The organism is Bacteroidota bacterium (assembly GCA_025059945.1).
GTDB lineage: Bacteria > Bacteroidota > Rhodothermia > JANXDC01 > JANXDC01 > JANXDC01.
The window spans coordinates 114570-171276 of sequence record JANXDC010000011.1 but is presented as its reverse complement, the minus strand read 5'-3'; the positions used below and the strand labels follow the sequence as shown (position 1 = coordinate 171276).

The 56707-nt window shown below is 62.7% G+C and carries 54 protein-coding genes and 1 other RNA gene (2 of these 55 only partly in view); 28 read left to right on the top strand and 27 right to left on the bottom strand.

The annotated features are described in order from the left end of the window. Together NZ993_06565 and NZ993_06560 are read left to right on the top strand one after the other, a co-directional pair. A protein-coding gene (locus NZ993_06565) for a thioredoxin domain-containing protein (protein MCS7155456.1) crosses the window boundary here: on the top strand, positions 1 to 204 show its final stretch. The gene continues 1863 nt to the left of window position 1, outside the view; 204 of the gene's 2067 nt are visible here — the last part of the coding sequence; its start codon lies off the left edge, out of view; its stop codon occupies positions 202 to 204. Positions 205 to 261: 57 nt separating this feature from the next. Next, positions 262 to 786 (top strand): DinB family protein, encoded by a 525-nt coding sequence (locus NZ993_06560; protein MCS7155455.1) that lies wholly within the window; start codon positions 262 to 264, stop codon positions 784 to 786. Here NZ993_06560 and NZ993_06555 read toward each other — a convergent pair. From NZ993_06555 to NZ993_06545, 3 genes are read right to left on the bottom strand one after another with little or no spacing between them, the layout of a single operon-like run. After that, positions 763 to 1671: a DMT family transporter gene (locus tag NZ993_06555; GenBank protein MCS7155454.1), complete on the bottom strand. Its 909-nt coding sequence runs from the start codon at positions 1669 to 1671 to the stop codon at positions 763 to 765. The two genes, NZ993_06560 and NZ993_06555, sit on opposite strands and share 24 nt — an antisense overlap. Before the next feature lie 57 nt (positions 1672 to 1728). Next, positions 1729 to 3525: a family 10 glycosylhydrolase gene (locus tag NZ993_06550; GenBank protein MCS7155453.1), complete on the bottom strand. Its 1797-nt coding sequence runs from the start codon at positions 3523 to 3525 to the stop codon at positions 1729 to 1731. A gap of 3 nt (positions 3526 to 3528) precedes the next feature. Further along, on the bottom strand, positions 3529 to 4413 hold the full coding sequence (locus NZ993_06545) for a permease-like cell division protein FtsX (GenBank protein ID MCS7155452.1): 885 nt from the start codon (positions 4411 to 4413) through the stop codon (positions 3529 to 3531). 96 nt (positions 4414 to 4509) lie between these two features. Here NZ993_06545 and NZ993_06540 point away from each other — a divergent pair, with 96 nt between their 5' ends. Continuing rightward, positions 4510 to 5115: a ribonuclease HII gene (locus NZ993_06540; GenBank protein ID MCS7155451.1), complete on the top strand. Its 606-nt coding sequence runs from the start codon at positions 4510 to 4512 to the stop codon at positions 5113 to 5115. A gap of 1 nt (position 5116) precedes the next feature. Here NZ993_06540 and hprK read toward each other — a convergent pair whose 3' ends face one another. The 12 genes from hprK to NZ993_06480 are packed head-to-tail and all read right to left on the bottom strand — an operon-like array spanning position 5117 to position 17187. Continuing rightward, positions 5117 to 6124 (bottom strand): HPr(Ser) kinase/phosphatase, encoded by a 1008-nt coding sequence (hprK, locus tag NZ993_06535; protein MCS7155450.1) that lies wholly within the window; start codon positions 6122 to 6124, stop codon positions 5117 to 5119. Positions 6125 to 6136: 12 nt separating this feature from the next. Further along, entirely contained in the window at positions 6137 to 8566 is a 2430-nt protein-coding gene (locus NZ993_06530) for a T9SS type A sorting domain-containing protein (GenBank protein MCS7155449.1), read from the bottom strand. Between the two features lie 3 nt (positions 8567 to 8569). After that, positions 8570 to 8881, bottom strand: coding sequence for a hypothetical protein (locus tag NZ993_06525; protein MCS7155448.1), 312 nt, complete (start codon positions 8879 to 8881; stop codon positions 8570 to 8572). Then, the gene (locus NZ993_06520) at positions 8866 to 10356 is read right to left on the bottom strand and encodes an oligosaccharide flippase family protein (GenBank protein ID MCS7155447.1); all 1491 of its coding nucleotides are present in this window, start codon (positions 10354 to 10356) and stop codon (positions 8866 to 8868) included. Before NZ993_06520 ends, NZ993_06525 begins: the two co-directional genes overlap by 16 nt. Continuing rightward, positions 10356 to 10784: a type II 3-dehydroquinate dehydratase gene (aroQ, locus tag NZ993_06515; GenBank protein MCS7155446.1), complete on the bottom strand. Its 429-nt coding sequence runs from the start codon at positions 10782 to 10784 to the stop codon at positions 10356 to 10358. Before aroQ ends, NZ993_06520 begins: the two co-directional genes overlap by 1 nt. Beyond that, on the bottom strand, positions 10781 to 11626 hold the full coding sequence (locus NZ993_06510) for an MBL fold metallo-hydrolase (GenBank protein MCS7155445.1): 846 nt from the start codon (positions 11624 to 11626) through the stop codon (positions 10781 to 10783). The genes aroQ and NZ993_06510 overlap by 4 nt, the downstream gene beginning before the upstream one ends. After that, the gene (locus NZ993_06505; protein MCS7155444.1) at positions 11613 to 11810 is read right to left on the bottom strand and encodes a hypothetical protein; all 198 of its coding nucleotides are present in this window, start codon (positions 11808 to 11810) and stop codon (positions 11613 to 11615) included. The genes NZ993_06510 and NZ993_06505 overlap by 14 nt, the downstream gene beginning before the upstream one ends. Continuing rightward, on the bottom strand, positions 11810 to 12499 hold the full coding sequence (locus NZ993_06500) for a hypothetical protein (protein MCS7155443.1): 690 nt from the start codon (positions 12497 to 12499) through the stop codon (positions 11810 to 11812). The genes NZ993_06505 and NZ993_06500 overlap by 1 nt, the downstream gene beginning before the upstream one ends. Continuing rightward, positions 12496 to 13569: an NUDIX domain-containing protein gene (locus NZ993_06495; protein MCS7155442.1), complete on the bottom strand. Its 1074-nt coding sequence runs from the start codon at positions 13567 to 13569 to the stop codon at positions 12496 to 12498. Before NZ993_06495 ends, NZ993_06500 begins: the two co-directional genes overlap by 4 nt. A gap of 7 nt (positions 13570 to 13576) precedes the next feature. Then, positions 13577 to 14107, bottom strand: coding sequence for a macro domain-containing protein (locus NZ993_06490; protein ID MCS7155441.1), 531 nt, complete (start codon positions 14105 to 14107; stop codon positions 13577 to 13579). A gap of 18 nt (positions 14108 to 14125) precedes the next feature. Next, entirely contained in the window at positions 14126 to 15829 is a 1704-nt protein-coding gene (locus NZ993_06485) for an NAD+ synthase (protein MCS7155440.1), read from the bottom strand. Between the two features lie 2 nt (positions 15830 to 15831). Continuing rightward, the gene (locus NZ993_06480; protein ID MCS7155439.1) at positions 15832 to 17187 is read right to left on the bottom strand and encodes a nicotinate phosphoribosyltransferase; all 1356 of its coding nucleotides are present in this window, start codon (positions 17185 to 17187) and stop codon (positions 15832 to 15834) included. 136 nt (positions 17188 to 17323) lie between these two features. On the opposite strand from NZ993_06480, the gene NZ993_06475 reads away from it, so the two are divergent. Next, entirely contained in the window at positions 17324 to 17563 is a 240-nt protein-coding gene (locus NZ993_06475) for a hypothetical protein (protein MCS7155438.1), read from the top strand. Between the two features lie 263 nt (positions 17564 to 17826). Here the strand turns inward: NZ993_06475 and paaJ are convergent, their stop codons facing one another. The 8 genes from paaJ to NZ993_06435 all read right to left on the bottom strand — a co-directional run bounded on the left by paaJ (position 17827) and on the right by NZ993_06435 (position 24438). Further along, positions 17827 to 18303 carry a phenylacetate-CoA oxygenase subunit PaaJ gene (gene paaJ / locus NZ993_06470; protein MCS7155437.1) on the bottom strand — a complete coding sequence of 159 codons (477 nt, stop codon included), beginning with the start codon at positions 18301 to 18303 and terminating at the stop codon, positions 17827 to 17829. Beyond that, positions 18297 to 19052 carry a phenylacetate-CoA oxygenase subunit PaaC gene (gene paaC / locus NZ993_06465; GenBank protein ID MCS7155436.1) on the bottom strand — a complete coding sequence of 252 codons (756 nt, stop codon included), beginning with the start codon at positions 19050 to 19052 and terminating at the stop codon, positions 18297 to 18299. The genes paaJ and paaC overlap by 7 nt, the downstream gene beginning before the upstream one ends. After that, on the bottom strand, positions 19049 to 19438 hold the full coding sequence (locus NZ993_06460) for a hypothetical protein (GenBank protein MCS7155435.1): 390 nt from the start codon (positions 19436 to 19438) through the stop codon (positions 19049 to 19051). Before NZ993_06460 ends, paaC begins: the two co-directional genes overlap by 4 nt. 4 nt (positions 19439 to 19442) lie before the next feature. Beyond that, positions 19443 to 20390, bottom strand: a complete 948-nt coding sequence (paaA, locus tag NZ993_06455) for a 1,2-phenylacetyl-CoA epoxidase subunit A (GenBank protein MCS7155434.1) — start codon at positions 20388 to 20390, stop codon at positions 19443 to 19445. Beyond that, a complete protein-coding gene (locus tag NZ993_06450) occupies positions 20387 to 20962 on the bottom strand; it encodes a TetR/AcrR family transcriptional regulator (protein ID MCS7155433.1) in 576 nt (191 codons plus the stop codon). The genes paaA and NZ993_06450 overlap by 4 nt, the downstream gene beginning before the upstream one ends. Positions 20963 to 21046: 84 nt before the next feature. After that, positions 21047 to 22228 carry a site-2 protease family protein gene (locus NZ993_06445; GenBank protein ID MCS7155432.1) on the bottom strand — a complete coding sequence of 394 codons (1182 nt, stop codon included), beginning with the start codon at positions 22226 to 22228 and terminating at the stop codon, positions 21047 to 21049. Between the two features lie 8 nt (positions 22229 to 22236). After that, the gene (locus NZ993_06440) at positions 22237 to 23475 is read right to left on the bottom strand and encodes an arginine deiminase family protein (protein ID MCS7155431.1); all 1239 of its coding nucleotides are present in this window, start codon (positions 23473 to 23475) and stop codon (positions 22237 to 22239) included. A gap of 9 nt (positions 23476 to 23484) precedes the next feature. Continuing rightward, positions 23485 to 24438, bottom strand: a complete 954-nt coding sequence (locus NZ993_06435) for a glycosyltransferase family 2 protein (protein MCS7155430.1) — start codon at positions 24436 to 24438, stop codon at positions 23485 to 23487. A gap of 136 nt (positions 24439 to 24574) precedes the next feature. On the opposite strand from NZ993_06435, the gene trkA reads away from it, so the two are divergent. Genes trkA through NZ993_06415 form a run of 4 tightly spaced genes read left to right on the top strand, consistent with a single transcriptional unit; the run spans position 24575 to position 29350 of the window. Then, positions 24575 to 25921, top strand: a complete 1347-nt coding sequence (gene trkA, locus NZ993_06430) for a Trk system potassium transporter TrkA (protein ID MCS7155429.1) — start codon at positions 24575 to 24577, stop codon at positions 25919 to 25921. Beyond that, entirely contained in the window at positions 25922 to 27406 is a 1485-nt protein-coding gene (locus NZ993_06425) for a TrkH family potassium uptake protein (GenBank protein ID MCS7155428.1), read from the top strand. It abuts the gene before it with no gap. Then, positions 27403 to 27939: a hypothetical protein gene (locus NZ993_06420; protein MCS7155427.1), complete on the top strand. Its 537-nt coding sequence runs from the start codon at positions 27403 to 27405 to the stop codon at positions 27937 to 27939. The genes NZ993_06425 and NZ993_06420 overlap by 4 nt, the downstream gene beginning before the upstream one ends. Further along, entirely contained in the window at positions 27926 to 29350 is a 1425-nt protein-coding gene (locus NZ993_06415; protein ID MCS7155426.1) for a hypothetical protein, read from the top strand. Before NZ993_06420 ends, NZ993_06415 begins: the two co-directional genes overlap by 14 nt. A 5-nt stretch (positions 29351 to 29355) precedes the next feature. On the opposite strand, the gene NZ993_06410 is transcribed toward NZ993_06415, so the two are convergent. The 4 genes from NZ993_06410 to NZ993_06395 all read right to left on the bottom strand — a co-directional run bounded on the left by NZ993_06410 (position 29356) and on the right by NZ993_06395 (position 34127). Continuing rightward, complete coding sequence (locus tag NZ993_06410) at positions 29356 to 30183, bottom strand: NAD(+)/NADH kinase (protein ID MCS7155425.1); 828 nt, start codon at positions 30181 to 30183, stop codon at positions 29356 to 29358. Positions 30184 to 30466: 283 nt separating this feature from the next. Further along, positions 30467 to 32245 (bottom strand): ABC transporter substrate-binding protein, encoded by a 1779-nt coding sequence (locus NZ993_06405; GenBank protein ID MCS7155424.1) that lies wholly within the window; start codon positions 32243 to 32245, stop codon positions 30467 to 30469. Continuing rightward, positions 32190 to 33698: a sodium:solute symporter gene (locus NZ993_06400; GenBank protein ID MCS7155423.1), complete on the bottom strand. Its 1509-nt coding sequence runs from the start codon at positions 33696 to 33698 to the stop codon at positions 32190 to 32192. Before NZ993_06400 ends, NZ993_06405 begins: the two co-directional genes overlap by 56 nt. A gap of 21 nt (positions 33699 to 33719) precedes the next feature. Beyond that, complete coding sequence (locus NZ993_06395) at positions 33720 to 34127, bottom strand: STAS domain-containing protein (protein MCS7155422.1); 408 nt, start codon at positions 34125 to 34127, stop codon at positions 33720 to 33722. A 125-nt stretch (positions 34128 to 34252) separates the two neighbouring features. Here NZ993_06395 and NZ993_06390 point away from each other — a divergent pair, with 125 nt between their 5' ends. The 20 genes from NZ993_06390 to NZ993_06295 form a co-directional block, all read left to right on the top strand. Then, positions 34253 to 35944: a hypothetical protein gene (locus NZ993_06390; protein ID MCS7155421.1), complete on the top strand. Its 1692-nt coding sequence runs from the start codon at positions 34253 to 34255 to the stop codon at positions 35942 to 35944. A gap of 8 nt (positions 35945 to 35952) precedes the next feature. Continuing rightward, positions 35953 to 36378, top strand: coding sequence for a hypothetical protein (locus tag NZ993_06385; protein ID MCS7155420.1), 426 nt, complete (start codon positions 35953 to 35955; stop codon positions 36376 to 36378). Between the two features lie 62 nt (positions 36379 to 36440). Continuing rightward, positions 36441 to 36803, top strand: a transfer-messenger RNA (tmRNA) gene (gene ssrA / locus NZ993_06380). Positions 36804 to 37207: 404 nt separating this feature from the next. Further along, entirely contained in the window at positions 37208 to 37933 is a 726-nt protein-coding gene (locus NZ993_06375; GenBank protein ID MCS7155419.1) for a polysaccharide export protein, read from the top strand. A gap of 5 nt (positions 37934 to 37938) precedes the next feature. Continuing rightward, positions 37939 to 39330, top strand: coding sequence for a GumC family protein (locus NZ993_06370; GenBank protein ID MCS7155418.1), 1392 nt, complete (start codon positions 37939 to 37941; stop codon positions 39328 to 39330). Further along, positions 39327 to 40244, top strand: coding sequence for a hypothetical protein (locus tag NZ993_06365; GenBank protein ID MCS7155417.1), 918 nt, complete (start codon positions 39327 to 39329; stop codon positions 40242 to 40244). Before NZ993_06370 ends, NZ993_06365 begins: the two co-directional genes overlap by 4 nt. Positions 40245 to 40250: 6 nt before the next feature. Further along, a complete protein-coding gene (locus NZ993_06360; GenBank protein ID MCS7155416.1) occupies positions 40251 to 41675 on the top strand; it encodes a sugar transferase in 1425 nt (474 codons plus the stop codon). Next, positions 41675 to 43651, top strand: a complete 1977-nt coding sequence (locus NZ993_06355) for a phospholipid carrier-dependent glycosyltransferase (GenBank protein MCS7155415.1) — start codon at positions 41675 to 41677, stop codon at positions 43649 to 43651. The genes NZ993_06360 and NZ993_06355 overlap by 1 nt, the downstream gene beginning before the upstream one ends. Beyond that, complete coding sequence (locus NZ993_06350) at positions 43627 to 44460, top strand: WecB/TagA/CpsF family glycosyltransferase (GenBank protein ID MCS7155414.1); 834 nt, start codon at positions 43627 to 43629, stop codon at positions 44458 to 44460. The genes NZ993_06355 and NZ993_06350 overlap by 25 nt, the downstream gene beginning before the upstream one ends. Continuing rightward, positions 44444 to 45934 (top strand): O-antigen ligase family protein, encoded by a 1491-nt coding sequence (locus NZ993_06345; protein MCS7155413.1) that lies wholly within the window; start codon positions 44444 to 44446, stop codon positions 45932 to 45934. The genes NZ993_06350 and NZ993_06345 overlap by 17 nt, the downstream gene beginning before the upstream one ends. After that, on the top strand, positions 45931 to 47352 hold the full coding sequence (locus NZ993_06340) for an oligosaccharide flippase family protein (GenBank protein ID MCS7155412.1): 1422 nt from the start codon (positions 45931 to 45933) through the stop codon (positions 47350 to 47352). The genes NZ993_06345 and NZ993_06340 overlap by 4 nt, the downstream gene beginning before the upstream one ends. Next, a complete protein-coding gene (locus NZ993_06335; GenBank protein ID MCS7155411.1) occupies positions 47349 to 48485 on the top strand; it encodes a glycosyltransferase family 4 protein in 1137 nt (378 codons plus the stop codon). The genes NZ993_06340 and NZ993_06335 overlap by 4 nt, the downstream gene beginning before the upstream one ends. After that, positions 48446 to 49669 (top strand): glycosyltransferase family 4 protein, encoded by a 1224-nt coding sequence (locus tag NZ993_06330; protein MCS7155410.1) that lies wholly within the window; start codon positions 48446 to 48448, stop codon positions 49667 to 49669. Before NZ993_06335 ends, NZ993_06330 begins: the two co-directional genes overlap by 40 nt. After that, a complete protein-coding gene (locus tag NZ993_06325; GenBank protein ID MCS7155409.1) occupies positions 49645 to 50718 on the top strand; it encodes a hypothetical protein in 1074 nt (357 codons plus the stop codon). The genes NZ993_06330 and NZ993_06325 overlap by 25 nt, the downstream gene beginning before the upstream one ends. 53 nt (positions 50719 to 50771) lie before the next feature. Then, entirely contained in the window at positions 50772 to 51782 is a 1011-nt protein-coding gene (locus tag NZ993_06320) for an isocitrate/isopropylmalate family dehydrogenase (GenBank protein ID MCS7155408.1), read from the top strand. 19 nt (positions 51783 to 51801) lie between these two features. Beyond that, a complete protein-coding gene (locus tag NZ993_06315; GenBank protein MCS7155407.1) occupies positions 51802 to 52209 on the top strand; it encodes a DUF4293 domain-containing protein in 408 nt (135 codons plus the stop codon). Between the two features lie 273 nt (positions 52210 to 52482). Beyond that, positions 52483 to 53280, top strand: a complete 798-nt coding sequence (locus NZ993_06310) for a tetratricopeptide repeat protein (protein ID MCS7155406.1) — start codon at positions 52483 to 52485, stop codon at positions 53278 to 53280. Positions 53281 to 53517: 237 nt separating this feature from the next. Next, positions 53518 to 54819: a Glu/Leu/Phe/Val dehydrogenase gene (locus NZ993_06305; GenBank protein MCS7155405.1), complete on the top strand. Its 1302-nt coding sequence runs from the start codon at positions 53518 to 53520 to the stop codon at positions 54817 to 54819. A gap of 31 nt (positions 54820 to 54850) precedes the next feature. After that, positions 54851 to 55417 (top strand): hypothetical protein, encoded by a 567-nt coding sequence (locus NZ993_06300; protein MCS7155404.1) that lies wholly within the window; start codon positions 54851 to 54853, stop codon positions 55415 to 55417. Beyond that, a protein-coding gene (locus NZ993_06295; protein ID MCS7155403.1) for an Ig-like domain-containing protein crosses the window boundary here: on the top strand, positions 55414 to 56707 show its 5' portion. It continues 326 nt past the right edge of the window; only the first 1294 of its 1620 coding nucleotides appear in the window; it begins with the start codon at positions 55414 to 55416; its stop codon lies off the right edge, out of view. The genes NZ993_06300 and NZ993_06295 overlap by 4 nt, the downstream gene beginning before the upstream one ends.

Below are 56707 nucleotides of genomic sequence, written 5' to 3'. Positions count from 1 at the left end.
CAGGCGTACCTGCCCGATCTGGTGCTGGCCCACGGTCCGGGGGAGAACACCCAAGCTGAGGTGATCCCCCTTTTGCGAGGGCGCCGCATGCTCGGAGGCCGACCCACGGCCTACGTGTGCCGGAACTTCACCTGCCTGGAGCCCACAACGGATCCGGAGCGGTTCCGGGCGCAGCTCGGCCTAAGCGCTTCGGAGGCTTTGTAGACTTGCGATCGTCCGCAAGCGGCTCATAATAATGGGGATCACAAGCGCGGAGGCGTTATGCTCCCTCCCTTCTTACGGGGTCCCGTACCAGGTTTGCCCCCCGTGGTGTCGGCTTGGCTGCGGGGGCTAGAGGAGGTCGAGGAGACGGTGCGGCGCTGGACGGCGGATTTGGAAGAGGAGGGCTTTTGGTGGAGGCCCGCGCCGGGGTTAAACCCGATCGGCGGCATCTTGCGGCATATCGCACGCGCTTCGCGTCGGCTTTTGGCCTACGGGCTGGACCGGCCCCTTCCGGCCGATCTTGAGGGATTGCCCGTGGGGGCTGAGGAGTTCGAGCCCCTCGGCCAGCGCTCCGCCGAGGTTCGGGCCGAGTTTGAGCAGGCCTGGGCGGAGTTGCGCGCGGCTTACCAGGGTCTTGCGGAGGCCGATCTAGCACGCCTTGTGCACGTCGGCCGCCGGCGCATCGCCGTGCAGGCCGTGTTTGTTTTGCATCACCTCGTCGAGCACGCCCAACATCACGCCGGACAGCTCATCGTGCTGCGCAAGCTCTGGGAGGCCCGATCAGGCGCTCAGCAGCAGTCCTAGGCCCGCGGCTACGGCCGCGACCCCGAACGTTCGGCCCCAAGAGGGCCGCTCAAGGCCCATAATCCAGGCGATAGGCACGGCGAGCACAGGGCTCAGAGAGGAAAGTGTGGCGGCCACGGCCAAGGGTGCGTGCACCAGCCCGTAGACGAAAAACGTGGCCCCTCCGTAGGCCTCAAGCGCCATCACCCAAAAATACCGACGCAGAACCGTAAAGGGCAGCGCCCGGGGGGTGCCGGGCATAAGCCAGGCCGCCATAAGGGGGCAAATCCCCAGCGCCAGGAGCATGCGCACGGTGTTTACAGCGGGCGTCGACAGGCCCGTGCCGCCTTGGTCGATAGCCACGTTGTTGAGCGCCCACAGCAGAGAGGCGGCGAAGGCCAGCCCCAGGCCGACCGATCGGCGCCCGGCAAAGCGCGGGATCGGACCACCGGATTCGAAGACCTCTTGGGGGCCATAGAGGATCACAAGCCCCATACCTCCGACCACGAGGAGCAGTCCGGCCCACTGAAGCCCGCTTAACGGCGCCTCTCCGAGCGCCCATCCTCCCAGGGCCGTCCAAATCGGATACGTGGAGGCGATCGCCAGGGCCCCTGGCACCCCCAGCGTGCGCGTGCTCCAGAAGAAGAACACATCTCCTAGGCCGTAGGAGGCGATCATGCTCACAACAAGCCATCCCAGACGGCCCCCGTCGAGCTTGCCCCAGTCCGTCCAAACGCCTGCTGCGAGGACCGTGAGGGCGAAAAGCGGAAGCGCCACAAGGGCCCGGCTTGTGTTGATGGCGTATCCGGAGTAACGTCGGATAAGGCGCCCGTAGGCGGCTGTTCCCAGAGCCCAGGTCACGGAGGAAAGAAAAGCGCTTGTGGGTCCCAACCAACTGCCTTCCATGATCACTCTACGCTTTGCTTAAAGCAGGTAAGCACGGCACCGGCTGGTGAGGTGCGCTCACCAGAAAAGCCCCATCAAGCGAGCCCATCGCCGGGCCCCGGTCTGTAGAATGCAGACGTAGGTTCCATTAGGCACAGGCTGGCCCCGCCCGTCTCGGCCATCCCAGAGCCACTCGTGGCTTCCGGCCGACCAGGTTCCCTCGATGAGCACCCGCACGGGTCGGCCCAGAGGATCGTAAATCGTCGCGCGCACCTGCTGCGGTCGGCTGAGCGCGACCGAAACGCGGCCCGGCACCCGAGGCGCAGGGGCCGAAGAAGGCCGAAGCAGGCTCTCCGCGGCAAGGGGTATGGGCATCCAGACGGGCACGGGGGGGCTCATCCGGCTTTCGTGGCCGACGCGATCTAGGGCCGTGACGACGTAATAGTAGGGCTCCTCCGCCGGCGGAGGAAGGTCTTGCCACATCAGCTGCCCCGTTACGCCCAAGAGGGCTTCGGGGCGCAGATCGGTTTCCGAGGCGGGGGCGCGAGCTCGAAAGCGATAGACCGCGTACGAGCGGGCCTTTTCTCCATCGGGGGCACAAGCGGGCTCTTCCCAATTTAGGACAACGCCTGGACCTGAGGGGAATGCCAGATGCAAGGCGCGCGGGGCCTCAGGAGGGAGGCTATCGCGCCAGGGCATCGGGGGGGCTAAAGCGGGCAGCCGATACGGCCCCCTGCGCAGCGCTTCGGCCGCGCCTTGACGGGAGTAATGGACCAAGTTGCTTGCCCGAAACCAGGCGCTGCCCTGCGCCCCGGCAAGAAGCCGAACCAGCGTCACCTGGCGCAGAAACTCCTCGGGCTCCAGGAGCGGGCCGTTGTGGGTGTTCGGATCGCCCCGATAGAGGCCGTGGCCGATGTAGAGGTGGCGTCCATAGGGCCGGCTCACCTCTGCCCACCACTGGGCTAGCCGCGCAAAGTCCTGCGGCCCCCCGACGGGCCAGTAGAGCTGCGGAATCAGGTAGTCCACGAGCCCGCGCTTGAGCCAGTCGAGGGGATCGGCGTAGAGCACATGATAGGCGTCTAAGCCCACAATCCCCTCGGGCACGCCGCTTTTCCAGATCCCGAAAGGGCTTATCCCTAAGGGCAGCCAGGGCTTAACGGAGCGCAGGCTATCGCGCAGCTCGGCCAAAAATAGCGCGATGTTCTCCCGCCTCCAGGCGGCCCGATCGGTGTGCCCTCGGGCGTGCAGGGCGAAGCTCCGATCATCTTCCGTGGTGATGACGTGCGGCGGGTAGGGGTAGAAGTAGTCATCCAGGTGCACCCCGTCGATGTCGTAGCGGCGCGCGATGTCTGTGATGACGCGCACCACATAGGTGCGCACCTCCGGCAGGCCCGGATCCAGCCAGCGGGTGCCTCGAATCGCCAGCGTCCAGTCAGGACGTCGCCGCGCGATGTGGTGCCCATCGAGGGGATAGCTATTGATCGCGCGCTCGGCCCGAAACGGGTTGACCCAGGCGTGCAGTTGCATGCCGCGGCGATGCGCCTCGGCTATGGCAAAGGCCAGCGGGTCGTAGTACGGCTCAGGGGCGCGCCCTTGTTGTCCGCTTAGGTAATAGGACCACGGCTCATAGCGAGAGGCATAGAAGGCGTCGGCCTCCGCGCGCACCTGAAAAAAGACCGTGTTGATGCCCACCAAGCGAAGGCGGTCCAGAATCTGGCGCAGTTGCGCCTGCTGCAGGGCTGGATCCAGGCTGCGAGGCCAATCTAAGTTGAGCATGGTGGCGATCCAGGCAGCCCGGCGCTCGTATTTCGGGCTGGCCTCGATCTGCCCGTAACCGAGTGCTACGCAAGCAAGCAGCACGATGCCGAGGCGCATGGACTACGAAAGAGGGGTGCGACGAATAAAGCGTTTCGCTGTAAGCGAGGCGCTGCTCATGCCCACCAACCCTCCGAAAAGGGCTAGCGCGCCCCACAAGACAGCCGGATGCCCGCCCGGCCAGGGCAAGAGCCGAAGAGCGGGCAGATAGGAGACAAGCAGCATCTCCCGCAGCGCGAACAGAACCCCCCCGGCCAACAGGCCGGCCATGGCCCCCAGCATGAAGCCCTCTAGCACAAAGGGGATCCGGATAAACCACTCCGTTGCGCCCACAAGCTTCATCGTGCGGATGATGAGCCGTTTAGCGTAGACCTTCAGGCGGATCGTGTTGACCATGAGCGCGATGGCGGCCAGCAGCACCAAGGCACCCACGCCGGCCCCGATCCAGCCCAGAAGGCGCACGTTCTCCTCTAGGCGCGCCAAGAGGGCCTGGTTATAGACCACCTCGTCTACCCCCTCCATGGCGCTCAGGCGTCGGGCTAAGGCCGCAGCCGAGTCGGGATTGGCCCAGGCGGGCCGAAGCCGAAGCCGAAAGGAAGCCGGCAGGAAATCGTAGGCGATAAACAGCTCGGCCTCGCTGCCAAATTCGCGGCGAAAGATGGCCGCTGCGCTGTCCTTGGATACGTAGACCAGCGCCTCAACAGCGGGGTTTTGACGCAGCTCGCGCGCCCATACGTCTATGGGCTTGGCAGGCGGATCGCGCAAAAAGACCTCTAACTCAACCTTCTCTTTGAGGCCCTCGACGAGCGCGCGCACGTCGTGGGCCAGGAGCGCAAAAAGCCCTACCAGCAACAGGGCCATGCTCATGGTCATGAGCGTGGCCCAGACGGCCAGGCGCGCGCGCCGAAACCCCGATATGCTTTCGCGCAGCAAGTATCCGATCGCCATGGTGGCGCAAAATATGGACTTCGAGGGGGGCCCTGTCAACGGATCCGATGGACTGGCCCATAGCCCTCCGGCTGGGGTATCTTGGGTCACCACCCCATGGAAGCATCCACCCAGCTAGATCCGGAGACGCACTGGCGCCTCCGCGGACTGCGTCGCATAGCCGGGGTAGATGAGGCCGGCCGGGGTTGTCTTGCGGGTCCCGTCGTAGCCGCGGCCGTGGTGTTGCCCGACCCTCCGGCCATCTCGGGGCTTAAGGATTCTAAGGCTTGCCGGCCCGAAGAACGCGAGCGGCTCTTCGCGCAGATCCAACAGGTCGCGCTCGCGATCGGCGTGGGGATCGCGGAGCCGGCGGAGATCGATCGGCTCAACATACTGCGAGCCAGCCTGCGGGCTATGGAGCGGGCCATCGCGGCCCTGGGCTTGGAACCGGAGCTGGTGCTCGTAGATGGGCCCGTGTTCCGGTCCTTTTGGATCCCGTATCAGACCGTCATCCGAGGGGACGCCTTATGCCCCTCGATCATGGCCGCATCCATCGTGGCCAAGGTGACGCGAGATCGGATCATGTGCGAGCTAGATCGGCAACACCCTCAGTACGGATGGAGGCGCAACAAGGGCTATCCCACAGCTGAACATTACGCGGCGCTGGCCCGCCACGGGCCCAGCCCTTGGCATCGGCGCCGATTTCGGCTGGAGCGCGGATAGGTTACTCGAAATCGTGCTCAAAGTACTGAACGGAGCGCTCAATGCCCTCGCGCTTTTCCCGGAGACGCTGGCCGATCCGGTCCTCGAGCCGGCGCCGAAATTCTTCGGCCGCGTTGTAGCCGTAATGCTTGAGCAGATAATTGAGCGCGATAACCTCGCAGATCACGGTCACGTTCTTGCCCGGCACGATGGGCAGCTTCACGCACGGCAGCTCCACGTCCAGGATCGTAGTTTTATGGCCTTCTAGACCCGTACGCGTGTAATCGGCTTCTGGATTAAAGAGCTCCAGCTCCACTACCACCTCGATGCGCTTCTGAAATCGAATGGCCCGGATGCCGAACATGGCCCGAATATCCAGCACCCCTAAGCCGCGGATCTCCATGAAGTGCTGGACCAGGTCCGTACCGGATCCTATGAGGACCGTTTCGGATTTGCGCGTTACGATGACCACATCGTCGGCCACAAGCCGATGTCCGCGCTCAACTAAATCCAGAGCCACTTCGCTTTTGCCGATGCCGCTTGGGCCGGTCAACAGGAGCCCCACCCCGTAGACGTCCACCAAGGTCCCGTGCACGGTCTGCTGCGGGGCGAACTGATCATCCAGGAAATCCCGCAGCAGGTACATGAAACGCGTCGAGGGCACAAGCGTCCGGTACACGGGGATGCCCCGCTCGGTGGCCGTGCTCAGGAGCTCAGAGTCCAGCTGATTGCCGTGCGTGAGGATAAGGCAGGGCACTTCGAATTGGATCACGTTCCAAAAAGCCCGACGCCGGGCCTCCGGATCCAGGTAGTTCAGGTATTCCACCTCCGTGTTACCCAGGATCTGCACCCGCCACCACGTGAAGACCTCCACAAAACCCGCCAGAGCCAGTCCGGGCCGATGGAGATCGGCCTCCTTAACCCAGCGCTGAGAGGCGTCCACCGTGTTCAGCGGCTCGATCGGCACCTGGATGCGCTCTCGCAGGTGCTCGATCATGAAGGAAACGGAGATGGCCGACTTCTGAAACATGGACCGGCTGCTTTACGGAAGCACCACAACAGGTCGGGTCTGTCGGGATTGGCCGTCGGAAAGCAAAAGCCAATACAGCCCCGCGCTCAGACCCGCGGCCGAGAAACTGACCTCATGCGCGCCGGCCGGCGTGGTGGTCTCCAGCAACACCCGCACCCGGCGGCCCAGCACATCGTATAGCTCCAGGCGCACCGGACCTGCGCGAGGCGTCTGGTAGCGCACCCAAGCCCGGCCGTTTACGGGATGGGGATAGACGGCCTCCAGCAGAAGCCGATCCGGTGTGGGCGCCTCTTCGGCTATTGCCGTCGGGATGCGCTCCACTATGCGGACGCTCATAAGCAGGTTGTTGCTGTTCGTATAGCGATACCAGCCGGGCGAGGCTACCGTGGGAGGCACCACGTACAGGCGCGTGCGCGGGGGCCAGTAGCGCGGGTCGCTTTGGTTGGTGGAGCCGCCATCTAGAAGAAACTCTAGTCGCGCATTCGAAGAGGCCTCGGCCAGACGCAGCACGACGTGGTAATGCTGCCCGGCCTGCACGCTCCAGGGGCGGCCCGCAAGCGAGATGACGTTCTCTACGCCCCGCTGCAAGCTCGAAAAGGGCACCTCGAGGGAATCGACCCCTCGATCGGGCACCCAAGCCTCAAGAGCTCCCGTACCCTGCGCCAGGCGAGAGGTCGTAAGCACCAGCCGCAGCCTGCCTGAGCCCATCAGGCTCGAATCTCGACCGTTGAGAGGAAAGCGGAGCTGTTCCACATAGCCCGTAAGCGTGGGGGTAAAGCGGTAGGCGTAGGCCAGGATGCCGGCCCTGTTGGGATCTCGGGGATCACCGGGTAGCTCCGTGTAATACTGGGCCGAGCCGGCGTAGGAGAGCACCTCGGCGCGCACCTGAAGCGGCTGCCAGGTGGCGGCATACTGGTAAGTGCGCTGGCCGGGAGCGTTTTCGCTAGGTCCTACGGGGCGGACGTTCGCCACCACCAGCACGACCGACTCGTAGGAGCCCGTAAACGTGTGCGGGCCGCTGGAGAGCGCATGCACCCGCACAGCGCCGCTCGGAGCGCGGGTTACAGCGAAAGCGCGCGTGCCGTCATCCAAGGTGAGGGCGAGTTGCAGGTTGCTCACGCCAAAGAAGCGCACGTACTCAGCCCCCCCGTATTGCAGCGTCCCGGATCTGGAGGCGGAAACCCCGGAGCTTCCCAGATGCTCCACGGCCGGCGTCGTAGCCCTTAGGCCTCTTCGCTGGGGAGTGCGATAGCCCCAGCGGGCTTCTATGGAGGGGTCATTGACCCAGTTGGCCACATGAAATTCCGCTAGCAGATCTTCAAAAAGCAGCCCAGCCTGGTTGAGCGCGGCCTGATAACCGGCCCTTCCCGTCGGACCGCGGGTGATCTGCCCGGCCAAAAGCGCTCCGATCCGGTCTGCGATGTAGGTATGGAAAAGCCCCGCGCGCTCGTAGTCCCGAAGTACGTTCGTCAGATCACCGGAGCGCCAGTTGTACAGGAATATGTTCACTTCGGCGGGCTGATTCAGATACGAAATGGCCCGGCCCGAAAAACCGCACAGGATCTCGGCCCATTCCGACTGCCCTTCGTTTTGGAACGTGTTAAGCTGGCCATAACGGGCGTGAATAAGATGCTGGTATTCGTGTGCGACGGTGTTCAGGGGGCGATTGGGATCCGGCGGTCGGTTCTGCCGGAAAATGCCCGGATAGGTGTCCACGTACAGTATATCGGCGCGGTTGCTGTTCGGATTGGTGGGGCTAAGGTCCACGCCGTTAAAGAAGCCGGCTACATAGCCGGCGTTGGAGCCCTCCGACCAGCCGTCTTGGATGTCGAGCAAGAGCACCTTGAGCTTACCGGATCCGTCCACGTTGGGGGGCTGTCCGAAGACCTCTTGCTCGATGGCCAAAATACCGCGACCGGGATCGTAGGAGCCCGGGGGGGTTTCGCGCTCCAGCGCGCGCAGGATAGCTTGTACGACGCTTTCGTTGATCTTGCCCTCCCCCCACTGATCATCGGCCACCCATACCTCGGCTAGGTCCCCCAGCCCTCGAAGGGTAAAGGAGACGTTATCGTAGATGCGCGTCTGGAAGTTGTAGACCTTGAAGGTCCGGTTCTGCCCCACCGATACGGGCAGGCTCTGCATACCGGGCAGAGGTAGGCCCTGAGCCCAGGCGGCCTCAAGCTGTGCGGCGCGCCTTGGATCTGAGGAGCGGACGAGCTCAGCTGTGCGCCTTAAGGAGCGCAGCAGCTCATCGCGCTGCTGCGCAAGCGTCCGAAACTCGGCTAAGGCGGCGCGCGCTTCGGCTTGCTCGTTCAGCCAAGGACTTACGCATATGACCGGGGGCTCTGCGTCGCCACTAGGGAGTCTGAGGGTGCTTTCTTGAGCTTCAGCCCAACTGGAAAGCATCCCCGCGAACAGAAAGGTAAGTCCAACCCAGCGCATGCCCTACGGCTCCCTGCTAGAGGCCACGACCTTCCAGGAATGAACGCGGATCCAACTTCGCTTCTGTCCGTACCATTCGCCTTCCTCTAGGCGCCCTCGCACTTGTACGCGCGCCGGCAGACGGGCCTGCAGAGCCTCGCGGTCGGCCTCCGATACGCGAAGCAGATACCGCTCTCCGGAATCGGTAACCAGGGCCAGTTCCGTAAACGGCTCATGACCCGTCACCTCTAGAGAACCGACCCAGAGGTTTCGGCCCGCCGAACAAGCCAAAGCGAAACAGCTAAGCAGAGCAAGCACGCTCAACTGGCGCCCCATCCTGAGCCCTTTCGGCCCGGTAGCCACCCGAAAGCAATAAAAGAGCCGATCGCGAAAAGAAGCAACAGGATGCGCCCTCCCAAGGCCGGATCCAGCCACAGAAAGAGCGCGTAAGCTAAAGCCGTAATCAAGCAGATGCCCCCGAGATCCCGCCACGCGAAGGGTATGGGATAGTAGCGCTGAGCTCGGGCCAGCAGCGCGACGGCCATGGCAAGGTAGCTCAGCAGGGTCGTCCAGGCGGAGGCGGCCATTCCATAGCGGGGCACCCCCCAGGCGTTGCCCGCGAGCGTAAGCAGGGCCCCGCCCAAGGTGATCCAGGGAAGATCGCGCGTGCGATTGCGCAGAAACACCCCCGCCGACGCGTACACGTACCATCCTTGGGCCAGATACGCAAGCAGAATCAAGGGCACAATGAAAAGCCCTTCCCAGTAGGCGGGGTCTACTACGTAGCGCATGCGCCCGCCGATAGGCAGACCGATCCGCACCAGATCCCGAACGAAAAACGAAACGGCCAAGAACAGCAGGGCTCCCAGAGCGGTGAACAGCGTAAAGATGCGCGCAAAAAGGGTCGGCGCTTTGGGATCGCGGCCCCGCTCCAGAAAAAACGGCTGCCAGGCTAGGCGAAACATCTGCACGTACAGCAGCATGAAAACGCCCAGCTTGTAGCAGGCCCCGTATATGCCGGCCACCTCCACAGGGGTGGTATCGGCCCCGTACAGGCGGGCAGCGGCCTCCTGCGGCATGCGCACAAGGAACAGCCGATCGACGCTTTCGGAAATCGCGTAACCCAATCCGGTGGGCACAAAGGGCAGTCCGAAGCCCAACATAGCCCGCCAAAGCCCCCGATCGAAGACGCACCGCAACTGGCCGCGCTCTAAGATCAGGGAGAACGCGGCCAGAGCTAGACTGGCGGCCGCGTTGCTTGCCAGCACGGCCTCCACCCCCCAGCCCAGGGCCAGAATGAGCCCCAGATTGAGCAGCACATTGAGCAGCACGTTTCCGGTTCGCAGCCCCGCATACAGCCAGGCCCGCCGCTTAAGGCGCAGGGAAGCCATGGGCACCACGGCCACGGTGTCCAGAAACAGCACAAGGGCCATCCAGTAAACCAGATCCCGATGCCTCATCCCCAACCCCAACAACTGGGCCACGGGAGCAGCCAGCGAAACGAGCGCAAGCGAGAGGCCTAATGCGCTGAGGAGCAGACTCCAGAAAGCCGTGCTGAAGACCAGCTGGGCTCGGCAGGCGTCCGCGGCCGCGGCATGGCGCAAGTAGCTAGACTCCATGCCGTAGGTAAAGAGGATGTTGCCAAATACGAGGGCCGCGTAGACGACGCTGATCACCCCGTAATCGGAGGGCTCAAAGACGTTCGTGTAGAAGGGCACAAGCAAGTAGTTCACGGACCGGGCCAGAAGCGTACTGAGCCCGTATACGGCCGCGTCGGAGGCCAGCTGCCGGATCGGCGACGGGGCGGCCATCAGGAGCGCGCTCGGGTCAGGTACAAGACGGCCAGGTAATAGCTCCACGGGCCCAGGCCGGCTATCAGGCCGGCGCACACGGGGGCGAGCACGGACCGATGCCGAAAGGGCTCCCGCGCGTAGATGTTCGACAGATGCACCTCTATTACGGGAAACGTTGCCGCCGCGATCGCATCACGCAGGGCGTAGCTGGTGTGCGCCAAAGCCCCGGCGTTGAGCACGGCGCCCTCAACCCCCTCCTGCCGCGCCGCATGCAACCGGTCTATGAGCGCCCCCTCGTGGTTGGAGTGAAAATGCAACAGCTCATGCTCCGAGAAGGCCTCTTGCAGCCAGGCGATCAGCTCTTGTAGCGATTCGGTCCCGTACCAAGCGGGCTCGCGCTGGCCGAGCAAGTTCAGGTTGGGGCCATTGAGGATGAGGATTTTCATGCGGTCGGCTCCGAATGCGCCTTCAGCCAGGGGATCCTGAGCTCCAATCCGTCGTAAGCGGGCTGCACGAACTCGGGCAAATCGGCTTCAGCCTCAGCGTGCAGCACTTCGTGCGTGAGGTGGATAAGATACGTTTGCTTCGCCCCCAGACGCCTGGCCGCAGATACGGCCTCATGGATGCTGAAGTGCATAGGGTGAGGTCGATAGCGCAGAGCGCCCAGTACGAGCACTTCCAGGCCCTCCAGAAGGGGCAAACTCTGCTCGGGAATTTGGCTCACGTCCGTTACGTAAGCAAAAGGCCCGATCCGAAACCCAAGCACAGAAATGGGGCCGTGCCAGACGGGTATGGGCTGTATGTCGAGCTCCCCGATGCGAAAAGGACCTATGATCTCGTTTAGCTGCACCTTGGGAATACCTGGCATGGGGGGATCCAGGAAAACATACCGGAACATGTGCCGCAACATAGAGGCCGCCTCCGGGGAGGCGTACAGGGGGATAGGATCGGGCTGCAGGTAGTTGAAGGCGCGTAGCTCATCTAAGCCCATGACGTGATCGAAATGGTGATGCGTGTAGAGCACAGCGTCAATACGCGGGATCCCGTAACGCAGCGCCTGCAGCCGAAAATCCGGCCCTGTGTCGATAAGCAGGCTTGTGCGGGCCGTGCGCACCCACGCCGAACAACGCAGCCGCTTATCCCGCGGATCTGAGGAAGTGCAAACCCGGCACCGGCAGCCGATCACGGGGACGCCCGTGGAGGTCCCCGTGCCAAGCAGCGTTACGCGCAGCTCATGGGGCCGAGGGGCGCTGTGCGCCGATCCGAGAGGATGATTAAAGGGGTGCACGCCGCAGTGCTTCCTCCAAAATCGCCACCTGAATTTCAACCGGACTGCGGCGGTTGAGCACCACAACGGATCGGCCCTTCAGACGGCAAGGCCCTCCTAGAAACGAGCCGGTCTCGCGCCGGACTTCCCAGCCGCGGGCGCGCACCGCCTCCTCGAGCTGCTTCAGGATGGCCCTTTTGCCCACTAGAAACTCAACCCCAGCGAGACCCGCACATCGGACCAGAGGTAGTTGAGTTGGCTATCTTCGAAGACCCAGCGCCAGTGCCGGTATCCAGCTCCGAAGGCCAAGCCCCAGCGAGAGGCGCCTATGCGATCGGTGTACAGGCGCACCTCGGCTACAAAGCCAAGAGAGCGACCATTGCGCAGCCCGAAGGATTCAAAGGCCAATCCTCCGAAGGGCGCAGCCCGCAACAGCCCCCAAAGCCCACGTCCGATCGAAGGCCGCCACCCTAGCCCGCCCCCGAACGTGAGCACGCTCACGCTTATGCCCTCGCGCATCGCGCCCTGAGGAGATACAGAACGATAACCGGCGAACAGCCCGAAGGGCACTTCCAAGGCCCATAACGGCGCCACGGGTAAACCACCCCACAGATGCCCGCCCGCCTCCCAGTACTCCAACCGCTTGCCCCCTGCCCGAGGCTGCCAAGAGAGGAACAGATCCAGGTTCGGCTGCGAGAACATCAGCCCTGGAGCCCAACCGGACCAGTCAAGCGTGCTCGATCCGGTCTGATGCTGAAAGCTAGCCTGGTGGCCATTGATCCAGAGCACGCTCATGGGGGGGCTGGCCCAATCCGCTGTTCTGCCTCTCCAAACCTGCCCCCAGCCGGCGATGGAGGGCATGAGCGAGGCTACCAGCGCAACCCATCTCCTCATGAATCGGCCCCCGCCATCATGGCCCATTGAGGCTCCTCGGGGATCCCGGGATGGTCAACTGGGGGGGAAGCCGCAGCCCCGTTGGAGTCCGGGGGGCTAAGCAGGTGCCGTACGTGGGTCAGCACCTGGCGCAGCGTCTCAAAACCCACAAGCTCGATCGCCTCTTCGATGGGCGTCCAACGGTATTCCGTCACTTTGGGGTTATGGCCCACAGGGAAATCCTCCACCGGTGAGCGCATCGTATACCAATGGGTGGTCTTCAAAATCAGGTGCTCGCCGTGCGAGTAGACGTGTTGCGAGGCCGTTACGTAACGCTCGAGCACAAATGGGAAGTCCCCGACCTCTTCTTTGACCTCCCGCAGGGTGCAGGACTCAAGCGTAAGATCTGTCGGATCCATCTTCCCCTTGGGCAGGTCCCAGATGCCCCTGCGTTTGAGCAAAAGCACCTCAAGCCGCCCTTCGCGCCAGCGGTGCAAAATACCCCCGCCGGCCAACACAAGACGCAAGGGCCGCTCGCGGTTGAGTACATACGCCGTCGGGACGAACTCCACCGCCCAAAGGTCCTCTTGGCCGTGACGGAGAAAGACGAAGCCGTCTTCGTGCATGGCCAGCGCGTCCACAAGAAGCGCGAAGCCCCGGTCTGCCCAATTACGCCGCGCATCCTGCAAGGCCAGCTCCGGTTGGGCGCGCAGCAGCACAGCTGGATCCTCGCGCAGGCCATGACGCCGGATTTGCCGCCAGCTAGCGCGATGAATCCCAAGGCAGAGGTACAGAGGGGGCTGCTCCGGCCGAAAGGCTTCGAACGCGGAAAACTGGGGATGCAGACGCGAACGCACCCACTGGCCCGCGAACTCATACCACTGGCCTTGACCCGACTCCAGTACGCGCAACACGTCCTGCGCCGAGGGATCCCCCTCCCCTTGCCAGTGGCGCAGGGCGACAGACGCAAGCTCCGAGACTCGAGCCCACCCCCCGAGCTCGAGTCGCAACCCATAGGCCGGCTTGAGACCTCGCAAGATCGAACTGACGTACCGACCCAGCTGGACGGAGTCTGGCCCCATCGCTGCCATATGGCCTTCAACCCTCCACGTTAGGCGGCTCAAGCTCCGCCCAGATCCGCTGGGCGAGCGCATAGCTTTCCGAATCGTACAGGCACAGCACTACCTCTTGAAGGGAGCTGCGCGTGCGCTCAGCGAAGTAATCCCGAAGGGTCTGCAAGATGATGCGCAGCGCGGGTTCTTTGGGGAAGCCAAAAACCCCTGTGCTGATAGCCGGCAGGGCGAGGCTGCGAATCCCCTGTTGCTCGGCCAGTTCCAGGGTTGCCCGCACGGCTTGGGCCAGCAGACGCTCGGGCTCCGGATCCACCCCGTATCGCGGCCCCACGGCATGAATCACATAGCGCGCCTTAAGCCGTCCGCCGGGGGTCAAGACGGCCGTGCCAACCGGCGTGTAGCCGATCCGATCGCAGGCCTGTTGGATCTCAGGCCCCCCTTTGCGGGCGATGGCCCCGGCCACACCGGTGCCGAGCTTAAGGTGCTCATTGGCCGCGTTGGTGATGGCCTCTACGTCCAGTTCGGTGATGTCCCCCTGCAAAATCCGAATGGGCATCGCGCTTGGCCCCCGCTTTCACTTGGTTGTCAAGGCTGCTGGCCGCACTCGGCTCTCGATAAGAGGCATGCGTTGCACCGTCCAACGCTGCACGATCGGGAACCGGCGCCCGTAGCCGAAGGCCTTGGGGGAGACGCGTAACACAGGAGGGCCCTGGCGGCGCTTGTATTCGTTTTGATCGACAAGCCGGAGCACGTACTGCACAAGCGCTGGATCATAACCCGCATCCAGGATCTCCTCAACCGAGGCGTGCAGCTCCAAATAGCGCTTGAGGATGTCGTCGAGCACCTCATAGGGGGGGAGCGTATCCGTATCCTTCTGCCCGGGCCGCAGCTCCGCCGAGGGGGCCTTAAGGAACACGGACTCGGGAATGAGCGGAAAGCCCGCCTCTTGGTTGAGATGGCGGGCCATCTCGTATACCTCGGTCTTGTACAGGTCCCCGATCGGAGCTAGCCCTCCGGCCATGTCGCCGTAGAGCGTGGCGTATCCGGTGGCGATTTCGCTCTTATTGCCGCAGGCCAAGACCATATCACCGAACTTATTGGCCAGGGCCATGAGCACCACAGCCCGGGATCGGGCCTGGATGTTTTCCTCAGCCACTCCGGGCTCGGTGTCCCGAAAGAGGGGCGCGAGCATGTGTTCAAATGCCCGAAAGGCGGGTTCGATGGAAATCGAGTAAAAGGGGATCCCGAGCGTACGCGCCAGCTGCTCGGCGTCCGTTCGCGAAGCCTCCGAGGAGTACCGGCTCGGCAGGCTCACGCCCACGACGCGCTCCGGTCCCAGGGCCTCTACGGCCAGCGCGGCCACAAGCGAGGAGTCGATACCCCCGCTCATGCCGACCCAAACGCGCTCAAAAGCCCCTGTTTTGCGGGCGTAGTCGCGCAGACCCAGCCGAAGCGCCCGGCGGACCTGCTCGGTCTCATCGCCTATGGGCGGGACATGACCCTCCACACGGGCCGTTTTGAGATCCCAAAGGCCGATCGCCTCCTCAAAGGCCGGCAGGGCCAAGGCGCAGCGGCCATCTGGGGTGTAGACGCGGCTGGATCCGTCGAAGATGAGATCCGTATTGGCTCCCACTTGATTGGCTAGCACTACGGGGACCTCATAACGGGAAGCGATACCTCGCAGCAACGCATCGCGTTGCGCGATTTTGCCCCGCGCAAAGGGCGAGGCCGAAAGATTTAAGAGCACATCGACGCCCTGCTCCGCCAGCTCTCGGACCGGGTTGCGCGCGTACATCCACCAGCCCGCTTGGGGGTCGTCGTTCCAGATGTCCTCGCAGATCGTGATGCCGATTCGCCATTGCCCGATCCGAATCGGCTCCGAAGGCGGCCCAGGTTCAAAATACCGGTATTCGTCGAATACGTCGTAGGTAGGCAACAGCTGCTTGGCCACAACGGCGCGGATTCGACCGCCCTCGTAGACTACGGCCGCGTTCAAGAGCCGTTTGCCCACTTCCGAGGGATTCGGCACCGGGGCGCCCAGGACGACAACGAGCCCCTCGGTGTCGGGGGCCAAGGCCTGCAGGGTGCGCCGTATGGCGGCTAGAAAATCCGGCTGCTCCAGCAGATCCAGGGGCGGATAGCCGACCAGGCTCATCTCGGGCAAGAGCAGCAGGTCCGCTCCACGATCGCGAGCGCGCTGAATGGCTTGACGAATTCGCTGGGCGTTCTCCTGGAGATCACCCACGGTCGGGTTTAGCTGTGCGATCGCGACGCGCATACTTATCCAACCTGCTCCATGACCTGTGCAAACAAACGCTCCAGTTTCGCACTGATCCGGACCGGATACACGGCGGGCTCCTCCAGATCGCGCACCGGCTCCGGAAGGGCGGCAAGCTCCTGCTGGGCGCGTTGGCGGATTGCCTCTAGCTCCGGCAGCGGCTCCGAGCGCGTCCCCCGAAGCAAAACCGGGACCAATAACGGTTCCCCACCCTCCGGGGGGGGCTCCTCCTCCCAGGCTACCAGGTCATAGGTCAGGCGGCCGGTCGAATCTCGAAACCGGTATACCTGCTTCGATGCTGGATAGGTGCGCTTGGCCTGGCTGAGCTTGAGCACGAAGCGCTCCGCGCCGTTGTAGGAGAGCTCCACCAGCTTATATACCCCTCCGACCCAGGGGGCGTCCTCGGAGGTGACCATCTTTGTGCCCACTCCGAACCAATCCGCCACCCCACCTCGACGCAGAAAATCCCAAATGCGGTATTCGTCCAGATCTCCGCTGATGCCGATGCGCACTTGCCTTAAACCGGCTTGATCGAGCCGGCTGCGAGCTTGCTGGCTTAAGTATACGAGGTCACCGCTATCGATCCGGATACCCCGAATCGAGCCGCCCAGAGCGATGGCGTGTTGCACGCCCTCCAGCGTGTCATAGGTGTCCACAAGCAGCGTCGTGTGCTCCGGAAAGACGCGGTGAAAAGCGCGAAAGGCCTCCAGCTCGTTGCCGAAAGCCATAACCCACGAATGGGCCATGGTGCCAAACACGGGGATACCCCACCGGTAGCCCGCCTCCACGTTGGAGGTGCCCACGCATCCTCCTATATAGGCGGCTCGTGCAGCATACACGGCCGCCTCGGGGCCATGCGCACGCCGAGAGCCGAAGTCGATCACCGCTCGTCCCTGGGCCGCCTGCACAACCCGGCTGGCTTTCGTGGCTACTGCGATCCCTAAGTTAAGTGCAGCCAGCAAATACGTTTCCACAAGCTGCGCCTGCACAATCGGAGCCCGCACGCGCAGGATGGGCTCCCCCGGGAAAACCACTCGGCCCTCGGGTATGGCCCATAGGTCGCCCGTAAACCGAAGCGTTCGCAAATACTCCCAAAAGGCCGGCCGTACGTGGGCAAAAACCGGTAGCGCCCTGAGATAGGCTAGCTGCTCTTCGGTAAAGCGCAGCTGTTCCAGGTATTGCACCACCTGTTCCAAGCCAGCCAGCAGCAAGTAGCCACGTCGGGGGGGCAGGGCGCGTACGAAGAGCTCAAACGTGGCCTCCACATGATGAAGGCCCTGCTCGACGTAGCCAGCAGCCATGGTCAGCTCGTATAAATCGGTCATGAGCGCCGGCGTAGCCGAGGGCGCGCGCGTCATGTTCGGGCGGATGACGATTTTAGTTTTAAAATTTAAGATACGCTTTCCCCGGAGGAGGCGCAATCGCGCACTGCTTGCCTTTGGCTGAAGAGGCCGCTACTTTAAATAAGAACCTCCGGCCTCAGGGCCTCTAAATATGTCCTGGAGCACGCAACATCTACTGGATCTATACGGAAAGCTGGAGGCGCTGCTGGAAACCTACATGCGCCTGCGCCACACGTCCGCAAGCCCCGCCGAATGGATGGAGTTCCGCCTCTCGGCGCTCCCTATTCTATATGAGCTCTGGCAAGAACTGGGCGTTTCCCCCCGGCTGGGCCAGTTCGCATACATGATCTGGCTAGAGGCGAATCTGGAGCTGGAGCGAGAGGCGATCTAAACCTAAAAAGCGAAAGCCGGCCTATCCGACCGGCTTTCGCCCATCCATCATCGCACACGCATCGTACGCGGCCTTTTTGTGTCCGCACCGCAAAGACATTAACAATTCGCATGCCACCCTGCAGGACCCTTTTTAGGAGGCCCCCTGGCCAGTTTTGTGGCCAAGGCGGCCCGTCTTTGATCCCAAAAAGAACAGCATCCTAAACGTGCGTTCTATTTTGGAACAGTCTGGCTCGACATACCCCTCCTAGGAGAGGCCGCTGGCTACTTGAGGGCCTTAAATTTCTCGAAGGGCTGTTGGCAACCGTCGCAATAGTAAAGGGCCCGGCAGAGTGTGGGGCCAAAAGGGCTATCCAGGCGCGTCTGCTTTGAGCCGCAGTAGGGGCACGTGACGGGTTGTAGCAGATCCTGCTCAGGGCCCCAATCCGAGGGCGGGGCAAGCCCCCAGCGCTTCATCTTCTCGCGCGCTGCAGGGGCGATCCGGTCTGTGCTCCAGGGGGGCGAAAGCGAAAGCCGCACGACGACCTCCGAAAGCCCCAGTTGGCGCAGGCGGTTTTCGACCTCGCTGCGCATCAGCTCCATGGCCGGGCAGCCGGAAAAGGTGGGGATCAAAACCACCTCCGCTCGATCCCCCTCTAGGCGCACCTCTTGCACCACCCCGAGCTCAACGATGTTCACCACGGGGATTTCGGGATCGGCCACCTCTTGGAGGGCGCACCAGATGTCCTGTTCGCTTACCATTTCGCCCCCGGAATCTGACGATGCAGCATCTGCATGGCCTCCAGCAGCGCGGCCAGGTGCTCCGTATGGTGGCCTCGCCGGCCGCCGAGGTGGGCGGAGGCTTGGGGGAGCCTGAGGTCAAGTGCACCCAAGTAAGCCCGGACCTCCTCCTCCCAGCGGGCCTGCAGGGCAGAGGAGCTGGGGATCCAACCCGCCTCCACCAGAACGGCCTCGCCTTCCGGAGGCTCCCAAAGTCCCAGCGCGTGGGGCCAGAGCGCCTCCAGGGCCTGTTGTAGGCGGTTGTGGCTTTCCTCGGTGCCCCGAGCCAAGCGCTCCAACCACGTCCGGTCGTGCAGCAGGTGGTATTTCTCCTCGCGCGTGATGCGTTCGGCTATGTCCGCCCAGGGCTCCCATGGGATCTGCTGCCAGTGCTCCAGCCGCACCCATTCGGCCAGGTCAAACAGATAGTGCCGAAGGATGCAGAAAGCCCAGTCCCCCCGCGGCAGCTCCGACAGCGTGGCGTTCCGATAAGCGGCCGGGCCGCGTTCGAAGACGAGCGTATCCGGATCCGGCGCCCCCAGGGAGTGCGCCAGCTCGTACCAGGCCAGCGCGTGGCCCATTTCGTCCTGAGCTATGCTCGAGAGCGCGATATCGGCTTCGATAATCGGTCCGAGCCCTGTCCATTCCGAATCCCGGTGCCCGAGCAGCAGTTCGTCGTCGGCCCAGGCGATGAGGGCCTGAGTGGCGGCTACGCGGAGGGCCTCGGTCATGGCTGCCCCCCCTCTTCCTCCTGGGCCCTGCGGATGCGCGGCCGCACCTTGTAGCCGGCTGCTAGCCGATAGGTGCGATCCAGAGCGGGCTCGAAGATGTCCGCGTCCTCATACGGGGTGGCGTAGATGGCTTCGGCGCGCACAACCCAGAGCTGTACGCAAGGTTCGCGGCGGCTGAACTGCTCTTTGGCCAGCACGAGCGCCGTCTGAGGGTCTGGCGCGTGCACGCTGCCCACATGCAGATGCGGCTCACCCCGCTCCGGCTGCCGAAACACCTCCCAGACAGGCCACTCCGTATCCGAGGGAGGCAGCGGCCCCTGGGCCCGCTCCAGGGCCTCAGGGATCCGATGGTGATACGGGGAAAACTTCCATCCGGGCTGGGCCATGGCCTTATGCGATCGGGAAGTCCGCGTAGCGCTTCTCGGCCAGCGCCAGGGCCTGGCGGACCCAGGCGTTCTCCTCCCAGGCTAACCGGCGCGTGGCCAGCCGGGCCTGACTCATGGGCCCCCCACCCCGCACGATCGTGAGGAACTTATCCCAATCGGGTTCGGTGTAGTGGACCACACCCTCTTCATCGATGTACAGGTTGGGATCCGGAATCGTCAGGCCCAGCTCCCAGATTTTGGGCACGAACTTGCGCAAAAACTCCTGCCGTTGCTCGTCGTTGGTCTTAAGCTTGATGCGCCAGCGCACAAGCTTCTCCGTGTGCACGGAGCGCGCATCCGACGGACCAAAGAACATCATGATGGGCTCCCACCAGCGGTTGAGCGCATCCTGCAACATGGCGCGCTGCTCTGGAGTACCGGTGGCCAGGGAGACCACGATGTCGTATCCATGCTTGATGTGGAAGGACTCCTCGGCGCAGATGCGCTTCAGGGCCCGGCCGTAGGGCCCATAGGAGCCCTGGGCCATCATGGTCTGGTTGACGATCGCCGCCCCGTCGATGAGCCATCCGATGATGCCCACATCGGCCCAGGTTTCGGCCGGATAGTGGAAGACGTTCGAATATTTGGCCTTGCCGCTGAAGAGCTCCTCGAGCATCTGTTCCCGAGACTTGCCGAGCGTCTCCGCGACGCGGTAAAGCAGATGCCCGTGCCCCACTTCATCTTGCACCTTGGCCGTGAGGGCCATCTTGCGCTTGAGCGTGGGAGCATACGGGATCCAGGAACCCTCCGGCAGGGCGCCCATGATTTCGGAGTTGGCGTGATTGTGAATGAGCCGAGCTAGCTCATAGCGATACTCCTCGGGCATCCAGTCGCCGGGCTCGATCTTCTCCCCGCGGGCAACGCGCGCCTCAAAACGCTCCAAGCGGCGGGCTTCCAGCTGAGCCTGGGTCATGTGGCGCTCTCCTTGATTAATCCGTGTAGTAAGATCTCGCTAAGTGCATCGGCGATGGCTTCGGCCGAGAGCGGCCCCTCAGGTCGGTACCACTGATAAAACCAGTTGGCCACGGACAAAACGGCGCGCGCGGCCATGGCGGGATCGACGGGCCGGAAGAGTCCCGTCGCGATCCCCTCCTGTATGATTTTTCTCCAGGCGGCCTCGTAAGCGTCCCGGTGCTCCAGGATGGCCTTGCGCCGCTCAAGGGAAAGCTGCCGCCATTCATGAAAGTACACCGTGGCCGCGGCCAAGTTCTGGGCGATCAGGGAGAAATGGGCCCGGAAAGCGCGCCGGAAACGCTCCACCGGAGAGGCCTCGGCCCGCAGCACCTCATCGATAGCTTGCAAAAACTGCTCCGCTGCGCGCCGAACGATCTCCCAGAGCAGGTCCTCCTTGCTTGCGATGTGTGCATACAGGCTGCCCCCCTGTAGCCGTAACTGCCGGGCAATGTCTCGAACGCTTGTGGCATGATAGCCACGCTCGCTAAAGAGGCTTTCGGCCACGCGACAGATGTCGTCAATCCGCCCCATAACCGAATCGAAATATATGCAATGCGGTTAGCAAATGCAAACGAACGGTTGTTCGTTTTCGCGTTTTTTCTGTCCGTGCGCTTTTTAGAAGGCCACGTTGAAGGGCGTTGGGCTGAAGCAGAGCACAAACAACACAAACCCCAGCCAGCCCAGTGCTCGGCGCCGAAAATCCAGAGGAACAAAGTAGAGCACGGGCGGATGATCGATCCGGATTATGGCGATAAGCAATACGACCCAGAGGAGCCATCCCGAGTAGCCCCAGGCGGCCAGTTGGGGTATCCAGTCGGCTAGCTGGGTGCAGACCAAGAGCACGATGAGCACGGGCAGGGCCCGACCCCAATCCGGCCCGTAAAGTCGGTACACGAAATAGGCCGCGATCAGGATCCAGAGCAGCCAGGTCCAGAGCACCCCCCAGGAGTGGCTCTCGTATAGCACCGGCCCCAGCTCCCGGATTAGCCCCACCCCGCCGAGGTACAGGAGCAGCAGCACGGCGAACCGGGCCAGCTGCCCATGCCAACGCGGCCCCAGGAGCGCGTAGGCGATGTGTCCGCCGTCTAGCTGCCCAATGGGCAGGAGGTTGAGCGCCGTAAAGAACAGCCCCAGCCAGCCGGCGAGGAGATAGGGGTAGTGATACATCTCATACATTGGGGGGGTGTGTTCCGATAACTGGCTCAGAAGCCAATACAAGGGGGTGGAGCCAATCCGCAGCGGGTTTCCCGAGGGCTCATAGCCGGCGAAAGTTCCGTATTGGAGCAAATGGGCGTGCAGCTCCGCATGGCCTCCGAACTGCAGCATGTACGTCGGAGGGGGCAGGGTGAGGAACCCATACAGCAGCGTGGCCAAGGATACCACGAAGCCGGCCAGCGGCCCGGCGATGCCGATGTCGAAGAGCTTGCGGCTGTCGGGCACCTTTTCCTGGATTCGGATAACGGCCCCCAGCGTGCCGATCGGACTTATAAACGGCATCGGGATGTAGTACGGCAAGGTGGTCCGGACCCCGTGTCGGCGGGCGGCTAGGTAGTGGCCGAACTCGTGCGCGGTGAGAAAGAGCAAAAACGGGATTGTAAAGTGCAGGCTGTCCTGCACGTAGCCCCACCAATTTGCGCCATGCACCAGGTCCCGACCCACCCAACCGATACCCGCATAGGTGACGGAGAGGAAAGTGAGCACAAATAGCAGCACGTGCACCCAAGGGCGACTGGTGCGGGCAAGAAGCGCCTCTGTGGGCGCGGCTTCGGGAGCTGCGACGGGCTGACGGGGCTCCAAGGGACCTCCTATGCCTGTGCGATGGGATCGCGGGCCAAGGGTAGGGTCATGCACCGGGCGCCACCTCGACCGCGCGAAAGCTCATAGCCCTCGAACATGACGGCGATTTTCTCCGAACCGTCGACGGGGAAGCCGCCATCCTCGTAGGAATCCAAAAACCCGCGCTGTTTGACGACCCTATAGCCGTGCGCTTTCAGTTCCTGGAAGGTCTTCTGGTTGCGCTCATAGCCGATCACCACGCCCGGGGCCAGGGCGAAAACATTGGCCCCGTCGGTCCACTGCTCGCGGTATTGGTCGATTTCGGCCAAACCGCCGCAGCGGATGAAAACCAGTTCATGGCCCAGGAGTTCCTCCAGGGCGGCCCGGATGCTGGGCTTGAGCTCCGCGCGCATCCCCTCGCCTTCCGGGAACAGGTGCACCACGTTGTAGCGCGGCAGTTCCACCAAAGGGGGAAAAACCACGCATTCCCGAGGGCTGGTGAAGGTAAAAATCGTATCCAGGTGCATGGAAGCACGCTGTTTGGGGATGTCTACAAGCAGCACGTGCCTGACGCGGGTGCGGCGGAACAACTCCATGGCGGCGCTTAGAGCCCCCCCGAAGGAGGTGCGCTCGCTGTGGCCGATCATCACAATATGCTCGTTGACCACGATCAAATCGCCGCCTTCGAGCGTGACCCCATAGTCGAGTAGGATTACCCGGTCTGGATGAGCGGAGAAGAACGGATGGTAGAGGGCCACGGTTTCCATGATGAGGCTTTCGCGCACCCGCGCCGGCGTGGCCGCGCGGCTGAGCAGAATGTGCTCCCCCACCACGGCGGCCAGGTCGCGCGTGAACATCAGGTTGGGCGTGGGCGGAACGGTGATCGGAAGGGGGGAGCGGCCCGTGATGGCCAACTCATAGAGTGCCTCCGCTTCTAAGCGCTTCAGATCCCGCTCAAAGGGCCGGAGGTTCTGCAGGGGGTGTAACTGCACGAAGCGCTCCACGAAGAAGGCGCGCGCCTCCTCGGAATACTCCAGAGCCTGGCGGAACAAGTTGGCGATGTCGTAGATCCCCTCCCCGTCGGGCAGTACTTTGCGAAACAAGGCGAGCATGTTCAGGTGCTCCTCGCGGGCGCCCTGTTCGAAGATGATGTCTTCGAACAGGAGCTCCGCCCGCTGGTCCGGGTGCACAAGCGAGACCTCCGCACCCGGGGTGTGCACGATTACGGCCCGCAGGCGTCCGACTTCGGAGGTGATCTCCAGATGCATGGTTGCAATTCAAGATAGGCTGGCCCCTGGCGGGGGGTCAAGGTTGAGCGTGCGGTAGACCACGTACAGGGGGCGCTGCTTGACCTCCTCGTAGATGCGGCCGATGTACTCGCCGATGATGCCGATGGTGATCAGCTGAATGCCACCCAAAAACAGCAGCGCGATGATAAGCGTCGTAAAGCCCGGCACGCGGGGCGTGGTGAAGTACCGATATAGATACAGCACGATCCCCACGAAGCTTATCGAGGAGACGAAAAACCCCATCCAGGTGGCCAGACGCAGCGGCGCACTCGAGAAGGCCAAAAGCCCATCCAGGGCGAGCCGCAGAAGCTTGCCCCAGGAGTATTTCGATCGGCCCCGGGCGCGGGCCGCGCGTTCATAGGGCACGCCAATCTGCCGGAACCCGGACCAGCTGCGCAGGCCCCGTACAAAGCGGCTTCGCTCCGGCATACGGCGCATCACCTCCAGCACGCGGCGATCGATGAGCCCGAAATCGCCGGCATCCAGGGGGATTTCTACCTCCGCCAAGGCGGACAGAAGCCGGTAGAAGATCCTGTAGGCCGTGCGCATAAGCCACGGCTCCCGACGCCGCGTGCGCACGGCGTAGACCACCTCGTAGCCCTGCTGCCATCGGCGCAGCAACTCCGGGATGAGCTCCGGGGGATCCTGAAGGTCCCCGTCCATGACCACCACGGCCCGCCCCCGGGCCCATTCCAGCCCTGCGGAAATCGCCCGCTGATGCCCGAAGTTGCGCGATAGCCCCAGCGCCCGCACGCGGCTGTCTTCGGCCGCCAAGCGCTCCAGAACGGCCCAAGAGCCATCTTGGCTTCCGTCGTCAACGAAGAGCACCTCCCAATCTAGATCCAGAGGCGCCAGCGCGGCGCGCAGACGCTTCAGAAGCTCCTCCAACACCGCAGCTTCGTTGTAGATCGGAATCACGATGGAAAGATCGGGGCTCGACATGGCCGCTCCGGATCAAGGCACAGAAAAGTTAGCGCAGGGTAAGCTGGTGCGCATGTGCGGTGCTTTTGCGGGATCTATGCCAACGCCGTAAACTTGCGCGGTTGTGGCTAGCTCGTAGTAGTAGTGTGCCGCCCACATGAAGATCGTCGTGCTCGGAGCCGGGGCCGTAGGGTTCGACATCGCCCGAATGCTCTCAATCGAGGGCCATGAGGTCACCGTGCTTGACAAAAACGAGGCCGCCTTAAGCCGTCTACGGGATCAGCTCGACGTGCTGGCCCTACAGGGGAATGCCACCTCGGCTCGAGACCTCAAGGAAGCCGGGGTGCATCAGGCGGACATCCTGATCGCCGTCACCAGCATCGACGAGGTCAACATCGTAGCCTGCATGCTGGGCTGGAAGCTGGGGGCCAGGGCGCGCATCGCGCGCGTGCGCAACGATGAGCTTACCCGACCCGGAGCGCTCATTCATCCTCAGGATCTGGGCATCGATCGCGTCATCCATCCCGAGGAGAGCGCAGCACAGGAGATCGGGCTTCTGCTCCAGCGCGCCGCGGCCACGGATGTGCTGAACTTGGCCGACGGGCAGATGCAACTTGTTGGCATCCGCCTCGATGCGCAGTGTCCGGTGCTGAACATCCCCTTAAGAGAGCTCGCAAACCAGCATACGGAGCTCTTGTTCCGCATCGTGGCCATCGTGCGGGGCCAGCGCACCATCATTCCAGGAGGTGGAGACATCCTACGGCGCAACGACCAGATTTTCGTGGTGGCGCCTACAGAGCAGATGCCGGCCATTATCCGGCTCTTAGGCAAGGAGAACGTGCGCATCCGCACGATCATGATCCTGGGCGGCGGATCGGTGGCGCTCAAGACGGCCGAGTGGCTGGTGCAAAAGGGCGGATATACGATCAAGCTCATCGAACCCGACCGAGACAGGGCCGTGGAGCTCGCCGCCGAATTGCCGGATGTATTGGTCATTCATGGAGACGGCACGGACATCGACCTGCTGGTCAGCGAGGGGATCGCGGACGTCGACGCTTTCTTGGCCGTAAGCCCAGATGAAGAGAACAACCTCGTTACCTGTCTCATGGCCAAGCATCTGGGTGTGCCCAAGACGGTGGCCTTGGTGAGCAAGCCCAATTACGTGCCCCTTAGCCAAACAATTGGCCTCGACGCGGCCGTAAACGAGAAGATCGCGGCGGCCAACGAAGTCCTGCGCTATGTGCGGGGTGCGCACGTGCTATCCGTGACCACCATCCCAGGCTTGGCTGCCGAGATCCTGGAGCTAGAGGTCTCCCCCCGCAGCCGGCTGCGGGGCAGACTCCTGCGCGACGTATCCTTTCCTCGTGGCAGCATCATCGGGGGGCTGCAGCGAGCCCGAAGCGCCGTCGTGGCCACGGGGCAGACTCGCCTAGAGGCCGGAGATCGCTTAATCGTCTTCGCCTTGCCTGAGGCGTTGGACGAACTGCGTCGCTTGGTGGGGTAGATGCGCCTCTCTTGGACTCCCCCGTTTAGCCTTCCCGCGGTGGGCTTCGCTTTGGGCGTCGTGCTGACGGCTGTGGGCGCAACGCAGCTTCTGCCCCTAGCCTTGGCGTTTGGGTTCAGAGAGCTTGAGCCTGCGCGCGCCTTTGCGCTGTCCAGCTCGCTCAGCATGGCCGCCGGTGTAGGCCTGGCTTGGAGCTTACGCCGACATGCGCAGGATCTGCGGCTGCGGGAGGGCTTTCTGGTGGTGACGGGGGGCTGGATCGTGGCCACGGCAAGCGGTCTACTGCCGTTTACGCTGAGCCGGAGCCTGGGCCTCGTAGATGCCCTGTTTGAGACCGCCTCGGGCTTTACTACCACGGGCGCCAGCGTGCTGGGCGGACCGGGTCGGCCTCGGGTCGAGGAGCTGCCGCAAAGCCTGCTTTTCTGGCGCAGCCTCACGCAGTGGCTAGGCGGCATGGGCATTATCGTACTCAGCTTGGCCATCTTGCCTGTACTCGGCGTGGGGGGCATGCAGCTGTACAAGGCCGAGGTGCCGGGTCCTACGCCCGATAAGCTCACCCCCCGCATCCGGGACACCGCCACGCGGCTTTGGGGCATTTACCTAGTGCTGACCGCGGCCCAAACCTTGCTGCTATCCCTACATCCGCGCGTAGGGTTGCTTGAAGCCCTACAGCACGCCTTTACGACCATGGCTACAGGGGGGTTTTCGACGCGTTCGGCTTCCATTGGGGCCTTTGAGAGCGCTTACGTGGAATACGTGACGATCCTGTTCATGGTGCTTGCCGGTATAAACTTCGCCCTGCATTACCGGCTGCTTCTGGGCCGGGTCGCGGCTGTGGCCTCGGATCGGGAGCTCTGGGCCTATGGGGGGATCGCGCTGCTGGCTTCGGGAATAGTTTTCATAGCACTCCTGGAGTCGGCCCCTTCGGCGGAGGCCGCCTGGCGCATGGCGCTGTTTCAGGTCGTCAGCATCCTCACTACCACCGGATACGCCACGGCGGACTATGAGGCATGGCCCCCCTTGGCCATAGCTACCCTGTTCCTGCTCTTTTTCGTTGGCGGCATGGCCGGTTCCACCGGAGGCGGACCTAAGGTGGTGCGCCTGTTGATTCTGTTTCAGAACGCCAACCGGGAGATCCGGCGCCTGCTGCATCCGCGCGCTGTGTTGCCGGTCCGACTCGGGAGCCGCGTCATTTCAGACGAGGTACTGCAGCATGTGCTCAGCTTCTTTACGCTTTACCTAGGCCTATGCGCCCTGTCTGTGCTCCTGTTGGCCTCTACCGGAGTGGATCTGCTCACGGCCATCGGGAGCACGATCACCTGCATCGGCAACGTGGGGCCGGGGTTCGGGGAGGTCGGTCCGGCGGAGCACTTCGCCCACCTCTCCGATGGGGCTAAGCTGTGGCTGAGCGCGCTTATGCTCGTCGGTCGGCTGGAGCTGTTTACGGTGCTTGTGCTGTTTAGCCGCTCGTTCTGGAAACGATGAGCCGAGTCGGCCTGCTTTTGGTGCTTTTGCTGGGCTGTCGGCCCACAGAATCGCAGAGGGGCCTGGAGGTGGCCACCGAAGAGCCCCCCACGCAAGAGGCCGAGGAGGTCTGGCTGCAGCTTTCCGTGCGCGGCCAGATGCGCCTATCCCTGTGGGCGGCGCGCTTGCTTGTATACGAGCGGCCGGATTCAACGGTGATGATCTTGCGCGGAGGGGTTCGGGCGCGCCTTTTTGAGGGGCAATCCGGCCCCCTTCAGGCCGAGCTGGAGGCTCAGGAGGGAACGTACTGGCCCCGGGCGCGCCGGATCGCCTTCCAAGGAGACGTACGGCTCCGGGTGGCGGATCGGCAGCTTTGGACTTCGGTTTTGGAGCTTGAGGAGGGAGAGGAACGCATCCGAAGCCCCGGCTTCGTGCGCATCCAAACCCCTGAGGAGTGGCTGGAAGGATACGGCCTGGAGGCGGCTTTTGATCTGTCCTGGTATCGGGTGCGACGCGTTACGGGCCGCGTCGCGGTGCCGGATGTGGGCACGTAAAGCGCTTCTTCTCGCGATAAGCTCCGTTTTACCGGCCGGGCTCGTCCGCGGCCAAGAGAATCCGCGCCGCATAGTCGAGATCGTGCACGCAGAGGAGCTCTCGGGACAGACCGTGGGGGGCCTTACCTATCGGAAGCTTATCGGCCGCGTGGAGATCCGCCAAGAGGAGCTGCAGCTGCGCTGCGATAGCGCACTGCAGATCGTAGAACGAGAGGAGATCCACCTTTTCGGACGCATCCAGATCGCGCAACCCACCGATACGCTTTGGGCCCGGCGGATCACCTATTATCACGGCCGGCGGGTGGCGGAAGTCGCAGGGCCTTTGCGCTACTCCGACGGGGTAACGCGCATCCAGAGCCAAGGGGCGCGCTACGACTATCGCCAGAAGCGGCTCGAGCTTACAGGTCCGCTCCACCTTGAGGATACGAGCTTTGCGATCCAGGCCCAACAGGCCCTGTACGAGACGGAGGCCAAGCGCGCTCTGCTTACGGGCTCCGTCGCGCTCTGGGGTTGGCGAGATTCTCTGCAGGTGCGCGCCGACACCCTGGAGTATTGGCGCAAGCTGGACCGGGCGCGGGCCTCGGGAGGCGTCTTCGGGCGCGATCTGCGGCAGCGGGTCTATTTCCAGGGCCCCCAGCTGTGGGTGGACCGCAAAAGCAGGCGCCTGCGGGCAGACGGGGCCCCCCTCTGGGCTCGCCTGCAAGCGGGCTCTCGTCCCGATACGCTCGGGCTTCGGGCCCATTGGGTCGAGGCCGTGGAACTCGATTCGCTGCGGCAACGCCTGGAAGCAGCCGAGGGGCTAGAGCTCGTCTCCCGCAGGATGGCCGCCCGCGCAGCCCATCTAAAGGGGCTGCGTCACAGGCAGAAGACCGGCACACGGGACTCGCTGTGGCTCTTCGGAAGGCCGCAGATCTGGCTGGAGCGCACCTGGCTAGCCGCCGATTCGATCTGGATCGGCGCGCGCGAGGGGGAGCTGGACTCAGCCTGGCTCCACGGTCAAGCCGTACTGCTAGAGGAGGACACAGCAAGCGGACGCTACCATCAGGCGCGAGCGTCCCGCATCCGGGCCGTCTTTCAAGACAGCCTCCTTGTGGCGTTGGAATTGCTCGAGGGGGCCGAGGTGCTCTATTTTCTGCGGCAGGACACAACGCGCAATGGGGCCGTTGAAATCAGGGCCCGTCAGATCACGCTCCGCTTCTCCGACGGACGCTTAAGCGAAGTGCGCATTCCGGGCTCAAGCGAAGGGGTGTTCTATCCCGAAGAGGCATTGCGGAATGGCCTTCCGTCGCTACCTGGCCTCCCTCGGAGGCCCGATCCGCGCCCCGGCTGGCGTATATGGGTGCGGGAGGATCGTCTGGAGGTGCGCCAAGCGGAGCCCCCTAGCTCCCTCAACATCCGCAGAGCGCAATAGCCCGGCTACATGCCCCTGCGATCCCAACCCCAGCCTAGCTTCTGGCGGAGCGTGGTGAAGAAGTCATGTCCGGGCCGCTTTACGAGCCGCACCCGATGTGCGGCGCATCCCAGCTCGAGCTCTAGCGTCTGCCCCCTGTACTGGGCGCTCCAAGAGTCCCAGGCCACCACCACGGGCCGCTCCCAGGCGGCCACGCGCAGCCGAATCCGCACCGAGGCCGGCAACACCACGGATCGGGTCGTAAGCGTATGCGGGCAGATCGGAGTGACCAGAATGGCTTCTAGCTCCGGAGCCAGGATCGGCCCGCCAGCCGCCAGGGAGTAGGCCGTAGAGCCGGTCGGCGTGGCCACGATCAGGCCATCGCCCCAGTATGTGTTGAGGTACCGGCCGTCGACCTCGGCCTCGACGGCGATCATGCTCGAGGCCCCGGCCTTGCCCACTACGACGTCGTTGAGGGCCCAGCGTTCTGGCTCGTTCTGCTCGGAGCAGACCCGAAGCGCCAGGGTCAGGCGGGCTTCGATCCCGTAGCGACCCTCCCAGAGGTCCTCAAGCGCGCCCTCCAGCTCTTCAGCCTGCGTGTCGGCCAAAAAACCCAGGCGCCCCACGTTTACCCCTAGAATCGGTACCTCCTCGGGCGCGATCAGGTGCGCGGTGCGCAGCAGCGTGCCATCTCCCCCCAAGGAGAGCACAACGGTCGCCTCGCGACGCAGCACAGAGGCCTCCACGAGGTCCCATCGGATGCCTTGACAGCACGGCTCAAGATCCCGATGCACCAACAAGACCACTCCCCGAGAGGCGGCCCACACCCGCACCCTATCCAATACGGCGGGCAAACTTTGACTGTGTGGGTTCCCTACGAGGCCGAGGACCATGAGGGTGTGCTTCAGCGTATAGCGGTGATCCTATGGTTTCCTTCCGTAGCAGGAGGGATAAAAACGACCACTCCGGAGGCAGGCGAAGGCGGCCCCGAAAAGTAAAAAACGCTTGGCATAGTATTGGATTCGCAGTTTCTACGTCGGATCGCTTCCGCATCGGTCCGTGCCCGCCGATGCGGAGCCCTAAAATCCCGTCATCACCCTCCACCGAACAGGGAAGCCGTGCTTCCCTGTTTGTTTTTTATAGGTCAGCGCGCACGCCCGGCGTCAGATACCACTCCCCCAGATAGTAGCCCGGCCTTTGGGGGTAGAAAAGCACCCCGGACCATCGACGGTCGTAGACGAAACGTTGCGCGACCACAAACAGAAACAGGTAGGGACGGTCTGCGGCCAGGCGTGCTTGCAGAGCCCTGTGCAGGGGGATGCGGCGCTGAGGCTCCAGCTCCGTGGGAATCCGCTCCAAGAGCTGATCCGCCTCGGGGTTGCGGTAGCCGGCGTAATTAAACCCCCTCTGCTCTGCTTGCGTACTGTGAAAGTACGGGTAGAAGTCTTGTTCGTTGGCGTCGAAGACGATCCCCACCACAGCCGCATCGTAGTCCCGGCTGCGCAGGCGGCCGAGCAGCGCCCCCCACTCTATGGGCTGCACCACGGCCTGGATGCCGACCTGGGCCAGGGCCTGAGCCCAGATGAGTGCCACCTGCCGACGGTTTTCGTTGCCTTGGTTGAAGTAGAGCGTAAAGCGAAACGGCACCCCGTCCTTGTCCAGAACCCCGTCTCCGTTCGTATCGCTCCATCCGGCCTCGGCCAGAAGCCGACGGGCGCGGGCTGGATCGTAGGGGTCGGGACGAATGCCGGGGTGGTGCTCCGGACGCTGATCGAAGTAGAAGGTCGCAGTGGGCCGTCCCTGTCCGAAAAAAACCGTCCTGAGCATCTGATGGCGATCGGCCAAAAGAGATAGGGCCTGACGCACGCGGGGGTCGCGAAAATACACACGATCCAGGTTCCAGGCGATATAGTAGAAGCTGGGCTGAATCTGCACATGCTTAGCGAAACGGCGTTCAAAGTCCGGCCCTTGCATTTGGCGCACCAGCTGTACGGGCCGGAAGGATTCGCTGAAGTGTATCTGGCCGGCTCGAAGGGCGCCGTAGGCGGCCTCTAGGTCTTGGAGCACGCGAAAACGGATCGTATCTGGGTAGGCCTGGGAGAAGGGTTCGCGGCTGCCGGCCTGCCAGTAGCGTTCGTTACGGGCCAGCACGAGCCACTGACCGCGTCGCCACTGAACGGGCCTATAGGGGCCGCTTCCCAGCACGCGCGCGGGATCAAAGCGAAACGTGGGATCTTGAAAGCGCCGCGCAAAAGCCTCCATCGCGGCCCGGGCCTGCTGCGGAAGCTCCTCCAGCTTGCCGGCGCTGTGATACAGGGCCAGATCCTCGACCGTGTAGCGATCGGTAAGCCCATCTGGATCGTAGTGATGCTTAGGCAGGATGTAGAGGGCATAGGTGAGCTTGTATACGTTATCAAAACGGGGCCGGCGCACGTAGAAGCGCACCTCGCGCGGCCCCAGGATCTCGGGCTTGAGGATGTCGACGCATTCGGCCCGAAGCGGGGCGCTGTCTACGAAGGGGTTCATGAGCGCCTTCCAAGAGAAGACCACGTCCTCAGCCGTCACGGGCCGGCCGTCGGCCCAGCGGGCCTCCGGGCGCAACCGAAACCGGTAACTCCGATGCCCGTTCTCCGCGACGGGCAGCTCCGCCAGCTCGGGCATAAGCTCAAGGGTTCGGAGATTGAGCTTACAGAGCCGATCGAAGATGAGCTGCTGTATATAGCGCGTGGAGGCGTCCGTGGTCAAGTACGGATGAAGCCCGTCGGGGTCGTTGAGCTCGTGTTTCGTGAGCACGCCACCCCGGCGAGAGCCCTGCGGAGGCCCGGATCCGGCCGTGATCACAGGCCCCAGACCGAAGACGCTAAGCGCGACCAGAAGCGCGCTCCGGCCGAAGACGGCGCACCGCCACCAGCGCATGAGCCACTCCGATCGTTAGGATCGCTCCGATAAGCGTATACCAAGGCCATCCGATGCGCACTAGCGCGATAAACAAGATCATGCCCGCGATTGCGCACCCGAAGGCTATAAGCGCCTCTTGCTCTGCTGGGCGACGAAACAATAGGCCAAGCAGAAAAACCCCCAGGAGCCCCCCGTAGGTGAAGCTAGCGATGCTCAGGCCGAGCTCCACAACGGGGTTTTCGGTGCTGCGAAACAGCAGGGCGAAGCCGATGAAAACCGCTCCCCAAAAGAGCGTTACCAGACGCGCAAGAGGAAGCATGCTCCGTCGAACCCACCTGGCTGGAAACCAGCGCTGATACAGATCCAAGACGGTAGACGAAGAGAGCGCGCTTAGCGAGCTGGAGAGCGTGCTCATGGCCGCGGCCATGATGCCGGCCAGAACAAGCCCTGACAGACCCGGTGGCAGACCTTCAAGCAGAAACCGGGGGAAGATCTCATCGGCTCGGCTCAGACCCAGTTGAACCAAGATCGCCCGCGGTTCATACGTTCCGCTCCGCGCCCCGTAGTAGGCCCAAAGCAGAAGCCCGACGCTCAGAAACAGGCCAAATTGGGCCAGCACGAAAAGCCCGCTTCCAACGAGCGCGCGCTGGCTAGCCCGAAGCGAACGACAGGCTAGCAGGCGTTGCACTATGAGCTGATCGGTCCCGTGCGAGGCCATGGTAAAGACCGCCCCGCCCACTAGGCCGGTGATCAGGGTGTAGTTCTGCCGCAGCCAGTCCAGGAGCGATAGCTCGGCGCCCCAGTGGAAAAGCCGAAGCTTGCCCATTTTGGCCGCCTTGTGGACCCAATCCGCCGGCGCTTTTTCCAGGAGCAGCCCCAAAGCCCAGAGAGCACCCACCAGATAGACGGCTAGCTGCAGCACATCGACCCAAATCACGGCCCGCAATCCGCCCACGTACGTGTACAACACCGTAACGAGCCCGATGGCGGCGATCAGATGCGCATACGAGAGCGAAAGGCCCAGCTGATCGCAGACGACCTTGATCGGAATGGCCGCAGCGAACAGCCGCACCCCGTCGGCCAGCAAGCGCGTGGCCAAAAACACGAGGGAAGTTGCGCCCCGCAAACGATCCCCGAACCGGTGTCCCAAAAAGGCGTAAGCGGTCTCTAGCCCGCCCCGATAGTAGGCCGGCAGAAACAGCGCGCTCACCACGATCCGCCCCAGCACATAGCCAAAGGCCAGCTGCAGGAACGTAAGGTCCCCCATAAAGGCCACTGCAGGCACGCTGATCACGGTAAGCGCGCTCGTTTCGGTGGCTACCACGGACAGCAGCACGGCCCACCACGGCACAGAACGGCCGCCCAGAAAGTAATCCTCTACAGAGCGCTGCCGACCCGCCAGGCGGATCCCCAGCGCGGCCGAGGCCGCAAAGTAGAGGACGATCACTGCGGCATCCCAGGCGGTCAGCATGCCTCAGCCCCGCTTGGGCATCTACAACCCCTCGGCGATGCCTGAGTCGCCGTTTTCCTGATCGGCCTCCTCACCGCGATCCAGCAGAGCCACGTAGCAGGCTTCTATGGCCTCCTCAAGGGTGGGGTACAAAAGAAACACGGTATCCAGAAGCGAGACTTGGATGAGCCGCAACACCGGCTCTTGGGCCCCGGCCAGCGCGAAGAACCCCCCCTGTCCGGCGAAATGCCGATGGGCGAGCAATAGCGCGCTTAGCCCCGAGCTGTCCACATAGCGCACATGCGATAGGTCCACAATAAGGTTCTCCACGCCCTCCGTTAAGAGCACCACAAACTCCGCCTTGAGCGTGGGCGCGACGCTCGAGTCTAGCCGCTCTTCCAGAGGGGTCAGGATCGAAAACTGATCCCGATGATCGATTTCAAAGCGCATAGGCCCTTCCCGCAGGTGGCCCCTGTATTTACGCAACGGCCCTCCTGGGGCGCAAGCCGGTTTCGGTTGCATAGCCTTAGAACATAGCCGAATTTTTGAAGGCCCGCTCTCGCAAGAGCCTCTACATGAAGCTTGATGCGATCTCTTTGTCGAAGCTAAGGCATGGGCTTCCGCCGGTTCCGCGGATCCTGGGCGCCTTGCTTCTGGTGCACGGGCTTGGGGCTGCAGCCAAGGCGCAGATTCTAGACCCCTCGCTCGTGCCCGCCGATCATGCGGTATACGAGTGGCTGCGTTACATGCGGCTACGGGGATGGCTTGCGGATTTCCCCTTTGAAAGCCGCCCCTTGAGCCGAACCGAGATCGGCCGTCAGCTGGCCGCGCTTCGAGATCGGCCCCTGGACCCTGTGGAACGGACCTGGTGGCGCCGATTCGCCCTGGAGTTCGCCCCCGAGTCGGGGCTTTCGGAACAGACCAGCCTGCGAAGGCCCTGGGAGGGCTTTGACCGGGATTCGACGCGCTACCTATACCGCGAGCGAAGCCCGGATTACGCTTTGTACGTCAACCTGCTGGGGGGAGCCGATGGACGCTGGGTGCGCGCGCAAAGCGGCCCCCTGTGGGGACAAGTCTGGACGGGCGGAGTGCGCGTGCGCGCCGCGCTCTCGGGGGGTTGGGCCGCTACGGCCGACGTCCGCGCGGGCTACCTGCTCGCCGGCAAAGCCCAGGTGCTGGGCTACGATCCGTTTTGGCGCAACCTGTACAAAGTCCGACAGGAGCAGGACCGCTCCGGGGATGCGGCCGTGGCCGCCGTAAGCTGGCGACGCAGCCGGTGGGCGCTTGATCTCTTGCACGGACACCTGCTTTACGGGGCCGGACAAGATGCCGGCCTCGTGCTCACCTCCCAACCGGGCTATTATACGGCGTTCCGCGCCCAGGTGGGCTTTTCGCGCCTGCGCTACCAAGGCGCCCTGGCCTGGCTGCTTGACCCACCCCGACGGCAGGTGTTTCCCCTCGATACGAGCCGCTTCGCGTATATGAGCCTTCCCCGATACCTGCAGCTACATCGCATCGAGCTGATCCCGCATCCACGCTGGCGGCTCGCCTATACGGACCTGGTCGTCTACGGCAACCGAGACCTAGAGCCCACGTACTGGCTGCCCTTCTATCCGTTTGTGATCGCCGAACACGAGCTCTGGGACCGCGACAACGTGCTCTTCAGCCTGGAATCGGTCTGGCTGCCATCGCGTGGTTGGGAGCTCACGGCCGCGATCCTGGTCGACGATCTGGATCTCCTGAAGCTGGGCACGGATCATATGTCCGTCAAACTCGCCTGGCAGCTCGGCCTGGGCTGGTCCGTGCGACCCGAGATGGCGCTTCGCTTCGAATACACCCGGGTGGAGCCTTACGTGTACTCCCATTGGATCCCCTACAACAGTTATACACACAACGCGGTCTGCCTGGGACATCCGCTAGGGCCGAATAGCGATCAGCTCTATGCGGGCGCTGAGGGCTGGCTAGCCGGCCTTCTGCGCGTGCGGGCCGCGGCGCGTTATCGCCGGCATGGGGCCAATCTGCTCGATGGGGCCGGAAAGCTGGTTCGCAACGTGGGCGGCGATGTGCTGCGAGGGGACTATCCCCCGCACAAACGGAAACCTTTCCTAGATGGCGTGCGACAAACCTGGTGGGAGACGGAGTTAGCCCTAAGCTGGGAGGTGCGGCGTGGGCTGTGGTACACGGGGGAATTCTTTGTACGTCTTCCGCAACGGGGGCCGATCTCCAGGCTTGTGCGCGCCAAAGTAGGCTTCTGGATGGAGCTATAGGGCGCCACGTGCGCTGGCTGCTTGCAAGCCTGTGCCTTGCCGGCTGCGTCGCCCCTCTGCCACCGCCGTTTCGGGATTTTCAGGCCCCCGCCTCCTGGCGGCCGGAGCAGCTTGCGGTCCTTCAGGAGGCCCTGCGGGAGGCCGGCTGGGAACCTCGGCCTGGACCCGTTGTGCACAGCTTGAGCACGCATCCTCGGCGAATCGCTGGTGCCCTGCTATACCGGGTAGAGGGATACGTGGAGCTGGTGGCGATCGACTCGCAGCGCGTGCGTCTGTATGTGCACGCCTATCGTTACCACCTTTGGGGTCGATCCCGCATCGGATACCTGAGCGCGGCCCTCAGCCGCAACGTAGCCGAGCCTATAGAGCGGGCGCTGCGGCGCAGAGGCTTTGTGCTCACGCCTTATGAGCTCAAACCGATCACCATTGAGTGAAACCTAAACACGCTATCGGCGTTTACAAGAGTGCTTTCGGAAGAGCGCTCCTTTACAAAGCTGGGGATGAACGGGTCTCGACGGACCGAGCGTGGGCTCAGGCGGCGGGTCGGGCTGCCGGCGTAAGCCCGCTAAAACACGCCGGGAAAAAGAAGTGCGAACTCTTACAGCTACGCGATGGCGGCTTAATACACCCGCCATCTGTCCGTGCTCAGGGCGCCTGTCCCCTGAGCGACGGGCATCGACAAGACAGGCTAGCCCGAAGACTCTGGCCCGGGGTCAACGGGTAAAGACCTAAGGGGGCTACTCTTGCGCCGCCTGTCGGTTGGCTACGCGCAGGAGGAAAACAGATAAACCGACTACGCCCGTAGATGTCTGAGTGCGGGCCGGTTCGGACGCGGGTTCGACTCCCGCCATCTCCACAAGTGGTAAGCCGCCATAAGGCGGCTTTTTTATTATTCGCTCTGGCGACGGAGATCTGAGGCGACCTTGAAGGCCGTACTCCACACCTTAGCCCTTGCAATCGCCTCCGACATGTTGCGGGAGTTGCCGCTGTCTGTAACGTCTACGATGCGGCAACGGTCCTATGATCAGCTCAGGCACCCCACACCCTTCTCCCATCATGATTAGGCGGATGGTCGGGCACCGGGTGAACCCGGGCCCGGCTTTTTTATCCGCATCTCTGCCTTTTTGTCCGCATCTTTGTGATGCGCTCCCCCTATAAGCCCAAAGGCCGGGGAACTTTGCGATCAGGGCACATGATTTGATTGAGCGATCTGGCGAATCAAGATGGCCCCATAAGAGCTAGAAGATGAAGGGCTGTATCATTATGAGATCCATCTGCGCGGCGCTTGGGCTTCTGCTTCTAGTGGGCTCCCTGACAGGGTGTGGTCCTGTGCGCCGGCTTGTCCAGCCAGCCCAGCCCGAGCCTGAGCAAGAGCTGCCCATCTTGTCTCCGGGCGATTACCGAATCAACATCGGCGATGTGTTGGAATTCAAGTTTGAAGAGACCGACCAATTCAACCAGACCGTCACGGTGCGGCCCGACGGACGCATATCGCTTCCCTACCTGGGAGACGTGGTGGCCGCTGGGTTAACCCCGAACGACCTCAAACGCCGGGTGGAGGAGGCCTACAGCGTTATTCTCCGGAATCCGGAGGTAACGGTGATCGTGCACATTGCATCGAATCAGGCCGTTTTTGTGGTGGGCGAGGTCAACGAGCCCGGTTTGCAGATCATGCAACCGAATATGACCGTACTTAAGGCGATCGCCATGGCCGGTAGCTTCCGCCCCTCGGCCAAGCGCCAGAGCGTAATGTTGCTGCGCCGCCAGCAGAACGGACAATATCGCGCTTATAGGCTGGATCTGCGGGCCGCCTCGGTAGGCCGTAGGCCAGAACTAAACGTGCCCCTGGAGGCGGGGGACATCATCTACGTGCCCACAACGGTCATCTACGACATTGAAAACTTTATGACGCGCGTTTACAACAGCTTGATCCCGCCGATCAACGCGGCCATCCAAGCCCTGATCCTCTATCAAGTCACAACGAGGTAAACGCCATGGAAACGACGCCTTATCAGGCCCTCGGCTACACGGTGCAGACCGCTTTCCGGCGGTATTGGTATCTCATCGCGTTCTTTCTTGCGGCCGTGGTCGGCACCGTGGCCCTGGTGACGGCGCTCCTGCCCAAGCTATACACCTCTGAGGCCCGCATCCTCCTGGAGCGCGATCCCCAAACCGAAATCGCGACCTTGCTCGGTGCAACGATTCAACCCCGCAACATCGAGCAGATCGTCATGGCCGACATCGAGATCATGCGCAGCCGACCTATCGCCGAAGAGGTGGTGCGCAAGACGGGCTTGGATCGGGTTATCCGGACAGGGGCGGCAAACGAGCGCGAGCATTTGGACCGCGTCATCCGACAATTTTGGTCCCGACTCAAAACCGAGCCGTTGCGGGACGCCGGTGTGATCCGCCTCCAATACTCGGACACCAACCCAGAACGCGCCGCTTCCGTGTTGCAAAGCCTCATCGAGGCCTATCGGGAATTCCCGTCTCGCCTATACAACCGAACGCAAACATACCAGTTCTTTGAAGCCCGGGTGCGGGAGGCTGAACAGCGGCTCCGCGACTTAGAGGCCCAACAGATGGAATTTCAACGATCTCGCAGCTTCATATCCCCGGAAGTGCAGCGGCGACTGCTGGCGGATCAGATTCTGACCTTGGCGCAACGCTTAACGCAAATCCGCTCCCAGCGCATAGAGCGCGAAACGCGCCTGCGTGAGCTGGAGCGAGCCATTCAAACCAACCAGTTGACGAGCATCCCCTCTACCGACGTAAGCAACAGCTTAAGCCAAACGGGCACGCTGGTGAGCCTACGCAACCGACTAGCCGAGCTTCTAATCCAACGCGCCAAGCTGGCTGAAACCTATACGCCGCAGTATCCGGAGATGCGGCAAGTTGAACAGCAAATCCGGGAAACGCGCCAACAGCTGGTGAGCGAAATCAACCAGTCTATAGAACAAGAGCGCGTCGGTATCGCCAGCCTCTTAGCCGCCGAAAGGCAGCTACAGGTGGAGCTGGACCGGCTAAGGGCCCAGATTGCGAGCTTGATCGACCAAGAGACCACCTACGAACGACTGCGGCGGGCGATCGACGAAAACGATCAGGTTTATAACGCCCTGCTGCGGCAGCGCGAAGAAGCGCGCATCGCCATGCTGCGTCTGCAGCAAGAGGTCATCGTCACCGTCATCAGCCCCCCTAATGTGCCCGGAATCCCCTCCAGTCCCAACTGGACCCTCAACCTGGGCTTGGCTTTTCTCTTCGGACTGAGCGGCGGTATCGCTGTCGCCTTGGCGCGCGCGTATCGAGACGAGATGATCCTATCGCCGGCGGACGTCTCTCGGGCCGGCATTCCGGTAATCGGTGAAATACGGGAGACCACAGGATGAGCTTGGGCATCTTGGTGGCGTTGTTTGTCGGGATAGCTTTCCTGATCGGCGCCCTTTTGGGCTGGATCTACCACCATAGCCAACACGGCGCACGACCAGCTGAAGGTGCCATCTCGCAACGCATCGCCTCGCTAGGCCCCACGGTGGCGGCCGCGGACAAAACAACCGCTCCGCGCCCCGCGATCCCAAAGGAGCCCGTCGCGCCCCCAATCCCAAGCACGTGTCGAGTGGATTTGACGCAAAGCAACGCCGCGCCAGGAATCGTGCTTGCCCAGTACGCGGTCCTGGCCCGCTTTGCCGAACACGAGGCGTCCTTCGAGGCGATCGCTCAGCGGCTGCTACTGAGACCTGAGCTGCAGCTGCGCAACACCCTGGCGGTAGTCTCCCCCCACCGATCGGCAGGAGCCACTACGATCGCCTCCGGCTTGGCCGTGACGCTAGCCTCAGGCATCGCAGACCGAGTCGATCCCGCCCCTGTTCTGCTTGTCGACTTTCACTTCGAAGATCCGATGCTGGGCAGGCTCTTCGGAATCCGAACGGCAAAAGGGCTAACAGACTACCTCGCCGGCGGGGAGCTTGCCGCCGACTATTTTCATCGGCTGGGTCCTTATCCGCTTTGGGTGCTCCCCGCAGGCCACAGGCTACAGGAGACGCTTTTCAACGCTCAAGCCGTGGACCGGTTGCGGCTCTTTCTGGGCGAAATGCGACAACGTTTCCGCTGGGTGGTGCTCGATGTGGGCTCCAGTCCCACGGGGACACATTGGCTTGAGACGGCGCGCCCTGCTATGCTTTGCGTAGCCCAGCGTGGCAGGACCCGACGCTCCGAGCTGTTGGCCGTACAGCGGTTTGCCCAGGCAAACAAGCTGGAATTTATGGGGGTAGTGCTAAACCGTGTCCCGCGCAGAGCGGCATAATGCTGTATGCACCCTAGGCGCCCGATTTACGGCCTGACGGTCCTGTGTGATCTTTGTGTCGCCCTCGTCGCCTGGTGGGTGAGCGGAAACCTTTTCGGTGAGCCCCTTGATGACCCCTCAGAGCTCATCTTCCTCCTGCTTTTGCTTGCGGGCTGGGGTGTGTTCCTGCGATGGTGGGACAGCTACCGCAGCCCCTTCTCCGAGGGCCCCCTTAAGCGAGAATGGGTCCGGCTGATCGGGGCTGTCGTCTCCTTGCTCTCTTTTAGCGGCCTGCTGGCCCTTCTAGCGCCCTTATGGGACTTCTACTTGCCCCGGTGGATCTTTTTCGGATCGCTGCTGCTGCTGGGCAGCATCGGCGAACGCGCCTTGCTGCGCTTGCTTTTGCAATACTACTACGGTCGAACACGCCGCCGCTGGCGCGTCTTGATCGTGGGAACGGGCCCGCCTGCGCAATGGATGGCGCAAAGCATTCGCAAGCACGGCGAGTGGGGCCTGGAGCTACTGGGTCTGGTGCGCATGCCGTTTGAGGAGCCCCTTCAAGAGGAGGAGCTGCTGGTGGGCTCCGCCACCGTAAAGACGGCAACGCAAGCCGCTGCGGTCCGGTCCGCGCCTGTGGCTCCCGTTGTGGGCGCGTTCTCCGATCTGCCTCGTCTGCTCGATACCCTCGTCATCGACGAGGTGCTCGTGGGCTTTTCGCTCGAACATTACGAGGCGATCGAGCGGCTTACGCGCCTATGTCACCAATACGGGATCCCTTTGCGCATCCCCTCTCGGCTTTTGCAGACGGAGGAGGATTTTACCCTGATCGCGGAGCCGATCCGGGGTTGGCAGGCCGCGCTGAAGCGCGGCATCGACCTGCTCGGGGCCTTTGTGGGCCTGATCCTGTTGCTTCCCCTGATGCTGCTGATCGCGCTTCTGATCCGGCTTACCTCTCCGGGTGCGCCAGCCCTGTATGTGCAGGATCGGGTAGGCTATCACAAGCGGATCTTCCGGATGTACAAGTTCCGGACCATGGTCCCCAACGCCGAACAACTGCAACAAGAGCTAGAGGAGCTCAACGAGGCCGACGGGCCGGTGTTTAAGATCCGAAACGATCCGCGCATCACCCCGATCGGCCGCTTTTTGCGCAAGCATAGCCTAGATGAACTACCCCAGCTCATCAACGTCCTATTGGGCGACATGAGTTTGGTGGGCCCACGCCCTTTGCCTTTGCGGGACTATCAGCGGTTTACGGACCCGCGTTACAAGCGCCGGTTCGCCGTCAAACCCGGCCTCACATGCCTGTGGCAGATCTCCGGGCGCAGCGACCTACGCTTCGAAGAGTGGATTCGGCTTGACCTGGCCTACGTCGATAACTGGTCCTTGGCGCTGGACTTACGGATCCTGCTCAAAACCATACCGGTGGTGCTCCTGGGAAAGGGGGCCTACTGATGCGAAGCCGCATGGGATTGGGATTGGGCCTTGGCCTTGGGGCGCTCATAGCCGGTGGCGTGGCGCTCCGATGGGTGTTTTTGGATGCCGATCCGCCCTGGCTGCTAGACCGCGGCTTTATCACGGATGAGCTCTGGTGGGCCCATCAGGGGCGCAATTACGCCCTATTCGGCCGCTGGCACGTTGACGGCTTCTATCAGGCCTGGGTCAGCGCCTGGCTCTTTACGGTCTTGCAAGGCTTTATCTTCTGCTGGCTTGGCGTGAGCATCGAGACCATGCGCCTGCTTTCGGCGCTGTCCGGAACGCTCACCCTGCCGGTTGTGTACGCGCTCTTCTACGATCGCAAACGGCCCGAGGTCGCCTTGTACACCGTGGCCCTGTACGCCATCTCGGCCGGCCCCTTGCTTTACAGCCGCGTGGGCTTCGTAGAATCCACGCTGGTCTTGAGCCTCTTGCTGAGCCTGCTGGCCTGGAGGTACCGCTGGTTCTTCCTTTCCGGTTTTTTTCTTGGTATAACGGCTCTTATTAAGACCTCCGCCTTCTATTTCTTCCCCATCTACGCGCTGCTTTTGGCCTGGGAGGCCTATCGCGGCCGTTGGTCCTGGGGCTCGGTCTTGCGCTTCGTCGCAGGCGGGGCCCTAGTCGCGATCCCGTATGTGGCCTTCCTGGTCCATCCGGACTACAGCGGCTGGATCGCCAAGAACCGCTCAAGCGCCCCGATCTACATTCGGCCCTATTTCTGGCTGAACCTCTGGATCAATTCCTTTATTGGGCTCATCCCGGCTGTGGCCTTCGTTGCGCTGTGGCACCTGGTGCCCCTATTGCGGCGGCTTCTGGAGCGCTTCCGCAGCACCTTAGCGCAGCTGGATGAGCCAGACGCGTTAGCCCTTATTCTGCTAGCGGGCAACATCGTTCTGCTGGCCACCTCTTCGTATCAGCCTGAGCGGCGGTTTCTACCTGTTTTTCCGGCCCTGGCGTATCTGGCCGCTCTGTGGCTGGCCGGATGGCGCTGGAGGTGGCCAGAGCCGTCGCCGCAAGCCGCATCCCCTTGGGGCCGTCTTCTGCGTTGGCTCGGAGCTCTGTGGCTGCCGTGGAGCGCGTTGCACGGCGTGGGGCTGGCGATCGGTGAACGGTTGCCGATTCACGTGGGACAGGAGCACGGTTTAAACGTAATCGGGATCTCGATGCTTAGCTTTGCGGGCTATCTGGCGCACGCGGGCTGGATGAGTTTTATCCGCTCTCGAGAACCGGATCTGCCCGATTGGCAATGGGCCCGTCTGAGCGCGCTCGTCTTAGTGGGGATGCCCCTTGCGGTTTACGCGGTGCGCTTTGCACACGGACCCTCATGGATCGCCTCGGCCCTCGTAGGCGGCCTGGGCCTGGGCTTGGCCTGGGCGCTGCGGCGTCAAGAGGCCCGATTCGAACGCGGCCTGGAGCGCCTGCGCATGGGCGCGGCCGCGCTTTTGCTTCTGGTGCTTGTGGAGCTGCCTTACCTGAGCAGTTGGCTACCGCCTTCGTACGCGTTTCGGGATGCCGGCCGACAAATTCGTGCGCTCGTGGGTGACCAGCCCGTGGTGGCCCACTACAACTTGCCGCTAGCCGAAACCCGGGCCCCCGTTATCCGGCCCTCGATCCGGTATAACTACGCCCCCGCGATCTTTCATCGGGGATATGCGCTCGTACTGCGTTACGATAGGGATTTTTCGGTACCCCGCTGGTCGCAGATTCGCTCCTGGCCCCCCGTGAACCGGCGGGATCCGACCCTAGCCGGACGCGCCCCCACGGTGGTGCCATACGGCCGGCAACCGGACTGGAATCAAGTGGAGCCCGCTATCATCGCGCCCGAAGTTGGCCAATATTTGGTATTTCTGCCCAAAGGTAGCCGACTACTGCGGAGCTTCCCCTTATACGTCTACGGGCTACCTGGCTATCCTCGATTTGTGCTGGAGTTATGGCAACTGCCCAAGACTACGTAGAGGCTTTTCATGGCCCTGAGGCCATCGCGCGCGTATCGATCCTGGGTGTGGGGATCTCGCGCATAACGCTTCAGCAGACGCTGGAGCTTATGAGCGCCTGGATCCGCCGTCGGGAGCGGCGTCGCATCTGTGTGGTCCCCACTAACAGCATCCTGGCCGCTTACCGAGATCCGCGGTTGCGGACCGTTTACAACACGGCCGATCTGGTTCTGCCGGATGGCATGCCCGTGGTGTGGGCAAGCCGCCTCTACGGCCCACCCCTTCCGGAGCGCGTAACGGGGCTGGACCTGTTTCCGGCTTTCTGCGCGCGGGCGGCTCAAGAGGGCTTCCGGATGTTTTTGCTCGGCTCTCATCCCGAGGTGCTTCGGAAACTCGTCCAGCTGCTACCCCGCCGCTACCCCGGCTTACGGCTTGTGGGCTACTACAGCCCCCCGTTTCGCCCCCGCTTGCGCGAAGCGGACAACGCGCTCATCATGGAACGTATTGCGCAGGCACAGCCCGAGGTGCTGTGGGTGAGCCTAGGCGCCCCCAAACAAGACCTCTGGATCGCAGAAAACCTGGAGCGCCTGCCGAATCTCATCGCCATCGGCATAGGGGCCGCCTTAGATGCCGAGGCGGGCCGGTGGCGCCGCGCTCCTCGCTGGATGCAGCGAGCCGGCCTCGAATGGCTTGCCCGCCTTGTACAAGAGCCGCGACGCTTGTCCCGACGCTATCTGCTAGAGGCCCCGCTTTTTATTCCACTCGTGCTGCGGGACGCGCTGGGCGCGCGGTTTGCGAAAGGAGAAGCCCCCTATGAACGGCCCGCGTGAACGCAGCCTCGCAGGTGGCCCCCCTGGCGGAATGGCCCTTCTGTTTGCGGTGGGGCTGCTTGCCCTTCTGGTAGGGCTCCTTGTCACGGCCCTGCCGGCTCTGCCGGTGCACCCGCGATGGCTTGTAGTTGCGGCCGTCTTGCCGCTCGTGCTGAGCGGACTGTTAGTGGCTTCGCAGTATCTGGATCGGGCGCTGCTGGCGCTTTTGGCCTTGAGCGTTTCAGCAGAGATCGATATTCACCCCCAATTCCAGCCCGGTCACGTGGGCAGCCCGCCAGGACTACCCCTAACGCTTACGGGTTTCACCGCGATCCTGTTGTGGGTGACATACGGGCTGCGCCGGGGGCGAGGCCCGTTTCCGCTCACTCAAGTGCTGTTTCCGCTTCTTTTGGTCGTTTCGCTCATGCTTATAGGCCTGGCGAGCGCCACAGTGGCCCCGCAGCCCCAGTACAGTTTTTACGCCCTCTTTGGGTTTTTCCTGCAAATGCTCATGTTCTTTTACCTCATCGCAGGTCTTGAAGACGTCGCGCACCTCAAGTTCCTGCTGCGGGCGCTCATGATCTGGATGCTGCTGATGAGCGCCTTCGGGGTCTTGCAGTTTTTCGTCCCCCGGCTGCTCTTGATTCCGCAACTGGGGGGCGTGCCGCCCTGGCTGCTTTCTCCGCTGCCCACGGATCCGCGCATCGCGCGCGTGGTCGGCCTGCTGAGCTCTCCGAATAACTACTCCTGGTATCTTGTCACCTTTATACCCCTGATCCTGGCTTGGCCGTACCGGGAGCGGCGTTGGGAGAGACCCGTGCAGTACCTAACGCTTAGTCTAGCTATGGGCGCTCTAATCGCCACGTTCTCGCGTGGCGCCTGGCTGGCGCTACTGGTGGGCCTGATCGCCTTTTTGTTCCTGTTGGGGCTGCGGGGACTTGCGCAGCCCAGGTACCCACTTAACCTACTTCGGCGCTTCGTCCCCTTGCTGATCGCCTCGCTGTTTCTGGTGATCCCCGCCTGGAATTATATCTATGGCCGCATTACGGGCGACGATCTGGGGGCGGCCCAGACCCGCATACCCCTTATTCAGATCTCGCAGAACATCATCCGGGATCATCCTTGGCTGGGCATCGGGCTAGGCAATTACATCTACCTCATGGACAGCTACGATGACACCTCGGAGCGCGTGACCCGGCGATTTCGCTACCCGGTGCATAACGTCTATTTGCACCTAGCCTCAGAGATCGGGATTCCGGGTCTCTTTCTATGGTTGAGTCTCATCTTTTACGCCATCCTGATCGGGCTGCAGGTCGCCCTCGAGCCGGAACCTAAATTTGCCGCCTTGGCACTGGGCTTGCTCAGCGGCGTGGTGGCCAACCTAATCGTAGGCGTTAAAGAGCCCGGCACTCTGGGTGTGCCCTACATGGTATACCTTTGGTTCGCTTTGGGGGTGTTGTTGGCCTTGCGCCGGCTGAAATGGGAAGCTCAATGATGTGGAGACTACATCAGAACGCGTTTCTGCTCCTCCTGGCCGGCGGCATTCGGGTGGCCTCGGGATTCGCCGTGGCCGTTCTTTTGGGCCGCTTCTACGGGGCGGAGGGGCTGGGGACGTTCGGCCTGTTTTGGGCCCTCTACCTTATCGCCTTCACGGGGGCGGGCTCGGGACTTAAGCCCCTTATCTCCCGAGACGTGGCGCGCAAACCCGAGCAGACCGGCGCCTACTTAACGCACAGCCTGGCTCTTGGCCTATTCCTGTCCTTGATTCTAGCCGTTATACTCGCCTTGGGGGCCATAGCACTAGGCATTCTGCACCTGCGCAATGGGCTTCCCTTGCTGCTCCTATGGGTCGGCGCTGGAGTCACGGCTCATATCGCGGAGGGGGTCTTTACGGCCCACGAGCGACAGCTTGTGCCCGCGCTGGGCTCCTTGCTCGACGCGGCGCTAAAGTTAATCGGCGTGGGATGGGCGATCGCAAGCCGCCAGCCCCTAGAAGAAGCCGTGATGACGGTGATCCTGGCGCGTATAGCGAGCACGGCGCTGTTGCTATACGGGCTTTATCGGCAATTTGGCATCACCTGGAGACCCCTAGAGCGCCCGCTGCTGCTTCAGATCGCCCGCACCTACTGGGTATTCGCCGCGATCTCTACGGCTTCTATTCTGTTTTGGCAGCTACCTATTTTGTTGCTGGGGGTTTTCGCCTCCCCTACACAAGCCGGACACTTCTACGCCGCACAGCGCTTTTTTGACGCTTTGATTCTTATTGCGCTAAGCTATACTACCTCGCTTCAGCCCGCCCTGAGCAAATTATATCCCGATCAACTATCGGAGTTCATTTCGTTATGTCACAAAACCACTCGCATGTTGGTATTCCTTCTACTCCCCATTGTCATTACGGGGATATTGGGAGCTGAAATTATCGTCTTAACACTATATGGACCTAAATTCTCCGACACCATTCCCCTGCTCAGATTATGGCTGGGAGTACTCTTTTTTAATAGCTGGAACCTTATACAAGCCAATGCGCTAGTGGCCGCAGGACTGGAGAAACTGGACATGATCTCCAATCTGTTATCTTTGGGTCTATTGACGGCATTGGGCATAACTCTCACACCCCTATACGGTCCTACGGGGGCAGCAGTTTCCGTATTTATCGGCATTACGTTCTTCTTCTTTGTTGAGTATGGCTTTCTTAGGCGACATCTGTTTAACTGGAAAATCCGATACCTCCTACCCATCCCCATTGTGGTGGCTAATGGGGTGCTAGCGCTCAACTTGTGGACAGCCCTCTGGAAAGGTTTTGTTTCCATTAGCTGGCTTGCCATGGTGGGGATGATGAGTTACGGGATGTCGCTTTTGTTGTGGTCGCTATTGCTCACCTTAGGACGCTACATCCGGTGGCCGTCTCCATGAGTCCTGTGCGCCGTGTGCTCTTGCTCGCGACCGGAACGTTTGACTATACCATATCCCTGTCGAACGCCCTGGCCCGACTCGACCTCGAAGTTATCTTGGCTGTCCCCGAAAACAAATTCGGAGGGCTTGCGCGCTGGGTGGCGCCTGAGGTTGGGTTGCATGTGATGGCCAACTGGCCCCGTTTCCGTAGTCCGCGCAATTTTTTCTTTATGCGGCATCTAGCCCGCTGGATCCTCAAGCAGCGGCCCGATGTGCTTCACATCCAGCACGTCGACCTGTGGGTGCCGCTTTTGCTACGCTGGATCGGCCGCTTACCTGTTGTGACCACACTGCACGACGTAGATTACCATCCAGGCGACTGGCAGTCCCGCAAAACCCTTCCCATTGCGCGGTGGTACCAAGTACGGCGCTCAGATCTGGTGATCGTGCACGCGGAATGCCTGCGAGACCTGGCGATCCGTAAATACGGCTTGAACCCCAATCGTGTGCACGTACGTCCCCATGGAATCCATGAACTGTACCTTCGAGCCTACGACAGGACGTTTCAACTCCCCCCGCATGATGGCCCCACGGTGCTCTTTTTCGGTCGCATTATGCGCTACAAAGGGCTGCCTGTGCTCCTAGAAGCTAACCGTTTGCTCCGCACCCGGATACCCAACGTCCGCCTGCTCATCGCAGGGGCGGGCATGGACGCCCAAAGCCTCGCCAGACGCTATGATCCGGAGGGACACAACTATGTGATCCATAACCGGTACATTCCCCTGGAACAGGTAGGGGCCTACTTCGAGGCCGCCGACGTTGTGGCCCTTCCGTATCTGGAGGCCTCCCAAAGTGGCGTCGCAGCCCTGGCCTACGCCTTTGGCAAGCCCGTGGTGTGCACGGACGTTGGGGGCCTTCCGGAGCTCGTACAGCATGGACAAACCGGCCTTATCGTTCCCCCGGCCGATGCGCACACCTTGGCTAGCGCCCTGGCTGAGCTGCTTATGAACCCCCTCATGCAAGCCCGCATGCGCACCGCGATAGCGGCCTACGCATCCGGCCCCTTAAATTGGGATCAGATCGCCCGTGAGACCTTAAAATTGTACGAAAGCTTATGGTACAACCCCAGCGCGATCGCCTCCGTGTGCTCCTAGTGGGCCTTTTCCCTCCCACCGTAGGGGGTATCACCTCTATACTGCTGCGCATGACTCAGGGGCCGCTGGCCGAGTGGGTCGATCTTGTGCCCTTCAACACCAGTCGCCCGCCTAAAAAACGCGGAACAGGGGATCCAAGCTACCGAGCGCTCTTTAGCGACGGGCTGGGCCGGTTTGTACAGGGAGCCTGGGTTACGCTGCAGCATCTGGTGGCCTTCCCGGGAGTGCTTCGGCAGGTGAGACCGGACGTGGTGCACATCCATGCGCCCCCGTTTGCCCCCTTCTGGGAGTCGGCGCTCTATGCTTGGATGGCCAAACGGGAGGGCTTTCCCGTCATCTTCCACTTCCACTACGACTTCGAAGCCTACTACCGGGCGGAACTGCGCCTGCTAAAACCCTTGGTCTGGCGCGTCATTGAGAGCGTGGACCGCTTTGCGGTGCTCTTGGAGCGAGACTACGAAAACCTGCAGCGTCGAGGGTACCGGCACGTGTTGCTTGCCCCTCCGTGCATCTCCGTGGGGGCCTTCGCACCCGTGCCTGAAGAGCGTCCCCCCGTGCCCCCCCTGCGCGTCCTGTTCGTCGGCGGCCATGAGCTGCCCCGCAAGGGCATCGACGCGCTGCTGCGCGCGATCAAGCTGCTTAAAAACCAGAATGCGCCGATTCGATTTAGCCTAGCAGCCTTATCGAATGAGTACAGACAAAGAATTCGAGACATGGGGTTGGCCGATTGGTGCGCGGATCTGGGTTGGATTACAGGGGAACGCAAACGAGCCGCGTTTCGATCTCATCACGTACTCATTTTGCCCTCCCGCGCCGAGGGCTTGCCTGTGGTGCTTCTGGAGGCCATGGCCGCAGGCATGGCCATCGTGGCCACACCCGTAGGCGGGGTGCCGGACATCCTGCATCCGAACTACAACGGAATCCTCGTGCCCGTGGACGACCCCCAAGCCTTAGCGGAGGCGCTCCTGGAGCTTCTGCGTCATCCAGAGCTCCTGGAGCAATACGGACAACACAACTTGAGGCTCGTGCAGGCCCAAGATGAGCTGCTCTTCGCTGGGCTAATGATGCTGCTCTACCGGGAGGTGAGCCGTCGCTGGGAGCCCCCCTCTTCCGCAGAGTTTCCCCCATCGACGGCCGTCACGATACAGACGTCGCAAAGATGGGACCGGACGGCGACCGGATAAAAGCCCTTACGGAGGTTCACCAAGAGCGCCTATGGGATGGACTAGCCGCACATCAAGCTCTGCTGGCCTTGGGTGAACCCGAATGGGCGCGCCTGAGCTACGAGAGCTTCCGCGCCTATCTGGTGCGCTGGTTCTACGTAGAAGCTAATTGGCTGCTTCCCCCGTACGCCGAACGAACGCGGCCCCGAGCGGGCGGCCAGCTTGCCTACTTCCAGAACGAAGTACAGGTGAGCACGGCCAATCTGGCCGTTTTCGACCGCAAATTGGAGCTCCTACCCCAAGAGGAACCCCACCGGAGCCGTTTCCTGTGCGCCTATTTTGCCGATCTGTCGGCCTTCCGGGACTACTTGGAGCATCATTTCCTGCGCCTCAACCACCACGTCCTCCCTGCGTTAGAGGCGCACCTACACGAGACAGAGCGGGATTTCATCAGCGCCCAGATGGAGGCCGATTTAGCCGAGCTTGCGCTTCCTGCCCTCACCTGGACGCCTGAGCGGCCCCCCGCCGCCCCCATACCGAAGACACTCCGCCCGAGCGAAGTCCCCTGGTGGCGGCCTCCTCCCACGGACAGCACAGAGTTGCAGCGTTGGATCCGTCGGGAGGCTCTGGAAAGCTTCTTCCGCTTCCAAGTAGGTCTCTTGTATCGGGACATATCCTACGCGCAGCAGGAGTTGCGGGCGCTACGAGAAGCCCTACGTTGGGTCTTCTTGGCCAACCACACCGCCTGGGAGTCCGGCTACGACGCCCTGAGGGGCTTTCGAAACGGGAGAGCCCTGCTCGAAGGCCATGAGCGACGGATCGAGGAGGTACTCCTGGCCCTAATTGAGCAAACGACCGCGCTCCTGTTCTGTCCAGACGGTCGATCTTGGTGGAGGGCTTGGGTTGCACTCTGGGACCGGGCGCAGATTGCACACTATGTGCTGCGCTTTTACCTAGAGCGCTCTTGGGCTACGCTGGTCGAACAGGCCTCCCCAGAGCAAGTCCAGGCTTGGTATCGGATTTTCCGGAGTCAGCACCCGATAGACCGCTGGTTGCCGCACCAGGGGTAGTTCCCAAGCCCACCCGGCTTGGTGTATCTTTGCGCCGTTTGCGGTTCTCGGCCATGGCGCTTCACCGTGTCACCCTCATTCCGGGCGACGGTATCGGCCCCGAGATCACACAGGCCGTCCTGCGGGTGCTGGAGGCGGCCCGTGCGGACGTTGAATGGGAATGGCAGCAGGCCGGCGCCTCCTGCTTAGAGACGCACGGCAGTCCGCTTCCGGAGTCGGTTCTGGAGTCGATCCGGCGCAACCGGATCGCGCTAAAGGGGCCGGTTACGACGCCCATCGGAACGGGTTTTCGCAGTGTCAACGTGACCCTGCGGCAGACCTTCGACTTGTATGCGAACGTACGGCCGAATCGGACGCTACCGGGCGTACCGACACCGTTTCCCGAAGTCGATATCCTGATTTTCCGCGAAAACACTGAGGGGCTGTACGCAGGGATCGAATATTACGATGAGCGTCTTGAGCTGGCTGACGCTATAGCCCGCATCTCCCGGCGCGGGTCGGAGCGGATCCTACGCTTCGCCTTCGAATACGCGCGCCGCCATGGTCGGCGCAAAGTCACCTTGGCCCACAAGGCGAACATCTTGAAAAAAACCTCGGGTCTTTTCCTGGAGGTCGGCCGTCAGATCGCAGCCGACTATCCGGACATCGCCTTTGAGGAGAAGATCATCGACAGCTTGTGCATGGAGCTGGTCCGGCGGCCAGAGGCCTTCGATTGCATCGTGACCACGAATCTTTTCGGCGATATTCTTTCGGACCTCTGCGCCGGTCTGGTGGGGGGTCTGGGTGTGGTGCCCGGAGCGAACATCGGGGATGAGGTGGCCATTTTCGAGGCCGTGCATGGATCCGCTCCGGACATCGCCGGACAGAATCGGGCCAACCCCACGGCGCTTCTGCTTTCGGCCGTGATGATGCTTGAGCACCTGAACCAGACGGAGGTGGCCGAACGCATCCGAAACGCCCTGTACGCCGTCCTGCAGGAAGGCCGGGTGCGCACCCCTGATCTGGGGGGAACGGCCAGCACAAGCGAATTTGCCGAGGCCATCGCCCAACGCGTACAGGAGTAGGCGCTAAGAGGGTCATGCGATGTGGCAGCGCGTGCAAACCCTATATCTGCTGGTGGCGAACCTATGCCTGCTCACTTTACTGTCTTTTGCGCCCGTCCTAGCCCCTGCGCTGCGGGCGCTTCCCTGGATAGGGTGGCTCTGGTGGGGGCTTCCTACGGGGGCCTTGCTGCTAGCTTCCGCGGCGATCGGCGTGTTTCGAAACCGTCGCCTGCAGATGGCGCTCGTGCGCTTGGCCGCTATTCTGACTGCTGGGGCCGCCGGGCTTTCGCTTGCGCTCATCTTCAACCTTGAGCTGTATCGCCTACGGCCCCTGGCCGCGTTCGGAGTGGGGATACTGCCCATCATGGGCTATCTGCTCCTGAGCGCGGCGCGGCGGGCTATCTGGCGAGACGAGCAGGCCCTACAGCGCACGCATCGGCTGCGCTAAAGGCCTTCTTCCGTTGCCTTCCAGTTCGCTTAGGGCATACCTTTGTATGCTCCTGCCTCTCAAGGCAGGATGTTTTTCTGCATGGCCGCATCGCATGTCCATACGCCGTGTCCTTCCTGCGGGGCTCTCTACATCCCCTCGCTTGATTGTCCAAGTTGCGGCTACCGAGACGAAGAACCCGACCGGGTGGGCCAGCAGGGCGGGGCCGCATCCGCAGAAGCGGTCGCATGCCCACGATGCCGGGCTCTGTCCCCAGCTGGGGCCCGTTACTGCATGCACTGCGGCAATCCCTTCAACGGCCATGACCGAGAGGCCAAGCCCGATCCGCAGCGCCTGCGGCGCACCCAGTGGGGTACGGTGATAGCGGCCGGCGCCCTGTTCGGCCTGCTTGTGGCGAGCGGTCCTGCGGGGATCCGGCCCCCATCCGGCCCAAACGCATCCCTCCTCGATAGCACCACGATTCCCTCCCAGGTCCCGAAGATGAGCGCATCCCAACAAGCACGGCTGGCGGAGCTACAAGAGGCCCTCAGCCGGGCCCGGGATCCGCAGGAGCGTCGACGCCTGGCTCATGAGCTGGCCCATGCCTATCAGGAGGCCGGACAACCGGACCGCGCCGCGACCATCCTGACTCGTCTGGCCCAGGAGCAGCCATCGGTGGACCTCTGGCGACAGATCGGGGATCTGTACACGGATTGGATGCTGCGACAATCCGAACCGGGGATCCGGGAAGCGATACTGGAACGCGCTGTGGGCGCCTATCGGGAAGCGCTAAAACTGGACCCCGACAACCTGGACATCCGAGTAGATATGGCTTTTTGCTACGCGCAGAGCTCCCAAGAGCCTATGCGGGCTGTAGAGGAGCTCAACGCCGTGCTGCGCAGCGACTCCCTACATCCACGGGCCAACCTCCTGCTGGGCCTGCTGCGCATGCAAATCGGCCGCTTCGCCCAGGCTATCGAGGCCTTCGACAAGGTCCTTGCCCGCGTTGCGAGCGGTTCGCCGCTGCATGAACAAGCCCAGCTGCTGCGCCGCCAGGCCCTCGCCCGCCAGCAAACCCGCACCGAGGAATAGGAGAACCGCAGATGCCCTGTGGACGCAAACGCAAACGCAAGAAGATCAACACCCACAAACGCAAAAAGCGCCTCCGCAAGATGCGCCACAAAAAGAAGTAGCCGGCGCTTTTAGCATGCCTCTTGGGAGGCCCGACAGTAGCGCGCAAATCAGGCGATCGCAAGCTACAAGGGCGAGCGTGCCAGTATAGGGGGAAAGATGGCCGCTTCGAGCCACCACGGAGCATCACAGCAGCCTATGGCCGCACACGACGTCTACAAACCCGCGATCTATCAGGAACCGGGGCCGCCCCTGGATCGCGAAAATCCGTTTGAGTCCATGATGCGCCGTTTCGACATCGCGGCCCAGATCCTGAACTTGGACCCCGGCATCTACGAGTTCCTCAAAACACCCACCAAGATCGTCATCACGGCCGTGCCCGTCATCATGGACGACGGCTCCATCCAGGTTTTCGAAGGCTACCGGGTCATCCACAGCGAAATCCTGGGTCCCTCAAAGGGCGGAATCCGCTACGCGCCGGATGTGACGCTGGACGAAGTCAAGGCCTTGGCCGCCTGGATGACCTGGAAATGCGCCGTCATGGATATCCCGTTCGGGGGGGCCAAGGGCGCGGTTAAGTGCGATCCCGCTCAAATGAGCCCGGGCGAAATCGAACGGCTTACGCGCCGCTACACGGCCAACCTAATCGACGTGTTCGGTCCCGATACGGACATCCCGGCGCCGGATCTGAACACCAACGAGCAGATCATGGCCTGGATCATGGACACGTACTCCATGCACGCGCGGCGCACGGTGACGGCCGTGGTCACGGGCAAACCCCTTGTGCTGGGCGGGTCCCGTGGGCGTCGGGAAGCCACAGGACGCGGGGTCATGACCGTGACGCTGGCGGCGATGGAAAAGCTCGGCCTGCGGCCCCATCAGAGTCGGGTCGCCGTGCAGGGATTCGGCAACGTGGGCTCCGTGTCGGCTCTGCTGTTGCACCAGCAGGGTTGCCGCGTTGTGGCCATTAGCGACATCACGGGCGGCTACTACAACGAACACGGCATCGACATTCCGGCCGCCATCGAATACGTGCAGCGCAACCGCACCCTTGAGGGCTTTTCGGGCGGGGAGCGGATTACAAACGAAGAGCTGCTCACGCTCGATGTGGAGGTGCTCATTCCGGCCGCGCGTGAGGATCAGATCACGGCCTCCATTGCTCAGCGGGTTCGGGCTAAGCTTATCGTCGAGGGGGCCAACGGCCCCACCACGGCCAGCGCCGACCCCATCTTGAACGAAAAGGGCACTATGGTCGTGCCCGACATCCTGGCCAACGCCGGCGGCGTGACGGTCTCTTATTTCGAATGGGTCCAAGACCGGCAGGGGTACTTCTGGTCCGAGGAGCGCGTAAACAGGCGCCTTAACCGCGCCATGCGGAACGCCTTCGAGAAGGTCTTCGATACCGCCCAGCGGTACAACGTATCCCTTCGCATCGGCGCCTACGTGCTGGCCGTGGACAAGGTCGCCACCACCTTGAAGTTACGCGGCATTTATGCGTGATCCGAGGCCGGCTGGACCGCTTCGGAGGCTCATGCGGCGCAGTCTGGCCGGCCTGGCGCTTAGCGCGGTGGCCCTCGGCGGAGCGTGGGCGCAACCGGCTCTTGAGACGCGGTTATTGGAGCTTCTGGCGGAGTGCGCGGCCCAGATCAGGCGCCCCGACTCGCTTTTCGCCGTGAGCCTGCAGGACCGCCTGCTGCCGTTGAGCGCCTATCCCGGCTGGATCCATGGACTAACGCAAGCCGGATGGCGGGTGCGGGCCTCCACAGATCCGCCGCTGCTGGAGGTGATCAACGTAGAGGTGCGAGTGCGCTATCGCCGCTTGCGCCGCGGTCTGGAGCGCAGCGCCGCTATGGAGCTCACATATCGTATCTTGGGACCTGAAGCCCTTGTGTTGCGGGCCGGTCGGTGTGCCGCGACTTCGCTCGATACCTTGCCCCGCAGCGCGCGCCCAGAGCCCCTGCCGGAGGGCTGGCCGGGACGCGTAGAGCAGCAGGCCAGCGCGGCTTGGTGGGAGCGCTACGCGCAGCCCCTGTTTTTGGCCGCCTCCACCGCGGCGCTGCTGTATCTGCTTTTTACCGTGCGCAGCCCCGGTTCATGAGCCGTTGGCCGCTGCTACTTCTTCTTCTCTGCGCCTGCGCTACTCCAAGCCCCCCTACGGGCGGGCCGGAGGACCGAAAGCCCCCCCGCCTGGTGCGCTCCGATCCGGCCAACGGCGCCACGAAAGTCCTAAGGCCCGAAATTCGGCTTTGGTTCGACGAGTGGATCGATCCGGCGAGCCTGGAGCGCGCCCTGGAGCTTACGCCCTACCCGGCTGCGCCGCCTCGGGTGGCGATCTCGGGCCGCAGCGTGCGCATCCGTCTGCCTCGGCTAGAGGCCGAACGCACCTACGTGCTCATCCTGACCACAGAACTGCGGGATCTAAGGGGCAACCGCCTGGAGCGCCCCATAGAGCTTGCCTTCTCTACGGGTGCCCGACTGGATACGCTCGGGCTGTCGGGGCTTGTGCTTCTGGCCTCTACAGGCCAGCCCCCGTCTTCACCGTGGACGGTGGGGCTATATCGAATCGAATCCGATCAAAGGGAACCCGCTCGAGCCGATTACATAACGCAAACCGGGCCGGATGGGCGCTTTCGGTTTCGCTCCCTTAGCCCCGGCTCCTACTGGGTGCTGGCCTATGCGGACTACAACGGAAACCGACGCCCGGATGGACAAGAGCCGCGCGCCCTGGCAGATCAGGGGCCGATCAGACTCCCCGCAGATACCTTAAGGCGACCCCTGCTGGGACATCCTCCGGACCCAGGACCGCTGCGGCTCGCTGAGGTCCGGGTCTTGGGAACGCACCTGCTGGAGGCCCGCTTCTCTGGGCCCTGGCGGGGGAACTGTCCAGAGTGGACGCTTCTAGACAGCGCGGAGGCCAGATGGTCGATCGCGGGCTGGTATCGGGCTGGCCCTCGTTCGGCGCGGCTTCTTTTGGCCGAGCCCCTTCGGCCTGGTGCGTACCGGCTCATTGCCGAGGGCATGCGCGATAGCCTCGAACGCCAAACGGGGTCGCTTTCGGTTCGCTTTCGCGTTCTTCGCACCCCCAACTTAAGGTCCCCTCCTCCCCCCCGAGAAGACCGGGCGCGGCTAGCGCCCCCTGATACGCTTGCGCTATTGCCCTCAGATTCCCTGCGCTTAGAGCTCTCCCTTCCCCTTGAAGCGGAGGCGCTCCGGAGGGCCCTGCGGCTTTACGCGGAGGCCGAGGCGATCCCGTATATGCTCTCCTCGGCCGAGGCCGTAACCTGCGGTCAGCCGGCGCTCATCTGGTGGGTGCGGCCGCAGGCCGGCTGGCCCGCCGGCGCTTTACTGCGCGTTCGCTTTGAGGATACCCTGCAAGCGCCCGAGCGCG

Coding starts and splice junctions, on each gene's coding strand:
- NZ993_06560 (MCS7155455.1), top strand. CDS start 262: ATGCTCCCTCCCTTCTTACGGGGTCCCGTACCAGGTTTGCCCCCCGTG.
- NZ993_06555 (MCS7155454.1), bottom strand. CDS start 1,671: ATGGAAGGCAGTTGGTTGGGACCCACAAGCGCTTTTCTTTCCTCCGTG.
- NZ993_06550 (MCS7155453.1), bottom strand. CDS start 3,525: ATGCGCCTCGGCATCGTGCTGCTTGCTTGCGTAGCACTCGGTTACGGG.
- NZ993_06545 (MCS7155452.1), bottom strand. CDS start 4,413: ATGGCGATCGGATACTTGCTGCGCGAAAGCATATCGGGGTTTCGGCGC.
- NZ993_06540 (MCS7155451.1), top strand. CDS start 4,510: ATGGAAGCATCCACCCAGCTAGATCCGGAGACGCACTGGCGCCTCCGC.
- hprK (MCS7155450.1), bottom strand. CDS start 6,124: ATGTTTCAGAAGTCGGCCATCTCCGTTTCCTTCATGATCGAGCACCTG.
- NZ993_06530 (MCS7155449.1), bottom strand. CDS start 8,566: ATGCGCTGGGTTGGACTTACCTTTCTGTTCGCGGGGATGCTTTCCAGT.
- NZ993_06525 (MCS7155448.1), bottom strand. CDS start 8,881: ATGGGGCGCCAGTTGAGCGTGCTTGCTCTGCTTAGCTGTTTCGCTTTG.
- NZ993_06520 (MCS7155447.1), bottom strand. CDS start 10,356: ATGGCCGCCCCGTCGCCGATCCGGCAGCTGGCCTCCGACGCGGCCGTA.
- aroQ (MCS7155446.1), bottom strand. CDS start 10,784: ATGAAAATCCTCATCCTCAATGGCCCCAACCTGAACTTGCTCGGCCAG.
- NZ993_06500 (MCS7155443.1), bottom strand. CDS start 12,499: ATGAGGAGATGGGTTGCGCTGGTAGCCTCGCTCATGCCCTCCATCGCC.
- NZ993_06495 (MCS7155442.1), bottom strand. CDS start 13,569: ATGGCAGCGATGGGGCCAGACTCCGTCCAGCTGGGTCGGTACGTCAGT.
- NZ993_06490 (MCS7155441.1), bottom strand. CDS start 14,107: ATGCCCATTCGGATTTTGCAGGGGGACATCACCGAACTGGACGTAGAG.
- NZ993_06485 (MCS7155440.1), bottom strand. CDS start 15,829: ATGCGCGTCGCGATCGCACAGCTAAACCCGACCGTGGGTGATCTCCAG.
- NZ993_06480 (MCS7155439.1), bottom strand. CDS start 17,187: ATGACGCGCGCGCCCTCGGCTACGCCGGCGCTCATGACCGATTTATAC.
- NZ993_06475 (MCS7155438.1), top strand. CDS start 17,324: ATGTCCTGGAGCACGCAACATCTACTGGATCTATACGGAAAGCTGGAG.
- paaJ (MCS7155437.1), bottom strand. CDS start 18,303: ATGGTAAGCGAACAGGACATCTGGTGCGCCCTCCAAGAGGTGGCCGAT.
- paaC (MCS7155436.1), bottom strand. CDS start 19,052: ATGACCGAGGCCCTCCGCGTAGCCGCCACTCAGGCCCTCATCGCCTGG.
- NZ993_06460 (MCS7155435.1), bottom strand. CDS start 19,438: ATGGCCCAGCCCGGATGGAAGTTTTCCCCGTATCACCATCGGATCCCT.
- paaA (MCS7155434.1), bottom strand. CDS start 20,390: ATGACCCAGGCTCAGCTGGAAGCCCGCCGCTTGGAGCGTTTTGAGGCG.
- NZ993_06450 (MCS7155433.1), bottom strand. CDS start 20,962: ATGGGGCGGATTGACGACATCTGTCGCGTGGCCGAAAGCCTCTTTAGC.
- NZ993_06440 (MCS7155431.1), bottom strand. CDS start 23,475: ATGCATCTGGAGATCACCTCCGAAGTCGGACGCCTGCGGGCCGTAATC.
- NZ993_06435 (MCS7155430.1), bottom strand. CDS start 24,438: ATGTCGAGCCCCGATCTTTCCATCGTGATTCCGATCTACAACGAAGCT.
- trkA (MCS7155429.1), top strand. CDS start 24,575: ATGAAGATCGTCGTGCTCGGAGCCGGGGCCGTAGGGTTCGACATCGCC.
- NZ993_06425 (MCS7155428.1), top strand. CDS start 25,922: ATGCGCCTCTCTTGGACTCCCCCGTTTAGCCTTCCCGCGGTGGGCTTC.
- NZ993_06420 (MCS7155427.1), top strand. CDS start 27,403: ATGAGCCGAGTCGGCCTGCTTTTGGTGCTTTTGCTGGGCTGTCGGCCC.
- NZ993_06415 (MCS7155426.1), top strand. CDS start 27,926: ATGTGGGCACGTAAAGCGCTTCTTCTCGCGATAAGCTCCGTTTTACCG.
- NZ993_06405 (MCS7155424.1), bottom strand. CDS start 32,245: ATGCGCTGGTGGCGGTGCGCCGTCTTCGGCCGGAGCGCGCTTCTGGTC.
- NZ993_06400 (MCS7155423.1), bottom strand. CDS start 33,698: ATGCTGACCGCCTGGGATGCCGCAGTGATCGTCCTCTACTTTGCGGCC.
- NZ993_06395 (MCS7155422.1), bottom strand. CDS start 34,127: ATGCGCTTTGAAATCGATCATCGGGATCAGTTTTCGATCCTGACCCCT.
- NZ993_06390 (MCS7155421.1), top strand. CDS start 34,253: ATGAAGCTTGATGCGATCTCTTTGTCGAAGCTAAGGCATGGGCTTCCG.
- NZ993_06375 (MCS7155419.1), top strand. CDS start 37,208: ATGAGATCCATCTGCGCGGCGCTTGGGCTTCTGCTTCTAGTGGGCTCC.
- NZ993_06370 (MCS7155418.1), top strand. CDS start 37,939: ATGGAAACGACGCCTTATCAGGCCCTCGGCTACACGGTGCAGACCGCT.
- NZ993_06365 (MCS7155417.1), top strand. CDS start 39,327: ATGAGCTTGGGCATCTTGGTGGCGTTGTTTGTCGGGATAGCTTTCCTG.
- NZ993_06360 (MCS7155416.1), top strand. CDS start 40,251: ATGCACCCTAGGCGCCCGATTTACGGCCTGACGGTCCTGTGTGATCTT.
- NZ993_06355 (MCS7155415.1), top strand. CDS start 41,675: ATGCGAAGCCGCATGGGATTGGGATTGGGCCTTGGCCTTGGGGCGCTC.
- NZ993_06350 (MCS7155414.1), top strand. CDS start 43,627: ATGGCAACTGCCCAAGACTACGTAGAGGCTTTTCATGGCCCTGAGGCC.
- NZ993_06345 (MCS7155413.1), top strand. CDS start 44,444: ATGAACGGCCCGCGTGAACGCAGCCTCGCAGGTGGCCCCCCTGGCGGA.
- NZ993_06340 (MCS7155412.1), top strand. CDS start 45,931: ATGATGTGGAGACTACATCAGAACGCGTTTCTGCTCCTCCTGGCCGGC.
- NZ993_06335 (MCS7155411.1), top strand. CDS start 47,349: ATGAGTCCTGTGCGCCGTGTGCTCTTGCTCGCGACCGGAACGTTTGAC.
- NZ993_06330 (MCS7155410.1), top strand. CDS start 48,446: ATGGTACAACCCCAGCGCGATCGCCTCCGTGTGCTCCTAGTGGGCCTT.
- NZ993_06325 (MCS7155409.1), top strand. CDS start 49,645: ATGGGACCGGACGGCGACCGGATAAAAGCCCTTACGGAGGTTCACCAA.
- NZ993_06320 (MCS7155408.1), top strand. CDS start 50,772: ATGGCGCTTCACCGTGTCACCCTCATTCCGGGCGACGGTATCGGCCCC.
- NZ993_06315 (MCS7155407.1), top strand. CDS start 51,802: ATGTGGCAGCGCGTGCAAACCCTATATCTGCTGGTGGCGAACCTATGC.
- NZ993_06310 (MCS7155406.1), top strand. CDS start 52,483: ATGCACTGCGGCAATCCCTTCAACGGCCATGACCGAGAGGCCAAGCCC.
- NZ993_06305 (MCS7155405.1), top strand. CDS start 53,518: ATGGCCGCACACGACGTCTACAAACCCGCGATCTATCAGGAACCGGGG.
- NZ993_06300 (MCS7155404.1), top strand. CDS start 54,851: ATGCGGCGCAGTCTGGCCGGCCTGGCGCTTAGCGCGGTGGCCCTCGGC.